This window comes from Acidimicrobiales bacterium, from assembly GCA_035630295.1.
GTDB lineage: Bacteria > Actinomycetota > Acidimicrobiia > Acidimicrobiales > Iamiaceae > Iamia.
The window spans coordinates 1-57,671 of sequence record DASQKY010000028.1; the positions used below are offsets into that span (position 1 = coordinate 1).

Below are 57,671 nucleotides of genomic sequence, written 5' to 3' on the forward strand. Positions count from 1 at the left end.
GGCCAGGGGCGTCAGGAGGCAGCAGCGCGCGTCACGCTGGAGGTCGCGGGCCTTCACCGCGCCCGGCATGCTGCCCACGTAGAGCCGGTCGTCGATGATCGACAGCTCGAGGGGGCTGACTCGGGGCCACCCGTCGGACCGCACCGTCCCGAGGAGGCACAGGCCGGTGGCCGTGGTCCGCTCCTCGAAGAACCGAGCGATCTCCGGGGCGCCGGAGCGGAGGTCGTCGAGACTGGTCATGACAGCGAACCTACGGACCGATCCCTGACAGCCGGTGTCAGCGACGCGTCCTACGATGCCCCCATGCGCGCGAGCCGCCTGGTGCAGCTGCTGCTGCTCCTGCAGACCAACGGCAAGATGACCGCCGCTCGCCTGGCCGACGAGCTCGAGGTCTCGGTGCGCACGATCTACCGCGACATCGAGGCCCTCAGCGGCGCCGGCGTGCCGATCTACGCCGAGCCCGGTCCGGGCGGCGGCGTCCGCCTCGTCGACGGCTACCGCACCCGGCTCACCGGCCTCACCGCCGAGGAGGCGGAGGCGCTCGCGCTCTCCGGCCTGCCCGGCGCCGCGTCGGAGCTGGGGCTGGGCACGGTCCTGGCCGCCGCCCAGCTGAAGGTCGACGCCGCCTTGCCGCCGGAGCTGCGCAGCCGGGCCGTGCGCATGCGCGAGCGCTTCCACCTCGACGCTCCCGGGTGGTTCCGCCGCGACGAGCCGGTCCCGCACCTGGCCGCGCTGTCCCGCGCCGTGTGGGAGGAGCAGCGGGTCGAGATCCGCTACCAGAAGCGCGACGGAGAGGTGAGCCGGGTGCTCGACCCCCTCGGTCTCGTGCTGAAGGCCGGCGTCTGGTACCTCGTCGCGCTCTCGGGCCGCACCCGCTCGTACCGCACCTTCCGGGTCGGCCGGGTCAGGAGCGTGAAGCTCCTCGACCAGGTCTGCGAGCGCCCACCTGAGTTCGACCTGGCCAGGCACTGGGCCGAGGCGCAGGAGGGCTTCCTCGACTCGTGGGAGACCGTCCCGGTGCGGGTGCGGGTGCAGGAGAACCTGGCCTGGCTGGTGCGCCACGTCCAAGACCCCCGCAGCGCGGAGTCGCTCGCCACCGCGACCGAGCCCGATGCCGAGGGCTGGATCACCTTCACCCTCCAGTTCCAGAGCTACGAGGTGGCGGGCTACGACCTCATGCGCTTCGGGGGCGACCTGGAGGTGCTCGAGCCGGCCGAGGTCCGGCAGGCGGTGGCCGACCGGGCGGCGTCGACGGTGGCGCGCTACACCGACGTGCCGGCCTGATCCGTGGCCATCGCCGACACCATCGTCTGCGTCGACTGCGGCGGCGCCTGCCATCGCATGCCGATCGACCCCCCAGAGCTGGGCTGGGAGGTGGGCGACGTCGTGGCGTACCGCTGCCGGGACTGTGCCGACATGTGGTACCTCGAGGTCACCGAGCAGGACCTGGCCGAGATCGACGATGATGCTCCGGGCTGGTTCTGAGGAGGCGAGGGTGACGAGGATCGTGCTGGACCAGGTGAACCTGGTCGTCGACGACATGGGGGCCGCCGCCGCCTTCTACCGCGACCTGGGGCTGGAGATCGACGCCGGCGGCATGCCGGAGTGGGAGCCGCACCACGTCAGCGCCCGCAACGAGGGCACCGACGTCGACATCGACAGCGCGGCGTTCGCCTCGGTGTGGAACACGGGCAGCAAGGGCACCGGCATCGTCCTGGGCTTCCGGGTCGAGTCGCGTGCCGCGGTCGACGAGCTCTACGAGCACCTGATGGAGGCGGGGCACGAGGGCCAGCAGGAGCCCTACGACGCCTTCTGGGGCGCCCGCTACGCGATCGTCACCGACCCGAGCGGCAACGCCGTCGGCCTGATGAGCCCGGTCGACCCCGAGCGCCGCACGCCGGGACCGACGCCGCCGAGCTGAGCTGCTGCTGGCGGCGCCGCGCCGTGGGCTCGAACCGCGGCCGTCAGGCGGGCTGGGCGGCCCGGCGGACCGCGGGGCGGGGCTCTCGTGCGAAGGTGGCGAGCACGCCCGCGGTGCCGAGCACCAGCGCCGACGCTGGACCCCACGCCGCGCCGGCGGCGACGGCGAGGACGACGGCCTGCACGAGGACGATGGCGCGCTGGGCGGTGGGCAGGAGCTCCTCGAGCCGTCGGTGGAGGTCGAGCATCCGCTGGGGCGTGACCAGCGAGCGACCGAGCAGGACGGCCAGCCCCCTCACCACGCCGAAGCCGGTCACGATGACGAAGGCGGCGACCGGAGAGGCGGTCAGCGCCGCCAGCCCGATCATCAGGTAGACGGCCGCCGTCGTCACGTAGGTGGCCAGGCCGACCCCGATCTGCCAGCCGAAGCCGCCCCCGTAGACCCAGCTGCGGTACTGGTCGAGCCACGTCTCGTTCACCTGCCGGGTGTGCGACGGGAGGCGGAAGCCTCCGAGGTTGAGGTCGGATGCCAGGGTGATCGCGGCCAGCACCGCCGCGATCCCCACACGCGTCGTGCCCCCGAGGTCGAGGGCGGCGACGCCCGCCGCCAGCAGCGCGGCGCCGAAGGCCAAGGTGGCGCCACCCAGAACGGCGCCGGCGATGAACCAGGCGGCGGTCGAGCCGTAGCGGTGGTTGCGACCCCGCTCGCCGATCGGCGTGATCGTGGACAGCATCGACAGCCCGCACGGCGACCAGGTGGAGCGGGCCGCCGCGGCGACGGCCACGACCGAAGCGAGCACGACGAGCAGCGCGGTCATGGCCGCGATGCTACGCGCGTCCTTCGCGCAGGTGAGCACTTCGCCGACCTCCCATCCTCGCCTCGGACGGGTAGCAGCCCGACCACCGCGAGCTCACGCACCAGTTTCCCAGCCGGGCTGCGCGTTGGCCTCCCGCGACGACCACAGGTCGAAGCACTCGAGTGCCCGCTCGAACACCCACGCGTGATCCGGGATCAGGCTGCTGGAGCGCTCCAGCTCGCGCACCTCCTCGAGCGTCGCCCACCGGATCGCGGAACCCGCCATGTCGTCACCAGGCTCCACATCACCGCCGAGGTACGTCGCCACGAACGCCGTGCAGACCATGTGCTGCACCTCGTCGTCGTAGCGCCAGGTCCACGCGTGCACCGTGCCGAGAACATCCAAGGCGACGCTGGGCCCTGCCTCCTCGGCCACCTCGCGCCGCACGGCGGCGAGGAGCGTCTCGCCAGCCTCGACGCCGCCGTTGACGATCTCCCAGCCGGGCCGCAGGCGCTTTGCTGGAGAGCTGAGCAGGAGGAACCGCCGGGAGGATGGGTCGATGATGAAGACCAGCACCGCGGCCGCAAACCCGGCGAACCGCCGCCCGTTGGCAGCGACGAGCTCGGGTTGCGATGAGGTCATCGTCGGAACGTACGCCTCAGGGGTCACATCGGGGATCACTCGCGGGTGCATCACTCGGGCAGCTGTGTGCTGGTGTCTGCGACCCTCGGCCTGAACGTGCCCACCGTCCACAGGTTGCCCTCGGGATCGCGCACATCGAGCTGGTAGCTCCCCTCGGGGAACAGCGGCGTTCGAGACAGCTGCGGTTCCCGCACGACCTCGCCGTGTGCCGCGACCACGCGGCCGTGGATCCTCGCCACGTGGGCTTCGTCGTCGGCGACCAGGGAGATGGAGCACGGCCCAACCGCTGCCCACGGGTTGTCAGCTGGCGAACGCCCCGAGACGAAGATGGCACCGTTACCCCAGACGAGCTGCGCGAACGCGAGGTTGCCTGCCGCGTCGTGGAAGACGTCCGACACGCTGAAGCCCAGCACGTCAGTCAGCCAGGCCAGCGCGACCGAAGGCGAGTCGTAGGGGATGCTCGTTGTGATCGAAGGGCCATCCACTCGCCCATCCTGCCAGCAGGCCCCAGAGCGAAGTCCGGTTCGAGCTGACCGACGTGACTCAGGCATCGAAGGCCAGCGCCACCAGCCCGAGCGTGATGAGCACTCCGCCCGTGGCGGCCGCGTAGCCGGCGAACCGGCGCGGCACGACCTGCACCGGCATCCTCCGTGAGAGGCCATCGGCGTCACCCACGACGATCAGCGTTGCCACAGCGAGGAGCAGCACACCGATCACGAGGGCACCGCGAGCCACTCGACGATGATGCCGCGTGGCGCAGGAGGCTGGAGTCGACCATGGGGCCAATGTGGCTCAAGTGGGAAGAAAACCCTGGTCAAGAGCTATTTTTGACGTGTCGGCCACATCGAACTGGTGTACGCTTGACGGATGGCCGCCGCCCTCCGGGAATCGATCCAGACCCTGGTGATCGCCTCGGAGAGCGACGCGCTGGTCGACGTCGCCCAGCAGGCTTCGGTGCTGCGGGCCAAGCTCACCCTGGCCCTGGCCGAGCTCGACCACCGAGGCGACTGGAAGCTCGACGGCTCCGCGTCGATGACCGCCTGGGTCCGCAACCACTTCGGCTGGACCAACCAGGCTGCCTCCCACGCCCTGCGCCTCGGACGACGACTCCGCGCCCTGCCCGCCACCGCGGCGGCCTGGATCACCGGAGAGCTCACCGACGCGCAGGTCGAGGTCATCGCGGCCAACGTCACCGAGGCCCGGACCCGGCTCTGGGCCGACCACGAGACCGAGCTCGTCCCGCTGCTGCGCCCGCTCGACCTGCCCGCGACGGCCATCGCGCTGCAGACCTGGGCGGCGCGGGCCGACGCCGTCCTGGACGAACCCGAACCACCTGCCCCTCCCCCCGCCGAGGCGTCGATCGCGTCCACCCTCGACGGTCGCACGTACCTCAAGGGATCCTTCGACGCCGAAGGCGGCGAGACCCTCGCCACTGCGCTGCGCATCGCCCAGTCCGGCGACCATGAGATCCCGTTGTCACAGCGGCACGGCCACGCGCTCGTCGACATCTGCCGCCACTTCCTCGACCACCAGACCACCAAGGTCCGCGGGCGGCACCGGCCCCACCTCAACATCGTGATCACCAACGACGCACTACGGGCTGGTGAGCCAGGCCGGACCCTCGACGGTCGGCCGCTCCCGGGCCTGGTGGTCCGCCAGATGGCCTGCGACGCCACCGTGCACCGCGTGATCACCGACGGCGCATCGTCGATCCTCGACTACGGGCGCGGCACCCGCACCATCCCACCCGCCCTCTACACCTCGCTGGTGCTACGGGACCTTGGCTGCCGTTTCCCGGGCTGCGATCGCCCGGTGGACTGGTGCGAAGGACACCACATCCGACACTGGGAAGACGGCGGAGCAACCCGACTCGACAACCTCGTGCTGCTCTGCTCCCGCCACCACCACGTCATCCACCAACCCGACTGGCGCCTCGAGCTGCGGCCCGACGGCACGATCATCGTCACCGAACCCACCGGCCGCCGAAGACACCACGACCCACCCGGGTCCGCCGCGGTGGCATGAAGTCCACGCCTTTCGAGACCGGCGCTCCCCTGAGACGGATGTGAGCGGCACCCATACTCTGGAACGGTGCGACACGCGACGTCCGCGGGGCTCGACGAGCTCGAACCGCTCCTGCGTCGACTGCGTGACGTGCCGGCGCTCGTCGAGAAGAAGCGGGGAGTGTTCTACAGAGGTGGCAGAGCCTTCCTCCACTTCCACGAGGATCCGTCCGGGCTCCACGCCGACCTGCGGCTGGGATCCGAGTTCGAGCGACTGCGGGTGCAGACGAGGCAGGAGCAAGAAGCACTCGTCCGACGCATCATGGCCGGGTGACGGCGACCGACCGGCGCCGCAGTGGCTGGCCGCCTTGGTCGGTTCGGCGGGCTCACGCCTCCGTGGCGGCCGACAGGAACCCGAAGTCGTCGTCGTAGAGGTCGGCGACCCGGAAGTCCGCGTCGAGCGCACGAGGTCCGCGCCGGACGAGGATCCAGTTGTCGTTGAAGCTGACCTCGGCGATGGTGTCGTTGGGAAGGGTCACCGCGAGCATCAGCTCCACGGCCAGCCGGGACAACGGCACGCTGACCGGCCCCTTCGACCGCTCACGCTCCAGGTTCCGCCGCATCTCCTCGCGCGCCGCCGCGTCCGGCCCCTCGAGGGCGATCCGGATCGCGGTTGCGACGAAGTGGTCGGTGGACCAGTCCTCGATGAGGTAGATGCCTCCGGGGCGCACCCGAGGGAACAGCACCTCGAACGAGGTCACCGTCGGCCCGTAGAGGTGGGATGCGTCGTCGATGACGAGATCGATGGGCGTGCTCCCGATCTCCGCGTCGAGGATGGACGAGATGCGGGCTCGATCCGCCTGATCCACGCCGTAGTGCGGGATCAGGCGGTCGGTGAGACCCCGCTCCTCGATGAAGGCCGACAGCGCCGCGATCGGTTCGTTCGAGAGCTCGAACGCGAGGAGCTTCGACGGCGCCGCGAGCAGCGTCAGCAGCACCAGGCTGCCGCCCTGCGCGATCCCCAGCTCGATGATGGTCGGGTTCGAGAGGCCCTCGAGCAGCTCGCGGTAGCGGTCCACGTGGTTGGGTGACTTGCAGATCGCGAAGTGATCGGAGTTCGATCTCCCTCCCAGGCTGCTCAGGAACTGGACACCGTCGATCTCGAAGCGGGCGCCTCGGATCGACACTCGTTCGATGGCTTCAGGGTCGCGGAGCACGGCGGGAGCGTAGCGAGGCTCAGGACTTGAAGAGGAAGGCCTCGTCCTCGGGCTCGAGGAAGAGGCGCAGCTCGTCCTGGAGGTCCGGGTGGGCGGACAGGTCGCCGTCGTCGGCCACCAGGCGCTCGGCGGCGGCGCGGGCGTCGAGGACGGCCTCCTTGTCGCGGCGGAGCGAGGCCAGCTTGAGATCGCTGCGGCCCTTCTGGCGCTCGGCGAAGAGCGTGCCCTCCCCCCGGATCTCCAGGTCGACCTCGGCCAGCTCGAAGCCGTCGTCGCTGGCGACGAGAGCCTCGAGCCGGGCGTTGCCCTCGGCCCGCGCCTCGGCGTCGCCCTCGGCGCCCGCGGTGCCGGTGACGAGGTAGCAGTGCGACTGGTCGGCCCCGCGACCGACCCGGCCGCGCAGCTGGTGGAGCTGGGCGATGCCGAAGCGGTCGGCGTCGAGGACGACCATGACGGTGGCGTTGGGCACGTCCACCCCCACCTCGATCACCGTGGTGGCCACCAGCACGTCGAGGGCCCCCTGGCGGAAGCGCTCCATCACCGCCTCCTTCTCGGCGCTCGGCATGCGCCCGTGCAGCATGGCCACCCGCAGCCCCTCCAGGCCGCCGACCCCCGGGGCCGTCAGCTCGTCGAAGGTCTCCTGGGCCGAGCGGGCCTCCAGCTTCTCCGACCCCTCGATCAGGGGGCACACCACGTAGGCCTGGCGCCCGGCCGCCACCTCGACCCGCACCGCCTCCCACACCGCGTCCTCGGGGTCGGGGGCCGGCAGCGCCTCGCCGGTGTCGTCGTCCTCGTCGGCCGAGTCGGTGCGGACCCACACCGTGGTGATCGGGGTCCGGCCCGGGGGCATCTCGTCCAGCACCGAGACGTCGAGGTCGCCGTAGACGGTCATGGCCGCGGTGCGGGGGATGGGGGTGGCCGTCATGACCAGCACGTCGGGGCTGGCCGTGCCCGCCCCCCGCTCCCGGAGAGCGGCCCGCTGCTCCACGCCGAAGCGGTGCTGCTCGTCCACCACCACCACCCCCAGCGAGTGGAAGGTGACCCCCTCCTGGATGAGGGAGTGGGTGCCGATGGCGATGTCGACATCCCCGCGGGCCAACCCGGCCAGGATGCGCTTGCGCTCGGTGGGCGTGGCCCGGGCGGTGAGGAGCTCGACGGCCACCGGGCGTTGGCCCAGCAGCGTGGTGCCGCCGTCGTCCACCGTCAGCCCGGCCAGCAGGGCCCGGACCCCCAGGTGGTGCTGCTCGGCCAGCACCTCGGTGGGGGCCATCAGCGCTCCCTGGTGACCGCCCTGCACCCCGACCAGGAGGGCGGTCAGGGCCACCAGGGTCTTGCCCGCCCCCACGTCGCCCTGGAGCAGCCGGTGCATGGGGTGGGGGCCGGCCAGGTCGGCGGTGATCTCGTCGATGACCCGCCGCTGGGCCCCGGTCAGGGAGAACGGCAGCCGGCCGTGGAAGTCGGCCACCAGCCGCTCCCGGTCCTCCCCCCCACCGTCGGCCCGGCCCACGTGGTGGGCGATGCCCTCGGTGGTCCGCTCCAGGGTCCGCTTGCGCAGGATGAGGGCCAGCTGGATGCGCAGCAGCTCGTCGAACACCAGGCGCTTGCGGGCCACGGTCACATCCGCCCACCCCTCGGGCTGGTGGATGCCGTGGAAGGCCCGCGTCCGCTCGACCAGGTCGTGCTCGTCGCGCACCGCGTCGGGCAGCGGCTCGGCGAAGGTGCCGGCCCGCTCCAGCACCTCGCCCATCCACCGGCCCACGTCCTGGGAGGTGATGCGGACCTTGTCGGACTGGGGGTAGACGGGCACGAAACGGCCGGTCTGGTCCCCGATCAGGTCGACGACGGGGTTGGTCATCTGGAGCTGCCCCTGGAAGGTGTCGACCTTGCCGAACAGGACGCACGTCGTCCCCGGGGGGAGCTGGCGCTCCCGCCACCCCTGGTTGAAGAAGGTGACGGTCAGGTGGCCCGAGCCGTCGGTGACGGTGGCGGTCACCAGGGTGCGGGGCGGGCGGCCCCGGGTGCGGCGGGCCGAGATCCGTCGCACCTCGGCCACCACCAGGGCCTGGTCGCCGGGGCGCAGGTCGGCGACGCGGGCCTCGTTGGTGCGGTCGATCCACCGGCGGGGGTAGTGGGTGAGCAGGTCGAGGACCGTCTCCACCTCGAAGGCCTCGGCCAGGCCCTGGGCCGCCTTGGGACCCAGGCCCTTGAGCTCGGTCACCGGGACGTGGGCGAGCTGCGACAGCCGGCGGGCCATCTCCCGACCCTATGCCGTGCCCGGCCCGGGCCCGACGGGCGCCCCCGGCCGCCTCGGGCGCCGGCGGGCCGGCACTAGCCTCGGCCCGCCATGGCCGACGACCACGCCCCGCCCGCCCCCGACGGGGCCGCCGCCGTGCTCGACGAGCTGGCCGACCGGGCCGACGCCGGGCCCCCGACCGCCGGGCCCCGCTCCCCCGCGGCCCGGGCCGTCGACGACCTGGACACCATCCGCCAGCACCTCCACGCCGCCCACCTGCGGCGGGCGGCCGGCACCGAGGTCCCCGGCGACGCCCGGCTCCGGCAGGTCAAGCGGGCCGTCAACCTGGGCCTGCGCCCCGTCACCTCCCACCAGGTGCCGTTCAACGAGGACGTGGTGGCCGCGCTGGGGCGCCTGGTCGACGTGGTCGAGGAGCTGGTCGGGTCGGTGGCCCGCAGCGACGAGCGGGCCCACCAGGTGGTGGCCCGGGCCGCGGCGGGGATCGCCACCGTGGAGGTGGGCCAGGCCGACGTGGAGGACGAGCTGGCCCGCCTGGCCGACCTGGTCGACGAGCTGGCCGCCCGCACCACGGCGGCCGAGGAGGGCCTGGCCGCCCAGCGCCAGGCCGCCGGCGCGGCCCGGGTCCGGGAGGCCACCGCCCTGCGGGCGGCGCGCGCCGCCCTGTCCGCCACCGCCACCGATCCCGAGGGGGACGCCGGGCCCGGCCTGGGGGCCCTGGCTGCCGCGGCCGAGGACGTCGAGGCCGAGCTGACGGGGCGGCTGGCCCTGGCCGGCCGGGCCACCGCCGAGGAGCTGCGGGCCCAGGCCGAGGCCGTGGCCGACGTGGTCTCCGGCGGCGCCGCCGGGGCGCCGGTGCTGGACCTGGCCTCCGGTCGGGGCGAGTGGCTGGACGCCTGGGCGGCCCGGGGCCTGGCCGCCACCGGCGTCGAGGCCGACCCCGAGGCCGCCGCCGCCCTGTCGGCCCGGGGCCACACCGTGGCCACCGGCGACCCGCTGGCCCACCTGGCCTCGGTGGCCCCCGGCTCCTGCGGGGCGGTCACCGCCGCCCTCCTGGCCGACGTGGTCGACCTGGCCACCCTGGTGGCGCTGGTCGACGGCGCCCTCCTGGCCCTCCGCCCCGGTGGTGTCCTGGTGCTCTCGGCCGCCACCCCCGGCTCGGTGGCCGCCGGGTCCCGCCTGTGGGCCGACCCCCGGCGCCGGCTGGTGCACCCCGACCTCCTGGTGGCCCTGGCCTTCGAGCGGGGCGGGGCCGAGGCCGACGTCGTGGTCCCCGGCCCGGTCGAGGGCCCGGCGCCCGACACCTACGTGCTCGCGGCCCGCACCCCGGGCGCCCCGCCCGCCGGGTGAGCGCCCCGGCCCCAGCTCGGGAGGCCAGGCGGTGACGGGCCTGCGCCTGGCCCTGGTCAAGCCCCACTTCGGGGTGGCCGGCGGCTTCGAGAGCGTGGTCGACCGGGTGGAGGCCACCCTGCGGGCCGACGGCCACCAGGTGACCCGCCTGCCCCTCGACCTGACCCGGCTGGCCCTCCAGCCCTACGGGACGGTGGTGCCGCCCGAGATCCACGCCCTGGCCCCCGAGTACGTGCGCTACCTCTCCGCCGTCGAGGTGTGCGACCGGGTGGCGCTGCGGCGCATCGACGCCGTGGTCTCCACCCAGCCACCGTCCTTCGCCGTGCCCCACCCCCGGCACCTGAGCCTGTTCTTCCACCACCAGCGCGTCTTCTACGACCTGGAGGACGTGTACCTCGAGGCCGGCTTCGCCCCCGACCCCGACCTGCACCGCCACACCGCGGCCCGGGTCCGGGCCCTGGACCGGAGCCGGCTCGACCGGGTGCGATGGTTCGCGGCCGGCTCCGAGACGGTCCGCCGCCGGCTGGGCCACTTCAACGGCATCGACCGGGTGTCGCTGTTCCACGCCGGCATCGCCGTCGACGGGACCGGGGACGTGGCCCCCGGGGCCCGCCGGGACGGGCCGGTGCTGTGCGTGGGCCGCCTGGAGTTCCCCAAGCGGCCGGAGCTGTTCGTGGCCGCCCTGCGCCGCCTGCCCCACGTGCCCGCCACCGTGGTCGGCACCGGGGGCCGGGCGGCCTGGGTGCGGGCCGTCGACCACCGCCTGGCCCGCCTTGGCACCGACCTCGACGCGGTGGACGACCGGCGCCTGTGGTGCTGCCGGCCCCACGACGACGACCCCGCCCCCGAGGGCTGGCGGTCGAACGTGGAGCTGGTGGGCCGGGTCGACGACACCACCCTGGCCCGCCTGTACGCCACCAGCCCCTGCGTGGTGGCCCCGGCCTACGACGAGGACTACGGCCTGACCGCGGTGGAGGCCATGGCCCACGGCGCGCCGGTGGTGGTGTGCGAGGACGGCGGCGGCCTGGCCGACCTGGTGGAGCACGAGGTCGACGGGCTGGTGGTGGCCCCCACCGGGGCGGCCATCGCCGCCGCCGTCGAGCGGGTGCTGACCGACGCCGACCTGGCCGAGGCCCTGGCCGTGGGAGCCCGGGCCCGGGCCGCCCGCACCACGTGGGCCCGGGCCGACGACGAGATCCGGGCCGCCCTGGCCCTGACCATGGAGGAGGCGGAGGCCGGGTGAAGGTCGCCGTCGTCGCCCCCACGCCCGTCCCCTTCACCCGGGGCGGGGCCGAGCGAGCCTGGTCCGGGCTGCACGCCGCCCTGCTGGAGGCCGGCCACGACGCGGACGTGGTCAAGCTCCCGGTCCGGGAGCGGACCCTGGCCGATCTGGCCGCCGGCTACCGGGCCTTCGCGGCCCTGGACCTGAGCCACTTCGATGCCATCGTCACCTCGAAGTACCCGGCCTGGATCTGCCCTCACCCCCACCACGTGCTGTGGATGTTCCACCCCCTCCGGGGCCTGTACGACACCTACGACCGCTTCGGCCTGCCCCTCGTGCCCGGACCGGTCGAACCCGCCCTGGCCGCCCTGCTGGCCGCGGTGGCCGGACCCCCGGCCCGGGCCGCCCTCGATGAGGTGCTGGGCCGCGTCGACGAGGCGGTGGCCGCGGTGGGCCCCGACCACTTCGAGCTGGCCATCCCCAGCCCGGTGGCCCGCCTGGTGGTGCGGTGGCTCGACCGGGTGGCCCTCGACCCCACCGGGATCGCCCGCTACGTGGCCCTGTCGCGCACCATCGCCGGCCGGGCCGACTACCTGCCCCCCGGGGCCGTCGCCCGCGTGGCCCACGCCCCGTCCGACCTGGTGGCGCCCGACGCCGACGGCCCGCCGCCGGCGCCCCCCGGGGGTCGGGAGCCGGGCTCGTACCTGTTCACCGCCAGCCGCCTGGACGGGCCCAAGCGCCTGGACCTGCTGGTGCGGGCCATGGCCCAGGTCCCCCACGACATCCCGCTCCTCATCGGGGGGACCGGGCCCGAGGAGGGGCGGCTGCGGGACCTGGCCGCCGGGGACCCCCGCATCGAGCTGCTGGGGTTCGTGCCCGACGAGGACCTGCCCGGCCTCTACGCCGGAGCCCGGGCCGTGCCCTTCGTCCCCGACGACGAGGACTACGGCCTGATCGCGGTGGAGGCCATGGCCCTGGGCACGCCCGTGGTCACCTGCACCGACAGCGGGGGGCCCACCGAGCTGGTCCACGACGGCGTCGACGGGCTGGTGGCCGCGCCCGAGCCCGAGGCCCTGGCCGCCGCCCTCCGGCGGGTCGCCGGCGACCCCGACGGCGCCGCCGCCATGGGCGAGGCGGCCCGCCGCCGGGCCCGGCGCATCACCTGGCCGGCCGTGGTCCACACCCTCCTGGGTCGGCCCGGCGCCGCCTCGCCGGCCGGGCCGGCGCCGGCCGCCCTCGCCGGTGCCCCGGCGAGCGATCCCCGTCGGGCCCGGGCCCGCACCGCGGGGCGGCCCCGGGTGGTGGTCCTGACCACGTTCCGGGTGGCGGAGCGGGGCCACGGCGGCCAGCTCCGGGCCTTCCACCTCTACGGCGCCCTGGCCCGCCACGCCGAGGTGGAGATCGTCAGCCTGACCGCCGGCGGGCCGGCCGGGTCCCGGGAGATCGCCCCCGGGCTGGTGGAGACGGCGGTGCCCCGCACCCCGGCCCACGACCGGGCCGCGGATGAGCTGACCCTGGCCCTGGGCACGCCCATGACCGACCTGGTGGCGGGCACGGCCATCGAGGCCACCCCCGAGTACCTGCGCCGCCTGCGCGACGCGGCCCGGGGGGCGGACGTGGTGGTGCTGGCCGAGCCGTACCTGCTGCCGGCCCTGGCCGCCGCCGGTGTCGAGCTGCCCTTCGTCTACGACGCCTACAACGTGGAGGGCGAGCTCAAGGCCGACGTGCTGCCGGCCACCCCCGGCGGCGACGAGGCCCTGGCCCGCATCGTGGCCGTCGAGACCGAGGCCGCCACCCGGGCCGCGGCCATCACCGCCTGCAGCGCCGAGGACGCCGAGGCCCTGGCCGCCCTGGGGCAACGACCCCGGGCCGACACCGCGGTGGTGCCCAACGGCACCGATTGCGCCGCCCTCGTCCCCCCCACCCCCGAGGACCGGGCCCGGGACGGCGAGCGCTGGCGGGCCCGGGCCGCGGCCGTCGACCCCGGCTTCGCCGCCACCCGGGCCCTGGCCGTGTTCTTCGGGAGCTGGCACCCGCCCAACCTGGCCGCCGCCGAGCTGCTCCTGGAGGTGGCCGGCCAGGTCCCGGACGTGGCCTTCGTGCTGGGCGGGCGCCACGGCGACGCCTTCGCCGGCCGGGCCCTGCCCCCCAACCTGGCCTTCGCCGGGGTGGTCTCGGACCGGGCCAAGGCCGTGCTGCTGCGCTCGGCCCAGGTGGCCCTCAACCCCATGACCTTCGGGTCGGGCACCAACCTCAAGATCATCGAGTACCTGGCCGCCGGCGTGCCCGTGGTCTCGACCGACGTGGGGGCCCGGGGCCTGGAGGTGGTGGCCGGCCAGCACCTGCTGGTGGTCGGGGCCGACGACGTGGCGGCCGGGGTGCGGGCCGTGGTCGACGACCCGGGGGCCGCCGCCCGCCGGGCCGCCGCCGGCCGGGCCCTGGTCGAGGAGCGCTACGACTGGGCGCAGGTGGGCGATCGCCTGGCCGCGGTGGTGGCCCGGGTGGCCGGCGCCCCGGTCGTCTCGGGGCCGGGAGAGGCGGTCCGGTAGCCTCGACCGCCGGCCCGCCCCCTCCCGACGGGCCCTCCCCGCTCCCCGAGGACCCGCTCCGTTGGTCGACACCGCCCCTCCCCCCCACGCCGACGAGCCCCTGGCCGGGGGGCCGCGCCGCACCGGCGACGCGGCGCCGGCGGTGGAGATCTCCCGCCGACCCAACCCGATCCAACGGTTGCGGAACGTCTGGCGCTACCGGGAGCTGCTGGGCAACCTCACCCGCAAGGAGCTGAAGGTCAAGTACAAGAACAGCGTCCTGGGCTTCGTGTGGACGCTGCTCAACCCGACCATGTACCTGGTCGTGTTCTCGGTGGTGTTCCAGAAGGTGCTGAAGGTCCAGGTCCCGGACTACGCCATCTACTTCCTGTCCGGGCTGCTGGTGTGGAACTTCTTCTCCGCCGCCCTGAACGGCGGCACCACCTCCATCACCGCCAACGCCCAGCTGGTCCAGAAGGTCTGGTTCCCCCGGGAGATCCTGCCCCTGGCCGCCATCGGCGCCGCCGTGGTCCACTTCCTGCTGCAGACCGTCGTGCTGCTCGGAGCGCTGTTGGTGTTCCGCCGGGTCCCGTCGTGGGACCACATGATCGCCGTGCCGGTGGCCTTCCTGGTGCTGCTGGTGCTGGCCTCGGCCCTGGCCGTGGCCCTGGCCGCCGTCAACGTCTACCTGCGCGACACCCAGCACCTGCTGGAGCTGGGCCTGTTGGCCTGGTTCTGGTTGTCGGCCATCGTCTACCCCTACCGGCTGGTGGCCGAGACCCTGGGCCCGTCCCGGGAGTGGCTGGCGTCGCTGAACCCCATCATCCCCATCGTGGTCACCTTCCAGAAGGTGCTCTACAACCCGGCCGAGGCCCCGTTCGGCTGGTACACCAACCCCCGGCCCGACGGCACCGCCACCGCCTTCGACCCCACCGGCGCCATCCCCGACCAGACGCCGCCGGCCCTGGTCCACCACCCCCTCGAGTGGTACCTGACCCGCCTGGGCCTGGTGGGCATCGTGGCCGTGGCCCTGCTGTTCGGGGCGCTGTGGCTCTTCGGGCGGCTCGAGGACAACCTGGCCGAGGAGATCTGAGCGTGACCGACGCCATCACCGTCGACCGGGTGACCAAGCAGTTCAAGATCGCCCGGGACAAGCCCAAGTCGGCCAAGGAGCGGGTGATCCGGGCCGGGCGCATCGAGTACGACGAGTTCCACGCCCTGCGCGACGTCAGCTTCGACGTGGCCCAGGGGGAGACGGTGGCCATCCTAGGCCACAACGGCAGCGGCAAGTCCACCCTGCTCAAGTGCGTGGCCGGCACCCTGCGCCCCACCTCCGGCTCCATCACCACCCGGGGCCGCATGGCGGCCATGCTGGAGCTGGGCGCCGGGTTCCACCCCGACCTGACCGGCCGCGAGAACATCTACCTGAACGGCTCGATCCTGGGCTTCTCCAAGGCCCAGATCGCCGAGATCTTCGACGACATCGTGGCCTTCGCCGAGCTGGAGGGGTTCATCGACCTCCAGGTCAAGCACTACTCGACCGGCATGTACGCCCGGCTGGGCTTCGCAGTGGCCATCAACGTGGAGCCCGACGTCCTGCTCATCGACGAGGTCCTCTCGGTGGGCGACGAGGCCTTCCAGCGCAAGTGCATCGACCGGGTGCGGCGCCTCCAGCGCGAGGGCCGCACCCTGCTGCTGGTCACCCACGTCACCGACCTGGTGCGCCAGATCGCCGATCGGGCGGTGGTGCTCGACCACGGGGTCCAGGTGGCCGACGGCCCGCCCGGCGAGGCCATCCGCACCTTCCGCGACACCCTGGCCGCCCGGGGCGTGGCCATCCCCGAGCTGGCCGCCGAGGACGCCGACCACGTGCCCCCCGTCGCCATCGACCCGGCCACCGGCGAGGTCCCCGTGGTGGTCCCCGAGCCCGAGCTGGTGCCCGTGCCGGGGGCGACGGTGGCCATCACCGGCATCACCTTCGAGTACCCCGAGGGCCAGGACGCGCTCCGCCCCGGCCAGCCCATGACGATGTGCGTCGGCTACTCGGCCACCGGGCTGATCCGGGACGTGGCCTTCGCGGTGGAGATCTTCGACGAGGCCGGCAACCGGCTCATGGGCACCACCACCGACGTGCTGGAGCAGCCCCTCCACGCCGTGGACGTGGAGGGCAGCGTGAACTTCGTCTTCGACCAGGTGCCCCTGCTCGACGGGCGGTTCCTGGTGACGGCGAAGATCCACACCCACGACGGCGGCACCGTCTACGACGAGCGCGAGTTCGAGGACAGCTTCGCGGTGATGAACCCCACCCGGGCTCTGGGCACCGTCCACTTCCCCATCAAGATCGAGCACATCTACAACTTCTAGGGGTGGCGGCCGAGCGGGCCGACACCTGACAGGAGTAGGGTCGGACCGTGGTTGCGCGCGCGGAGACGGCCATCGGCGGCTGGCCCATCGGGGGCTCGATGCGACGAGACGACCCCGGTGGCCCATGAGCGCGGGGCCGGCCGGCCGGCGTCGCAAGCCTCCGCCGCGCTCGGCTGACCTCCGGGCCGCCCGCCTGGTCGACCTGCTGCTGCGGCTGCACCGGGGCGGGACGGCCACCGCCCCCGAGCTGGCCGAGGACATGAAGGTGGCGGTCCGCACCATCTACCGGGACCTGTCCGACCTGCAGGTGGCCGGGTTCCCCATCTGGACCGGGACCGGCCCCGGGGCGGGGGCCCGCCTGGTCGACGGGTGGCTGTCGCGCATGGAGGGCCTCACCCCGGACGAGGCCACCGCGGTGATGCTGCGGGCCACCCCGGTCACAGCCGGGCAGCTGGGGCTGGCCACCGCCGCGGTCAGCGCCCGCTCCCGGGGCAAGGGCGCGCCCCCCGACGTGAAGGAGCGGGCCGAGGCCCTGGCCGAGCGGTGCCTGCTCGACGCCCCGGGGTGGTTCCAGCGCCCCGACGACGTGCCCCACCTGGCCGCCCTGTCGTGCGCGGTGTGGGACGGGTACCGCGTCGAGGTCGGCTACGGGCGGGGCGACAGCGAGGTCACCCATCTCGTCGATCCCCTGGGCCTGGTCCTCCGCTCCGGCCGTTGGTACGCGGTGGCCGCCGTGGACGGCGTGCCCCGCAGCTACCGGGTCAACCGCATCACCCGGGTGGCGCCCGGTGACGTGCCGGTGCGCCGACCCGACGGGTTCGTCCTCTCGGAGTGGTGGACCGACTCGCCGGCCCAGCTCGACGGGGCGGTGTCACCGCCCGGCCTGACCCTGCGCCTCTCGACCCGGGCCCTGGGCCGCCTGCACGAGGTGGTCGAACCGGTCATGGCCCAGCACGCCATCGACGGGGCGTCGCCGCCCGACGACGAGGGCTGGTTCACGGTGACCCTGGCCTCCGACGGCACAGAGGTCGCCCCGGAGCGCCTCTTGGCCCTGGGCGATGGCGTCGAGGTCGTGGCCCCGCCGGCGCTGCGGGCCACGGTGGCCACCCTGGCCCAGGCCCTCCTCGCCCGCCACACCTGACCCGGTGTCCACCGCCCGGTCGCCCCGGGGCGCCCACCGCTAACCTCTCGTCGCTTGCGCTCTGTGCGTGACGGGAAGGAACACATGGGTCGTGGTCATGGGCGTGGGACGAAGGTGCGCAGCGCGCTCGTGCTGGCGCTGGTGGCGACGGGGCTGACCTTCGCCGTGGGTGGGTCGCCGGCGGCGGCGGCGTCGATCACGGTCAACACCGCGGCCGACATCGCGCCCAACGGGTCGGGCGTCTTCCCCAACGACAACCTGTGCTCGCTGCGCGCTGCCATCCAGGCCGCCCAGAGCGGGTCGAACGCACACGACGTCAACTGCTCCACCGGCTCGCCGGTGCCGAACACCCTCGACGTCATCCAGATCGACGCCACCCTGACCGGCCAGACGATGACGCTCACCTACGCCATCAGCGGCGTCGTCCAGCCGCTCCCGATCATCGACGGCCTCACCAACCCGCTGTCGATCGTCGGCCCCACCACCAACGCGGCCCACTTCGTCATCAGCGGCGGCGACGCGGTGCGGCCCTTCCTGGTCGGCTTCCTCAACGTCTCACCGGGCGTGCTCACCCTGGCCAACCTGACCGTGGCCGACGGCAACGCCGCCAACGGCCTGGCCGCGGCGCCGGCCGTCAACGGCGACGGCGGCGCCATGTACGCCGGTCACGGGTCGCAACTGACCTTCGACAACGTCGTCTTCCGCGACAACTCGGCCAGCGCCCGGGGCGGCGCCGTCTACGCCATCTCACCGACGATCACCAACGACGGCGGCGCCTACCGGCAGAACAGCGCCAACCAGGGCGGGGCCATCTTCCTCGAGGAGGGTCCGTCGACGTTCAACGGTTACGCCATGCTCCTCCAGGGCAACTCGGCCACCGACCGGGGTGGCGCCATCGCCTCCAACCCCGGGGCCTCCAACCCCTTCATCCACATCGAGCGCAGCCTGATCCGCGACAACACGTCGCCCAACGGCGGCGTGATGTACATCCAGCCGGTCGGCGCGCCGAGCGAAGTGACCTTCGAGCTGGAGGACAGCACGATCACGGGCAACTCGTCGGTCTTCCTCAGCACCGCCACCACCCAGAAGTACAACTTCGAGCGCTCGACGTTCGTCAACACCGGGGTGATCTTCGACGGGACCGGCGGCGGGACCGTCTCCAACTCGATCATCAAGGACAGCAGCTGCGCCACCAACGTCGACGTCTCGAACTACGTCGGCACCCGGAACCTCATCTCGGCCGGGCCCTGCGCCCTCAGCGGCATGGGCAGCCTGGGCGCCGTGACCAACCTGTCACCCACGCTGGCCCAGAACGGCGGTCCCGAGGTCCAGCAGACCTTCGCCCTGTTGGTCGGCTCGAACGCCATCGACAACGGGAGCTCGACCTACTGCGGCACCATCGACGCCCGTTCGGTCACCCGCGGCCTCGACGGCGACGGCACGCCCAACAGCCCGCAGACCGGCGACTGCGACATCGGCGCCTACGAGTACGCCGAGTTCGTCGTCAACTTCGTGACCGGCACCAGCTCGGTCAACGAGAACGCCGGCACCGTCAACGTCCAGGTGAGGTTGAGGATCCTCAACCCGTCGGTCCCGACGCTGACCAGCGCCCTGATCATCCCGGTCACCAGCCACCCGACCTCCACCGCGACCAGGGGGGCGGGGCACGACTTCACCGCCCCCACCAGCGTCACCTTCCCGGCCGGCTCCGCCGACGGCGCCATCGCCAACTACACGGTGACGGTCCTGCAGGACGACGTGGCCGAGCTGTTCGGCGAGCTGGCCCTGCTCGACCTGGGCCTGGCGCCGGGCGCGGTGGTGGCCGAGCCCAAGCGCCACACCCTGTCCATCCAGGACGACGACCAGGCCGGCGTCATCGTCGACGACGGCGGCAACGGCACCACCATCGCCGAGGCCACGCCGGCCGTCGGCGACACCTTCGTCGTCCGGCTCCAGTCCCGACCCGACCGCGAGCTGCTGAACCCGGCCGCCCCCGGCGACCCGGCGTCCTACGGCCCGCCCGCCAACGTCGAGATGACCATCCGGCCCGACCGGGACTGCACCGTCACCTCGGGCGGCCTCACCGCCACCCCGACCAACCCCATCGTGGTGACCATCGCCAACGCCGACTGGCAGATCGGACGCACCCTCACCGTCAACGCCGTCGACGATCCGTGGGACGAGGATCTGAGGGTCGAGACGGCGCCCCACGTCTGCGAGGTCCGCTTCACCTTCGACAGCGCCGATCCCATCTACGACGTCACCCAGGACGCCTACGAGGTCGACGTGCTCGACAACGACGTGGCCGGCGTCAACGTCGACGTCGTCAGCGGCGGACCGGACCCGCTGGCCGAGGGCAGCACCGACGCCCGCACCTACAGCGTGAGCCTCGACACCCCGCCCGATCCGGGCAAGCCGCTGCCCAACCCGGCCCGGGGCCCGACCACCATCACCTTCGACCCCATCGCCGGGTGCACGGTGGGGGCCGGTGACGGGGTGCCCAAGACCTTGTCGTTCACCGGGGCCACCTTCTCCACCATCCAGCAGGTCTCGCTCCAGCCCGTCCAGAACCTGGTGGTCGAGCTGGCCCGCACCTGCACCGCCACCACCTCGATCGACAGCCCCGACCCCGTGTACGACGACCTCGGGAACGCCCCGGCGTTCGCCGGCACGCCGCCCGGGCTGACCGCCTCCGTGCAGGACTACGACCCGCCGACCATCACCGACGACCCGCCCTTCGTCATCGTCACCACCGACGCCGGGAACGGCGCCGAGGTCGACGAGGGCAGCCCGGCCACCCCCGACACCATCTCGGTGGTGCTGGAGCGGGCGCCGCTGGGCGCCAACGTCACGGTCACCCTCTCGGCCGCCTCCGACCCCGTCATCGCCGGGCCGCAGCTGACCGTGAACCGGTCCAGCACCCCGCCCGGGGCCACGGCGAGCCTCGTCTTCACGCCGTTGAACTGGAACGTGCCCCAGCAGGTCGAGGTCCGTGCCGTCGACGACGACTACGACGAGGCCGACCCCCACGACTGGACCCTCTCCACCGAGATCTCCTCCGCCGCCCCCGGGTTCTCGAGCACGGCGCTGCGCCGCATCGTCCTGGACGGCGTCGAGGTGTCGGGTACCGCGTCGGTCCCCGTCGAGATCGCCGACGGCGACACCTCCGAGGTCGTGGCCCTGGCCACCGGCGGCGGCACCGCGGTGGCCGAGGCCGGCGCCACCGACACCGTCACCGTCCAGCTCGCCACCCACCCGTACGCGGACGTGACCGTCACGGTCACCGCCGACGCCCAGTGCACCGTGGACGGCGGGGCCACCAAGGTGGTCGAGCTCGCCGCCGCCGACTGGGACACGCCCGTCTCGGTGGCGGTGGCCGCCCTCGACGACATGCTGGTGGAGGACAGCCCCCACCCCTGCGGGCTGACCTTCGCAGCGGCCAGCACCGACGGGCTCTACCAGGGCCTCACCGACGACCTCGACGTCGACGTCACCGACGACGAGGTGGCCGAGGTGCGCGTCAGCACCAACGGCGGCGTCACCGTCACCGAGGGCGGGACGACCGACACGGTGGACGTGGTGCTCTCGAGCGAACCCCAGGGGGACGTGACCGTCACCTTCGCCCACGCCGGCCAGACCACCTCACCGGCCTCGATCACCTTCACGTCGTCGAACTGGGACACCCCCCAGGCGGTCACCATCACCGCCGTCGACGACGACCTCGACGAGCCCGACGCCAACACCTCGGTGTCGCTGGGGATCACCACCACGGCCCCCGGCTACGCCACCCGGGGCACGGTGGTCGTCGACGGTGTCCCCGGCTCGACCGTCGCCGCCATGGTCATCGACGACGACGTCCCCGGCGTCACGGTGACGCCGACGGCCCTCGACCTGGAGGAGGGCGGCGCAGCCGACACCTACACCGTCGTCCTCGACAGCGAGCCCACCGCCACCGTCACGGTGGGGGTGTCCGCCACCGGCCTGTGCTCGGCCGGTCCGGCCAGCCTCACCTTCACCGCCGCCGACTGGGACACCCCGCAGACGGTGACGGTCACGCCCGGCGAGGACGACGTGGACCAGGAGCTCACGTGCGTGGTCGGCCACAGCGTGACCTCCATCGACCCCGGCTACACCGGGCTGGTCCCGGCCAGCGCCAGTGGGGCGGTCGACGACGACGACACCGCCGGCATCCAGGCGTCGCCCGCCGCCCTCGAGCTGGTCGAGTCGGGCGACCCGGACACCTACACCATCGTCCTGGGGTCCGAGCCCACCGCCTCGGTCGGCGTCGCCCTCGCCGCCACCGGCCTGTGCTCGGTCGCCCCTGCCAGCCTCACCTTCACCGCCGCCGACTGGGACACGCCCCAGACGGTGACGGTCACGCCCGGCGACGACGACATCGTCCACGCCCAGCAGTGCACCGTCGGCCACACCGTCACCAGCGCCGATGCCAGCTACGCGGCCCTCACCCTGGCCGACGCCTCCGGCGCCGTGGCCGATGACGACGACGCCGGTGTGAGCATCGTGACCGGCGGGCCCCTCACCCTCCACGAGGCGACCCCCGGCACCACCGCCAGCTACACCGTCGTGCTCGACACCGAGCCGGTGGCCGACGTGGTCGTCGCCCTGGCCACCGCCGACGGGCAGGCCACGGCGACCCCGACGCCGCTGACCTTCACCGCCGCCGACTGGGACACGCCGCAGACCGTGACCGTGACCGTCGTGGACGACACGCTGGTCGAGGGCAGCGGCCACGAGGGCGTCATCACCCACACGGTGACCAGCACCGACCCGGCCTACGACGCCCTGGTGCCGTCGGTCGACGAGGTCGTCGTCACCATCGGCGACGACGAGACCACCACCACGGTCACCGCCTCCTCGCCGGCCAACGACCAGACCCCGGTCGTGGCCACCGCCACGGTGGCGGGCGGCGACGACCCCCGCACCGGCACGGTCCAGTTCGCCGTCGACGGTACGCCGGTCGGCGCCCCGGTGGCCGTGACCGACGACGGGGCCCAGCTCGACCTCGGCGTCCTCGCCCCGGGCGCCCGGACCATCACCGCCACCTACGGCGGCGACGCCCTCCACGACTCCTCGACCGGCCAGGTCGAGGTCACCGTCGCCGTCGTGCCCGAGTCCGTCGACGACGCCGTCACCCTCGACGAGGACGGCGGCGAGAGCGTCATCGACGTCCTGGCCAACGACGTGGGCGTGACCGGGGTCGAGCCCGACTCGTGGACCCAGGGCCAGCACGGCGCCGTGACGTGCGACCTGGGCGAGTGCTCCTACACGCCGGAGCCCGACTTCAACGGCACCGACACCTTCACCTACCAGGCGACCAACGGCGCCGAGGTGGCCGACCCGGCCGCCACCGTGACCGTCACGGTCACCACCGTGAACGACAGCCCCGAGCCCGGGACGATCGCCCTCACCGTGACCGAGGGCGAGCCGGTCACGTTCGACCTCCTGGCCGGGGCCAGCGACCCCGACGGCGATCCCCTCACCGTGGCCAGCTACCAGCAGCCTGCCCACGGCACCGTCACGTGCACCGAAGCGGGATCGTGCACCTACACGCCGACGCCCGGCTACGTCGGGGCCGACTCGTTCACCTACGTCCTCTCCGACGGCGCCGAGGCCACGTCCGGCTCCGACGTGCGAGCCAGCCGGCGCGAGGCCGCCGGCGCCGAGGCGACGCCCGGCTCCGACGTGCGGGCCAGCCGCGAGGCCGCCCAGACCGAGGCCACCGCCACCATCCAGGTCACCGCCGGGACGGACCCCGACGACCCCGACGGACCCGGCCCCGGCGGCCCTCGCTCCGACTCGGTCAGGCCCGGCTCGGACTACCGCTCCACCGGGCCTGGCTCGGGCTACGGCTCGCTCTCCAACACCGGCGCCCCCCTCATGGTGCTCCTCGCCGGTGCCCTCGCCCTCCTCCTCGCCGGCGCCCTCGCCCTCCTCACCAGCCGCCCCCGCCGCCGCCCCACCCGATAGCCCTTCCGGCCCAGCTTCCAAAGGGCCCGGACCGGTGCTGGCGCATCGGCCGAAGAGGTGACCCACGTAGGGTGCGGGGATGGGGCGGGCGGGGATGTGGAGGCGGGTGCTGGTGGTGGCGGTGCTGGTCGGGGCGTGCTCGGGTGGGGAGGCGGGGACCGCAGAACGACCAGGGCGAACCGCGGGGCCAGGTGAGCGGGCCGGTGACGAGGGACCCTTCGATGCCTACGGCGGGTCGACGGCGGTGGACCTGGAGGCCACCGGCTGGTTCCGCACCGAGGAGGTCGGCGGGCGCTGGTGGCTGGTCACCCCGGACGGGCACCCGTTCTGGTCGGCCGGGGTGAACGGCGTGCGCCCCACCGGCACCACCGACCGGGACGGGGGAACCCCGTACGCCGAGGCGGTGGCCGCGGCCTACGGCAGCGACGAGGCCTGGGCCGACGCCCAGGTGGCCCGGTTCCAGGACTGGGGCGTCACCACCCTGGGCGGGTGGGGCGAGGAGGCCCTGCCCCTGTTCGCCGAACGGGTCCCCTCCACCTACGTCCTCGACCTGGCCCGCGACGTCGACGACGAGGGCCGCTTCGCCTGGGCCGACCTGTGGGACGAGGGCTGGGCCGACGGCGCCCGGGCCGAGATCGCCCGGGTCACCGCGGCGCACCGGGACGACCCGTGGCTGGTGGGCTGGTTCACCGACAACGAGATGCCGTGGGGCATGGGCATCTCCGGAGAGGGGCTGGTCACCATGTTCGACCTGGACCTGGCCCGGCCGCCGGGGTCACCGGGCAAGGAGGCCCTGCTGGCCTTCCTGCGCCACCGCTACGGCGACGACCTGAGCCGCCTGGCCGCCGACTTCCCGGCCCTGAACGCCACCACCTGGGACGAGCTGGCCACCCCCCGGGACCCGGTGCTGCTGGCCACCACCCAGGGCGGCAAGGACACCCAGGTGGCCTACGCCACGGCGGTGGCCGAGCGGTACTTCTCGGTGGTGGGCCCGGCCCTGGCCGAGGCCGACCCCCACCACCTGGACCTGGGCGTGCGGTTCGTGGCCGTGGCCACCCCCCGCCCGGTGCTGGAGGTGGCGGCCCGGTCGGTGGACGTGGTGTCGGTGAACTTCTACGAGATGACCCCGTCCTTCGACCAGGCGGTCATCGACCTGTCGGACGGCATCCCCCTGGCCGGCACCCGGGACACGCTGGCCGGCTTCGGGGCCGCCGGGAAGCCGGTGCTGGTCAGCGAGTTCGGCTACCGGGCCGCCGATGCCGGCCTGCCCAACACCAGCCCGGCCATCTTCACCACCCTGCCCACCCAGGCGGAGCGGGCCCGGGCCCTCCGCAACTACGGCCGGTGCCTGCTCGACACGAGCTACGTGGTGGGCGCCCACTGGTTCCTCCACGCCGACCAGCCGGCCATCGGCCGGGCCGACGGCGAGGACCAGAACCTGGGCCTGGTCGACATCGAGGACCGCCCCTACGAGGAGGTCACCACCGTGCTGGCCGGCCTCCACGACGAGGCCTACGCCCGCCTCTCCCCCACCGCCGACCCGCTGCCCTGCACCCCGGTGGGCACCCAGGCCACCCCGGGCTGAGCGGCCGTCAGTTGAAGCCCTGGTTGTCCTGCTTGAGGGCGGTGTCGACGCTGAGCGCCGAGGCGACGACCAGTGACCGGAGGGGCTCCTCCAGGGGACGGTGGATGCTCACCACGTAGTTGTCGGCGGTGGTGAACATGGCCTTGGCGAAGCCCTCCCACGTCTTGGTGATGCGGGCCACCTCCTGGCCGGCGGCGTCCCGGATGGAGAAGTTCCAGGCCCGCCAGTTCTCGGCGTTGATGGACCCCACGGGATGGCCTCCGACGGTGAGCCCGAAGCGGATCTTGCCGAACACGTTCTCCTGCACGATCTCGCCGATGGGCTGGCCGTCGCCCCGCTCCACCTGGAAGCGGGACTTGAAGACCTTGCCGGGCCGGGTCAGGCGCAGGACGGGCTGCCCGGCGGCGTCGACTATCTCCAGCCGGTGGGTCAGGAACTGGTCGAAGGAGGTCATGACCCGCAGCACCTTGCGGGCCGCCGTCTGGCCGACCTGGCGCACCGCCCCGAGCTGGCGACCGTGCTGGTCGTAGACGGCGTACTCGTTGGTGACCTCGATCAGCTTGGCCTTCTGGTTCACCACCAGGACCGGCTCGGTGAACAGCGTGCCGCCTCCCGCCGGGGCACCGGCCACCGCACCCGGCTGGGGACCCCGGGACCCGGGGGCCCCGGCGTAGGGATCGTGGACGGCTCGGGCCACCTGCTGCTGCACCTGCTGGGGCGTGGCCACCCCGGTGGCGTAGGCCCAGTCGTCGCTCGACTCGGTGAAGGTCGCGCCGCCGGTGGAGACGTGAGGGGTCCACTGCCCGCCGTCGTACCACCGGTGCTGTTGGCGTCCGTACGGGTCGGGGTACCAGCCCGGTGGGGCGCCACCCGAGGTGCTCACACCACCGCCACGCACGTCAGGCGGCCACCGTCGAGGACGACGCGGCCGTCGTCGCCGGTGGTCTGGAAGCAGGCCTCGCCGGGTCCGGTGTCCCACATGCGGACGGTGAGCCGCTCGCCGGGCAGGACGGGGGACGAGAAGCGGCCCTCCATGGCCCGCATCCGGGCGGGGTCGCCCTCGCACAGGCGGTGCAGCAGGGCCCGGCCGGTGAAGCCGTAGGTGCACAAGCCGTGGAGGATGGGCCGGTCGAAGCCGCCCAGGGCCGCGAACGACGGGTCCGAGTGCAACGGGTTGCGGTCGCCCGACAGCCGGTACAGCAGGGCCTGGTCGGAGCGGGTGACGTAGGCGTGCTCGTGGTCGGGGGCCCGGTCCGGCGGCGGGTTCTTGGGCCCCGACGGGCCCCGGTCGCCCCCGAAGCCGCCCTCGCCCCGGATGAAGGCCGACATGGTGTTCACGAACAGCACCTGGCCGGTGGCCGTGTCGGTGGAGGTGGAGCGCACCTCGACCAGGGCGCCCTTGCCCTTGTCGTAGATGGCGGTGATCTCCCCCACCGTCTCCACCTCGCCCTCCACCGGGATGGGCCCGTGGAGCTCGATGGCCTGCTCGCCGTGGACCAGCATGGCCGGGTTGAACGAGCCGATGGAGGCGAAGGCCCCCCCGCCCCCGACGCCCAGGACCACGGCCATGGTGGGCAGCACCTGCTGGGTCACGCCGTTGGTGTTCTCGGTGGTGAAGGCCAGCTCGTCCTGGGGGTCGACGGCGCCGGCCCCCACACCCAGGGCGTAGAGGATGGCGTCGGAGCTGGTCCAGGCGTGGCGGACCGGCTGGCTGCGGGAACCGACGGCGGTGGGGTCGATGGGCACGGGCGCTCCCTACTTCTCGTCGTAGCCGAACATGTTGGCGTTGGGCCGGGCGTCGGCCACCAGCTGCAGGGCGATCTCGCCCACCAGCTCCGGGTCCTCGACCGGCTCGGCGGTGGGGCCCCGATGCCAGCCCTCCGACACCGACAGGGCCTGGCCGGAGACGTCGAAGACCCGGCCCGTCACCGGACGGCTGGCCGGTGAGGCCAACCAGGTGACGATGGGGGCGATCCACTTGGGGGCCATCTTCTCCTTGGTGGCCTCGTCGGCCTGGCCCATGCCCAGGTTCTCGGTCATGCGGGTCAACGCCGCCGGGGCGATGGCGTTGACGGTCACGCCGTAGCGGGCCAGCTCCTTGGCCGCGATGACGGTGAAGGCGGCGATGCCGGCCTTGGCCGCCCCGTAGTTGGTCTGGCCCACGTTGCCGTAGATGCCCGACGGCGAGGACGTGTTGATGATGCGGGCGTCGACCTCGTCGCCGGCCTTGGACCGCTCCCGCCAGTGGGCGGCGGCGTGGCGGGCCGGGGCGAAGGTGCCCTTCAGGTGGACCCCGATGACGGCGTCCCACTCGGCCTCGGTCATGTTGGCCAGCATCCGGTCCCGGAGGATGCCGGCGTTGTTGACCAGCACGTGCAGGTCGCCGAAGACCTCGACGGCCTGGCCGACCATGGCCTCGGCCCCGGCCCAGCTGGACACGTCGTCGCCGTTAACCACCGCCTCGCCCCCGGCGGCCACGATCTCGTCCACCACGTCCTGGGCCGGCCCGGTGGAGCGGCCCGAGCCGTCGACCTCGCCGCCGATGTCGTTGACCACCACCTTGGCCCCCTGGGCGGCCAGCATCAGGGCGTGCTCCCGGCCGATGCCCCGGCCGGCGCCGGTGACGATGCACACCCGTCCCTCGCAGATCCCGGTCATGTGGCGCTCCTCGCTCGGTGGCGGCTGGGCCGGCGGATCCGGGCCGCCGGGCGCGGACATGATGGCAGCCCTCCCCGGTCCCCGCGATGACAACGGCGGCGGGTGGCGCACGTGCCATCGTGGGGGGGTGCGCCGCCCCCGCCTCGGCATCCTCCTCGGCACCGGCATCCCGGTGGCCGTCGTCCTCGTCCTCCTGGCCGCCTGGGCCTTCGACACCAGCGCGGCCGCCGACGGCACCTACCGGAACGTGGAGCTGGCCGGACGGGACGTGGGGCGCCTGTCGGAGGACGAGCTGGACGAGGCCGTGGCCGAGGTGGCCGTCGACTTCGCCTCCACCCCGGTCCGCATCGCCACCGGGGGCGATCCCCTCTCGGCCACCGCTTCCGAGCTGGGCCTGGAGGTCGACCGACCGGCCACCGTGGACGCGGTGCTGGCCGAGGGCCGCGAGGGGTCGGTGGCCCTGCGCCCGCTGGCCTGGAGCCGGTCCTTCGTGGCCCCCTACGAGGTGGCGGTCCGCTACCAGGTCCGCACCGACCGCCTGGCCCTGGCCCTGGCCGAGCGGGAGGGCGACGGGTCGCGCCAGCCGATGGAGCCCACCATCCTGGCCTCGCCCGAGGCCGTCCGCATCCAGGCCGGCGCCGCCGGCCAGGCCCTCGACCCCACCGAGGTGGGCGAGGCCCTCCTGGAGGCGGCCGACGCCGGCGAGTCGCCCATCACCGTCACCGTGGAGCCGGTGCAGCAGGCCCCGCAGGTCAGCGACGACGAGGCCCAGGCCCTGGCCGACGAGGCGGCCGAGCTCACCGGCCAACCCTTCACCACCACGGTGGCGGGCAGGACGGCCACCTTCGACGTGGCCGAGCAGCGGGCCTGGCTGGGCTCCCGCGCCACGCCCGAGGGCCTGGAGCTGACCCTCGACCAGGAGGCCATCGACGCCGCCCTCCGCGACCGGATCGGCTCGCTGGGCGACGCCGCCCCCCAGAACGCCCGCTTCACGGTCGAGAACGGCGCCGTGCGCCTGATCCCGGCCGTGGTCGGCATCTCGTGCTGCTCCGAGGACGCCCCCGGCCAGATCGCCGAGGCCATCCTGGGCGGCGAGGACACCGTCGAGGTCGAGCCGGTGACCGACGAGCCCGACCTGACCACGGCCGGGGCCGAGGCCCTGGGCATCCGGGAGCCGGTGGGCACGGTCACCGAGTGGAAGGGCCAGCCCCAGGTCAAGTCGTTCACCACGTACCACGCCTGCTGCGAGCCCCGGGTCACCAACATCCACAAGATGGCCGACCTGGTCCGGGGGGCGCTGGTCGGGCCGGGCGACACGTTCTCGGTCAACGGCCACGTGGGCCAGCGCACCGTGGAGAAGGGCTTCGTCGAGGCCGGGGCCATCGCCAACGGCGTGCACGTCGAGGAGGTCGGGGGGGGCGTGTCCCAGTTCGCCACCACGCTGTTCAACGCCGCCTTCTTCGCCGGCCTGCCCTTCGGCGAGTACCAGTCGCACTCCGAGCACTTCTCCCGCTACCCCTACGGGCGGGAGGCGACGATGGGCTACGAGCACCCGGACCTGCAGTTCACCAACGACACCCCCTACGGCATCCTGATCTGGACCTCCTACACCGACACCAGCCTCACCATCACCCTGTACTCCACCCAGTACGCCTCGGGGCAGCAGACGGGCCAGACCACGGGCCGGGACGGGCGCTGCACCACGGTCAGCACCCAGCGCACCATCACCTACGCGGACGGCCGCACCGCCGCCGACACGGTCCGGGCCCGCTACCGCGACGCCGGCGCCACGTCCTGCTGAGCGCCATCCCGTGACCCGCGCCGTCGACGTCCTGGTGGTGGGGGCCGGCCCCGCCGGCGCCGCCGCGGCCACCACCCTGGCCCGGGCCGGCCAGTCGGTGGCGGTCGTCGACAAGGCCACCTTCCCCCGGGACAAGATCTGCGGCGACGGGCTGACCGCCGGGGCCCTCCGCCAGCTGGAGGCGCTGGGCCTCGACCCGGCCGCGGTGCCGTCATGGCAGCGGGTGGACGACGTGGTGGTGTCTCCGCCGTGGGGCGCCACCGCCGCCTTCCCCCTGCCCCGGGGCCAGGGCTCCTACGCCGTGGTGGCCCGCCGGGCCGAGCTGGACGCGGCCCTGGTGGAGGGGGCCCGCAAGGCCGGGGCCGACGTCCACGAGGGGTGCGCCCTGGTGCGGGCCGTCGACCACGGCGACGCGGTGACGGCCACCGTCGAGGGACTGGGTGAGGTGCGGGCCCGCTACGCCGTCGGCGCCGACGGCATGTGGTCCCCGTTGCGCAAGTGCCTGGGCGTGGCCGTGCCCGGCTACCGGGGCGAGTGGCACGCCTTCCGCCAGTACCTCCGGGGGGCGGCCGCCCCGGCCCGCCGCGACCTGTGGGTGTGGTTCGAGCCCGACCTGCTGCCCGGCTACGCCTGGTCGTTCCCGCTGGCCGACGGGGCGGTGAACGTGGGCTTCGGCATCCAGCGGGGCGGCAAGGTGGCGGTGCGGGAGATGGCCGAGATCTGGCGCACCCTCCTGCGCCGGCCCGTGATCGCCGAGGTGCTGGGCACCGACTGGGAGCCCGAGGGGCCCCACCGGGCCTGGCCCATCCCGGCCCGGGTCGACCGCATCCCGCTCACCTCCGGCCGGGGCCTGTTCGTGGGCGACGCCGCGGCGGCCACCGATCCCATGACCGGCGAGGGCATCGGCCAGGCCCTGGAGACCGGCATGGCCGCGGCCCGGGCCATCCTGGCCGCCGGCCCGGGCGCCCCGGAGGTGGCCCGCGCCCGCTACGAGGCCGAGGTGACCCGGGGCCTGGCCCGGGACAACCGCCTGGCCGGCGCCCTGGTGCGGGCCCTCCAGCACCGGCGGGGGGCGGTGGCCGCCGTGCGCCTGGCCGGGGCCACCCCCTGGACCCGCCGCCACTTCGGCCGGTGGCTGTTCGAGGACTACCCCCGGGCCGTCCTGGCCACCCCGCACCGCTGGCACCGCGACCTGTTCTCCTCCCCCGGCGCCTACCGGGACTGACGGCCGCAACCTGACCGAGCGGTCAAGGGCTCGGTAGGGTGAGCGGATGCGCACCCGGCTGACCGAGATCCTCGACGTGGAGCACCCGGTGATGCTGGCCGGCATGGGCGGGGTGTCCTACTCCGAGCTGGTGGCGGCGGTGTCCGAGGCCGGCGGCTTCGGGTGCATCGGCGCCTCGACCATGCCCCACCCCATGCTGGTGGAGGAGATGGCGGCGGTGCGGGAGCGCACGGCCAAGCCCTTCGGCGTCGACCTGCTCACCGCCGCCCCCCAGGACTTCGAGGCCAAGATCCGCGACATCGCCAAGGGCGGCGCCTCGGTCTACGTGGCCGGCCTCGGCGTCCCCCGCGACGTCGTGGACCTGTGCCACGAGCTGAACCTGCTGGTGGTCAACATGTGCGGCAAGGTCCGCCACGCGCTGGCCGCGGTGGAGGCCGGCTGCGACCTGGTGGTGGCCCAGGGCACCGAGGCCGGGGGCCACACCGGCACCGTGGCCACCCTGGCCCTCGTGCCCCAGGTGGTCGACGCGGTGGGCGACCGGATCCCGGTGGTGGCGGCCGGCGGCATCACCGACGGCCGGGGCCTGGCCGCCGCCCTCACCCTCGGGGCCGACGGCATCTGGGTCGGCACCCGCTTCATCGCCACCCCCGAGGCCCACACCGTCAACGGCTACAAGGACGCCCTCCTCGGGCTCCAGGAGGACGGCACCGTCGTCACCCGGGCCTACACCGGCAAGACCTGCCGGGTGGTGCGCAACACCTACACCGAGGAGTTCGATGCCGCCGGGGGCCAGCCCGAGCCCTTCCCCCACCAGGTCATCAAGTCGATCCAGGACGGGGCCAACCACCTGGGCGGCAACGAGCTGTCCCAGGACGTCGACCCGGCCCGCGAGTTCTTCCCCGCCGGCCAGGGCGCGGGCATGATCGGCGAGCTGGTGCCGGCCGCCACCCTGGTGGAGCGGTTCGTGGCCGAGGCCGAGGCCGCCCTGTCCCGGGCCGGCTCGCCCGTCTGACCCCTTCTCGGCACGAAGGTGCCGGGATGTCGGGCTCATCCGTGCCCGGTTCGCTCGCCCGATCCAACCGGGCACGAAAGTGCCGGGATATCGGGCTCTTCCGTGCCGAGTTCGTGGGGGGAGGGTGGTCTGCCAGGCTTGGGGCCGATGACCGACCTGCCCACCCTCCACCCCTCGGTCGACGTCGACGAGCGGACCAAGGTCGACGAGCGCCCGGTCACCGACGACGGCGACCACGAGCGCTTCGCCCACGTGGTGGTGCCGGCCTCGGCCGTGACCGAGGCCTACATCACCGGGGCCACCGTCACCGCCCTGTGCGGCAAGCGCTGGGTCCCCACCCGCGACCCGGGCCGCTACCCCGTCTGCCCCACCTGCAAGGAGATCCTGGACGCGGCCCGAGCCGCCCGCGACGGCCAGGGCTGACGACCGGTGCACCACCCCGAGGCCGAGCACCGCTGAGGGTTACCGGGGGGACATCGCCGACACGTCGTCGGTCCACGGGGAGACCCGGGATCGCCCGGGTCCGGCAGGCCGAGATGTGTCCGCGAGCGGCCGGTAGTGTCGGGGCGTGGAGCAGCGGGTCAGCCTCATCACCCTGGGCGTGGCCGACCTCGGGCGGTCGCGGGGGTTCTACGAGCGGCTCGGGTGGAGCGGCCACGAGGTCCAGGAGACGGTCTTCTTCCAGGCCGGTGGCCTGGCCGTGGTGCTCTGGGGCCGGGACGAGGTGGCCGCCGATGCCGGCATCACCGACGACGGCGCCACCTTCGGGGGCGTCGTCCTGGCCCACAACGTGCGCTCGCGCCAGGAGGTCGATGCGGTGATGGCCGCCGCCGGGGAGGCGGGGGCGACGATCACGAGGGCACCGGCCGAGACGTTCTACGGCGGCTACGCCGGCGTCTTCCGCGACCCCGACGGCCACGGCTGGGAGATCGCCCACAACCCGGGCTTCGCCCTGGCCGCGGATGGGTCCCTGGTCCTGCCCGACTTCGGGGCCGCCGAGGGGTGACGGCCCGGGCCGGATCGCCGTTCGGCTCGGCGCCGTGGAGCGACGGTGAGATCGTGTTCCGGGACCCGGGGTGCGACCGACACGGATCCTCGTGATGGGGGTGGGCGAGGCATGATGGGGCGGCCCGGCGGCGACCCCCCGGGCCCGGCGACGAGATGTCGTCCGCATCCGGGGTCGCGGCGGTGTCGGCCACCCGCCTCACCAAAACCGAGGAGCCCCCGTGTCCACCTCCACGGACCCTGATCGCCCCGACCTCGCCGCCGCGGCCCCGCCCGCCGCCGCCCCGTCGGGGGTGACGCTCGACGATCCCGGCCCCGGGGACGGGGACGGGCCCAGCAGGACGGTGGCGCCGGTGGTGGCCCGGGCCGCGATCGTCGCCGTCGGGGCCTATGCCGGGGCCCAGGTCATCGCCCAGGTGACCAGCCTCAAGATCGGCGTGGTGGGCGGCCAGGCCGTGGACATGGGCACCTTCGTGTACCCGATCACCTTCACCCTGCGGGACGTGGTCCACAAGGTGGCGGGGCGGCGGGCGGCCCGCACCCTGATCCTGACCAGCGCGGTGGTGAACCTGTTCCTGGCCGCCTACCTGGCCTGGACGGCCAGCGTGGACAGCGACCCGTCGTGGGGCCTGGGGGCCGAGTACGAGGCGGTGCTGGGGCCCATCTGGCGCATCGTCCTGGCCTCGCTGGCCGCCATGGTGGTCTCGGAGCTGATCGACACCGAGGTGTACCACTGGTTCGTCACCCGGGTGACCCGCCGCTTCCAGTGGCTGCGGGTGCTGGTGTCCAACGCCGTCAGCGTCCCGGTCGACAACCTGGTGTTCGCCCTGGGGGCCTTCGCCCCCGTGGCCCTGCTGGGCACCGACGGCCTCCCCTGGGCCACCGTCTGGAGCATCTTCTGGGTCAACCTGTGGGTGAAGGGCCTGGTGTCGCTGGCCTCGCTGCCCCTCATCTACACCACGAAGGACCGCCAGGTCCCCCACTGAGCGGGCGGTCAGCCCGCGAAGCGGGCCACCGAGCGGACCGGCGTCGCCGGCCGGGCCGCCGGCTCCTCCGCACCGGCGCCCGAGCCCCCACCCTCCGACGCCTCGCCCGCCGGGCACGGGATGACCACCCGGGGCACCTCGCCGGCGAAGGCGACGGTGTCGTCGACGGCCAGGCCGGCCAAGCGGTCGAGCACCCAGCGGCTGCGGTCGTGGGAGGAGACCACGACCGAGGCGACGTGATCCTCGTCGTCGTAGATCCACATGCGGACGTCGCTGCCGTGGGCCACGAGGGTGTTGCAGGCGTGGTAGGCGAGGGGGGCGGGGACGTCCTCGTCGCTCTCGCTCTGGATCAGCAGCACCGGGGCGGGCACGATGCGCTGCCCCGGGTACACCGACTCGATGGACGCTCGCCACGCCGGGAGGTCCATGGGGTCGACCATCATGTCGCGGTCGAAGTCGAACTCGGGCCAGACGCACGGGCCGTCGGGCCGGTCCAGAGGGATCAGCGCGTCGTACTCGGCCTCGCCCGACGGGGTCAGGATCTCGGTCCGGTCCAGCTCGGGGAGGGCGGTGACCAGGCCGGCCAGGCCCAGGCTGGCGTAGGGGCTGCCGGCGGCGATGGCCGCCCCCATCAGGCTCGGGGTCCCGATGGAGACGACGCCCCTCAGATCGATGTCCGGGGCGTACCCGGGCTGCTCCTCGCCGGCGAAGATGGCGGCCTGGCCCCCCTGGGAGAAGCCGACGACCACCGCGGTGGAGGTCCCACCGAAGGCCCGGGCGGCCCGGATCGAGTCGAGCACGGCTCGACCCTCCCCGAAGCCGTCCATGTAGGGGTGGAGGCCCGGGGTGCCCAGCCCCGGGTAGTCGCTGGCGGTGACGATGTGGCCGGCGGCCAGGAGGGAGACCACCTGCTGGTAGCTGTCCGGCGAGTTGAGCCCGCCTCCGGACTGGGCGTCGAGCGACGGGGCGCACCCGTCGACGATCCCCGACGTGCCGTGGGCCCAGGCCACCACGTGGCGCCCTCCGGGCGGGGCGGGCACACCGGTGGGCACCAGCACGTAGCCCGAGACCGGGATGCTGCCGCCGTGGCGGTCGGTCGACCGGTAGAGGACCTGGTGCGGCTCGACGGTGAAGGGGAAGGGGCCGCTGGCGAACGGGACCGACGCCAGCACCTCACCGGGCGGCCCAGGGGGCAACGGGGCGGGCACGGGCAGCAGGCCCGGCCCGGGTGGCCCGGGTGGCACCTGGCCGGCGACCGGGGCGCTGGACCCCGGCGCGCCCGACAGCCCGACCAGCACGGCGCCGGCCACCACCCACGCGATGACCCCCCGCTGACCCATGGCTTCCCTCCCCGAGCTGCACCGTCACAGCTTCCTCGGGCGACGCTACCGTGCCGCCGCCACCCGGATCGTCCCCGGGGCGGCGCCGGTCAGACCGCCTCGCACCACTCCTTGACCTGGCCGACCAGGCTGGCCTGGGTCTGGTCGCCGGTGGGGATGGGGATGACGTTCAGGTGGGTGACACCGGCCTCGGCGAAGGCGGCGATGCGCTCCTTCACGTAGCCCTCGGGCCCGCACAGGGACGTGGCCTCCAGGAGGGCGTCGGGCACCGCGGCGGCCGCCTCCTCCTTCTTGCCGTCCAGGTACAGGTCCTGGATCAGCTCGGCCTCGGCCTCGAAGCCGTAGCGGCGCACCAGGTCGTTGTAGAAGTTGCGACCCCGGGCCCCCATGCCCCCCACGTACAGGGCGACCATGGGGCGGGCCATCTCCCGGAAGCCGGCCACGTCGTCGCCCACCGCCACCATGCCCCCCGCCGCGATCATCAGCGGGCCCAGGTCGTCGCTGCGCTTGGCCGCTCCCCGGGCCAGGTCGTCGCCCCACACGTCCTGGGCCTTCTCGGGGTGGAAGAAGATGGGCAGCCAACCGTCGGCCATCTCGGCCGTCATCTCCACGTTCTTGGGGCCCAGTGACGCCACCCAGATCGGGATGCGGGGCCGGACCGGGCGGGCGATGAGCTTGAGGGGCTTGCCCAGCCCGGTGCCCTCGCCCTCGGGGAGGGGCAGGGGGTAGTTGGGGCCCTCCGCCGTGACCCGGCCGTCGCGGGCCCACACCTTGCGGCAGATGTCGATGATCTCCCGGGTGCGGCCCAGGGGCTTGTCGTAGCGGAGGCCGTGCCAGCCCTCGATGACCTGGGGACCGGACGCCCCGAGACCCAGGTGGCACCGCCCGTCGGACAGGGCGTCGACCCCGGCCGCGGTCATGGCCAGCAGGGTCGGCGTGCGGGTGTAGATGGGCAGGATGCCCGCCGCGATCTGGACCCGCTCGGTGGTGGCGGCCAGGTAGCCCATGAGGCTGACCCCGTCGAAGCCGTAGGCCTCGGCCACCCAGGCCAGGTCGAGCCCGGCCTTCTCCAGCTCGGAGACCTGCAGGGCCGACTCCTTGAAGCCGCCCGAGTAGCTGAGCTGCATGCTGACCTGCACGCCGCCCTCCTTTCGTCAGTGGATCGGGGTGGCGGCGCCGGCCTAGGCGGCGCTCAGGCGCTCGCGGGCCGCCTTGGCCCGGTCGATGAGGAGCTGGGGGACGAGCACGCCGTTGTGGCTGTAGCCCCCGTCGCCGCCGTCGCCAGCGTCGCCGGCGCCCTCGTCACCTGAGGTGTCGTCGTCGGCCACGGCCTCGTCGTCGCCGTCGAGGTGGCGCTGCCATTGGGCCGGGGTGGCGAGGTGCTTGCGGTTGATCGAGCCGACGGCCACGCCGTTCTCGAAGCTGACCCAGTAGCGGATCCAGCTCAGGCCCACCACCAGCACCACCTTGCCGGGGGTGCCCTCGGGCACCTCGCGCAGCTCGGCGGCGCAGATCACCCGGTCGCCCTTGCGCAGGATCTCCGGCGCGTCGTCTCGCTTGGCCACGCCCGGACGGTAGCCCGGGCATGCCCACGACCGGGAAACGCAGGGGAGGCCGGGCACCGCCTCGGTACTGTGCCAGGACGACCCTCCACGACCCGCACTCCTGATGACGACGCCATGACCGAACGACTGGGCAACGCCGCCCGCGACACCTTCCGCTCCCTCCACATCCGCAACTTCCGCCTGTTCTTCACCGGCCAGCTCGTCTCCCAGACCGGCACCTGGCTCACGATGGTGGCCCAGACCCTCCTGGTGCTGAAGCTGACCGGCTCGGGGGTGGCCATCGGCCTCCTGACCGCCTGTCAGTTCCTGCCCGTGCTGGTGCTGGGGGCGTGGGCCGGCAGCGTGGCCGACCGCAGCGACAAGCGCCGGCTGCTGGTCTGGACCCAGGCCGGGGCCATGGCCCAGTCCCTGGTCCTGGCGGCCGTGGTCTTCAGCGGCCACGCCACGGTGGGGGCCATCTACGCCCTGGCCCTGGTCCAGGGGGTCCTGACCGCCTTCGACAACCCGGCCCGCCGGGCCTTCGTGGTGGAGATGGTGCCGACCGACATGGTGGCCAACGCCGTCAGCCTCAACAGCGCGGTCATGACCGGGTCCCGGGTGGTGGGCCCGGCCCTGGCCGGCGTGCTGGTCATCACCGTCGGCTTCGGCTGGGCCTTCCTGCTCGACGGGCTCAGCTACATCGCGGTGCTGGCCGGGCTGCTGCTCATGCGCCCGGCCGACCTCCACTCCGTGCCCCCCGGGGCTCGGGGCCGGGGCCAGGTGCGGGCCGGGCTCCGCTACGTCCGCTCCCAACCCGACCTGCTGGTCCCGCTGATCATGATGGCCGCCGTCGGCACCTTCGCCTTCAACTTCCAGGTGACCATCCCCCTGCTGGTGACCGGGCCGCTGGGCGGGGGTGACGGCACCTTCACCATCCTGTTCTCGGTGCTCAGCCTGGGGTCCATGCTGGGCGCCCTGTGGACGGCCCGGCGCACCGAGGTCACCAACCACCAGATCGTGGTGGCGGCGGCCGGCTTCGGGGTCTCGATGCTGGGCCTGGCCGTGGTGCCCGGGCTGTGGGCCGCCTTCCCGGTGGCGGTGGCCCTGGGGGTGGCCAGCATCGCCTTCATGACCACCTCGACGGCCATCGTCCAGATGCGGGCCGCCCCCGAGTACCGGGGCCGGGTGCTGGCCCTCCAGGCCATGGTGTTCCTGGGCAGCACCCCCATCGGCGGGCCCGTCGTGGGCTGGGTGTCGGACACCGCCGGGCCCCGGGCCGGCATCGCCCTGGGCGGGGTGGCCTGCCTGGCCGCCGCGGCCTGGGCGTCGCGCGCCCTGGGTCGGGCCGGTGGGGTCGACGCCACGGACCCGGCGGCCCAGGTGGCCGAGGACCAGGCCGTCACCCTGGCCGACTGACCCCCGTTCTGGGGCGCCACCGCACATGCCGACGTGCGCTGGCGCCTCAGAAGCGGAGGGGGGTGGAGGCCAGGCCCGAGGTCCAGGCCGCGTAGAGGGCGGCGTAGCGGCCGCCCTCGATGGCCAGCAGCTCCTCGTGGGGGCCCAGCTCGGCCAGGACGCCGCCGTCGACCACCCCCACCCGGTCGGCGCGGGCCGCGGTGGACAGCCGGTGGGCGATCACGATGGTGGTCCGGCCCTCCATCAGCCGCTCGACGGCCTCCTCGACCACCGCCTCGGTGCCCGGGTCGAGGCTGGAGGTGGCCTCGTCGAGCACCAGCACGGCCGGGTCGGCCAGGGCGGCCCGGGCCATCGACACCAGCTGCTTCTCGCCGGCGGAGAGCCGGCTGCCCCGTTCCCGCACCTCGGTGTCCAGGCCGTCGGGCAGGGCGGCGAAGCGGTCGAGCACGCCGATGGCGGCCAGGGCCTCGTCCACCTCGTCGTCGGAGGCGTCGGCCCGGGCCACCCGGACGTTGTCGCGGATGGTCCCGTTGAACAGGAACCCCTCCTGGGGCACGACGGCGATGCGCTGGCGCAGCGATGACAGGGTGGCCCGGCGCAGGTCCACGCCCCCGAGCGACACCGCGCCGTCGCTCGGGTCGTAGAAGCGGGCGACGAGCTTGGCCAGGGTGGACTTGCCGGCCCCGGTCGGGCCCACCAGGGCCAGGCGCTCACCGGGGGCGATGGTGAGGTCCACGTCGCGCAGCACCGGGTCGAGATCGGGCCGGTAGGCGAAGCCCAGGCCCGACACCACCACGTCCCCCGAGGGGGGCAGGTCGACGGCGTCGGGGGCCTCGGGCACGTCGACCTCGGTGTCGAGGAGCTCGTAGAGCTTCTTGAGGGCGGCCCCCGCCGACTGCACCTGGTTGAACAGCTGCGAGAGCTGCTGCACCGGGTCGAACAGGTTGGACAGCGACAGCACGAACAGGGCCACCGTGCCCACCGACAGCTCCCCGTCGAGCACCAGCTGGCCCCCGATCCACACCACCAGGGCCGTGGCCCCGGTGCCGGCGATCTCGATGACCGGCAGGTACCAGGACTGCACCCACACCGAGCGCATGTGGGCCCGGTAGAGGGTGAGGTTGCGGTGGGCGAAGCGGTCGCTCTCCACGCCCTCCCGCCCGTAGGCCTGGATGACCCGCACCCCGGTGAGGCCCTCCTGGAGCTGCGAGAGCATCAGGCCGATCCGGTCCCGGACCGTGAGGTAGGCGGCGTTGGAGTCCCGCTGGAACTTCACGCTGGCCAGGACCACCAGCGGCAGGGGGATGGCCACCACCAGGAGGAGCTGCCACGAGGTGAGGGCCAGCAGCACCAGGGTCAAGACGATGAGCAGCACGCTGGAGGTGAACTGCAGGAGCCCGAGCTGGACCAGCTCCTGGAGCGAGTCCACGTCCGAGGTCATGCGGCTGACGATCACGCCCGCCTTCTCGCGGTCGTAGTAGGGCATGGACAGCCGGAGCAGGTGGCGGAACACCCGATTGCGCATGTCCCGCAGGAAGCCCTCCCCCACCCGGGAGATGAGGACGATCTGCACCCGGTTGACCACGTAGCCCAGGAGGGCCACGGCCACGTACAGCCCGACGGCCAGGTTCAGGGCCCCGGTGTCGCCGGGCTTGATCCCCTCGTCGATGCCGTGGCGGACCAGGAAGGGCCCGGCGATGGTGGTCAGCGTGTACGCCACCACCAGGCCCAGGGCCACCAGCAGGCCCCGCCGGTAGGGACCGAGGGTGGCGACGGTGCGGCGCAGGACCCGGCCGGCGGCGCGCCGGTCCAGGCGGTCCTCCTCGCTGACCGACGACGTGACGATCATCAGGCCCCCGCCACCGGCAGCGTGCCGTCGCCGGCCACCTCGACCTCGCCCTCCTCGACCCCGGCCGGCGCCCCCTCGGCCGCCGCGGTGGAGGCCAGCACCTGGCGGTAGCGGGCGCTGGTGTGGAGGAGCTGCTCGTGGGGGCCATCGGCCGCCACCCGCCCGCCGTCGATGAGCACCACCCGGTCGGCCAGGGCGATGGTGGCCGGCCGGTGGGCGATGACGATGGTGGTCCGGCCCTCCATCACCTCCGAGAGGGCGTCGCGGATCTCGTGCTCCTTGGTGGGGTCGACGGCGCTGGTGGCGTCGTCGAGGACGAGCACCCGCGGGTCGGCCAGGATGGCCCGGGCGATGGCCACCCGCTGCCGCTGGCCGCCGGAGAGCGAGTACCCCCGCTCCCCGACCAGGGTGTCGTAGCCGTGGGGCAGGGCCTCGATGAACCGGTGGGCCCCGGCCAGGGTGGCGGCCCGCACGATGTCGTCGAGGGCGGCGTCGGGCTCGGCGAAGGCGATGTTGGCGGCCAGGGTGTCGCTGAAGAGGAACGTGTCCTCGAAGACCAGCCCCACGGCCCGGCGCAGGTCGTGGAGGGAGACGTCCCGCACGTCGATCCCGTCCAGGAGCACCGCCCCGCCGTCCACGTCGTAGAACCGGCACAGCAGGCGGGCCAGGGTGCTCTTCCCGCTGGCCGTGGCCCCGACCACGGCCACCGACTGCCCGGCTGGGACCTCCAGCCGGAACCCGTCGAGCACCGGGGGCCCGGCGGCGTAGCCGAACGACACCCCGTCGAAGGTCACCCGCCCCACCGGCGCCGTGTCGTCACCGGGGCCGGGCCGGGCCGGCAGCGCCACCGGTGCCGCCGGCTCGGCCACCTCCACGTCGGTGCGGAGCACCTCGGCCACCCGCTGCGAGGCGGCGATGGCGCGCTGGGCCATGGCCACGATCCAGCCCAGCATGCGCAGCGGCCACACCAGGAGGGCCACATAGGCGTTGAAGGCCACCAGCTCGCCGATGGTGAGCCGGCCGTCGATGACCAGGTGGCCGCCGTAGGCCAGCACCAGGATCAGGCCCAGGCTGGGGAGCAGCTCCAGGCCGGGCCAGTAGCGGGCCCGGATGAGGGCCCCGTCCATGGCCGCCCGGTAGACGTCGTCGGCCTCGCCGGCCAGGCGCCGGGCCTGCACCTCCTCGGCCCCGAAGCCCTTGACCACCCGGACCCCGGCCACCGTCTCCTCGACCACCTCGGCCAGCTCGGCCGACTCCTCCTGCACCGCCATCATGGTCGGGAACAGGCGGGTGCTCATCCGCCGGGCCAACACCCCCACCGTGGGCAGGGCCCCGAGGGCCAGCACGGTGAGCAGGAGGTCGATCCGCACCAGGATCACGGCCGAGGCCACCACCGTCACCACGTTGGCCACCGTCAGCGGCACCAGGACCACGAAGTTCTGCACCTGCTGGAGGTCGGTGTTGGCCCGGCTCATGAGCTGCCCGGTGGGGCTCTGGTCGTGGTACGGGAAGGACAGGCGGACTACGTGGGCGAAGAGCTGGTCGCGCAGGCTGGCCTCGGCCAGGCGGGCCTCCCGGAAGGCCATGTAGCGGCGGACGCCGGTGCACAGCGCGGTGGCCACGGCCACGATGCCGATGAGTGCGGCCCAGTGCACCACCGCAGCGCGGTCGCCCGCCTCCACGCCCTCGTCGATGGCCCGCTGCACCAGCGACGGGATGCTGACCCGGCCCGCGGTCCAGGCCAGGCCCACGGCCACGCCGGCGGCCAGGCCCCACCGCTGCCGGGACATCTGGCGGCCCAGCAGCCCCCAGCCCTGGCGGGACAGGCCGGCGGCCGACGGGGCGTCGGGGGCCGTCACCCGGCCACCGTCCCGTCACCGTCGTCGCCTCGCACCACCACGGCGGCGAGGGTACCGGCCCCCTCCCGGGCTCCCCCAGCGAGTACCGTCGACCGCTGTCGTGAACCCGCCGCCGACCGCCTCACCGGACCCGACCCCGCCACCGGCGGACCCCCGACCGACGAGGCCCGGTCCGTCGTCCTCGGCCCCCCACTGGCCGGCCCTGGACGGGCTGCGGGGCCTGGCCGTGGCCGCGGTGATCGCCTACCACCTGGGCCACGTCCCCGGCGGCTTCCTGGGCGTCGACCTGTTCTTCGTGCTCTCCGGCTTCCTCATCACCTCGCTCCTGCTGCGGGAGCACACGAGGTCGGGACGGATCGACCTCCGCCGCTTCTGGGAGCGCCGGGCCCGCCGCCTGCTCCCGGCCCTGGCCGCCACCCTGGTGGCGGTGGTGGTCGCGGCCCGGGTGGGCCTGGACCACACGAGGCTGCCGGCCCTGCGGTGGGACGCCCTCACCACCGCCGGCTACGTGGCCAACTGGCGCTACGCCTGGGCCCCGGCCAGCGGCTACTTCGCCGCCGACCCGTCGCCCCTGCGCCACACCTGGTCCCTGGCCATCGAGGAGCAGTACTACGTGGTGTGGCCCCTGGTGGTGGTCGGGGTGCTGGCCCTGGCCGGGCGCCGGGGCGGGGCCCGGGCCCGGGTGGTGGGGGCCGTGGCCCTGGCCGGGGCGGGGGCCAGCACGGCCTGGATGGCCCTCCACGCCGGCGACTGGAGCACCGACCGCCTGTACCTGGGCACCGACACCCGGCTGGCCGCTCCCCTGGCCGGCGCCCTCCTGGCCTGCCTGCTGCACCACCGCTCGGGAGCCGACGGCACCCCGGTCCCACCCCGCCGGGGCGCCCTGCCCCGGTGGGCGCCCTCGGCCCTCACCGGCGTCGCGGTGGCCGGCCTGGCCCTGGCCGTGGCCGTGGTCCACGCCGAGGACGGCTGGATGTACCGGGGCGGCTTCCTGGGGGTCGCGGCCCTGGCCGCCGCGGCCGTGGCTGGCGGGGTGGCCGACGGGAACGGGTCGGCGGCCCGGCTCCTGGCCGCTCGGCCCCTGCGGTGGGTGGGCGAGCGCTCCTACGGGCTGTACCTCTACTCGTGGCCCACCCAGGTGGTGGCCGAGGCCCAGGGCGTGGACGGCGCCGCCCTGACCGCCCTCACCCTGGCCGTGGCCGTCCCGGTGGCCGCGGCCAGCTACCGGTGGCTGGAGATGCCGGTCCGGCGGGGCCGCTCGCTCCGACCGGGCGTGACCCGAACCGGCGTCGCCTCCGGCCAGGCCGCCGCCCTCCCCACGGCCACGGCCCGGCGGCGGGGCCGGTGGTTGGCCCCCACCGGGGCGGTGGCCCTGGTGGTGGTGGCCGCGGTGGTGGCCGGCACGGTGACCGACGCCCGCCCCGACCCCCTGACGGCCAAGACCGAAGATGAGTTCGAGAAGGAGGCCACCCGGCCGGCGGTGACCGTGCCCCCCGGCGCCAACCGCGACGGGGCCCCGCTGCGGGTGCTCCTGGTGGGCGACAGCGTGGGCTACACCCTGGGCGACGCCGTCCCCGACGACCTGCCCGGCGTGGCCTCGGTCGATGGACGGGCCCTGCCCGGCTGCGGCCTCCTGGTCGCCGGCCGGCGGCCCGAGGACCTCATCCGGGCCGGTGTCGCCCCCGACTACGAGGGCTGCGCGGTGCCGGTGGCCGAGGCCGACCGCCTGGGCCTGGAGGGCCGGCCCGACGTCGCCCTCCTGGTCACCGGGGCGTGGGAGACGGCCGACCACGAGCGGGGCGGGCGCACCGTCGGGCCCGGCGACGACGGGTGGCGCGACCAGATCCGGGGCCTCCTGGACACCCGCATCGACCACCTGGGCAGCACCGGGGCGGTGGTGGCCCTGTGGGCCGACCCCTGCGCCCGCACCGAGGACAAGCGGCGGCGCCAGCGTTGGTACCGCGAGGAGGTGCTGGCTCCCGCGGCCGAGGCCGACCCCCGGGCCGTCCTGGTCGACCCGGGGGCGGTGGCCTGCCGGGACGGCCGGGCCGTCACCGACGTGGCCGGGGTGGGCGACCCCCGGCCCGGGGACGGCCAGCACTGGTCCGAGGAGGGGGCGAGGTGGCTGTGGCGGGGGTGGCTGGCCCCGGCCCTCCGCACCGCCCACGACGAGGCGGCCGACGGCAGCGAGCCGCCGGCCGAGCCCCCTTCCACCGAGCCCCCCTCCACCGAGCCCCCCTCCACCGAGGCCCCCGCCCCCGAGACCACCGAGCCGGCCGGACCCCTGCGCACGCTGGTGGTCGGGGACTCCATCGGCTTCACCCTCGACTTCCGGGGCACGGCCGGGGCCACCGAGGCCGGCCTCTTCCTGCTGCCCGGCGCCGCCACCATCGGGTGCGGCCTGATCCGGGAGGGCCGGTCCTTCGACGGGGCCCGGGACGTGACCGCCGAGTGCGACTGGCTGAGCGCCCTGGAGGACGAGCGGGTGGCCCAGGGCCCCGAGGTGGTGTTGGCCGTGTGGGGGGCGTGGGAGATGGCGGGCGCGTCGGGCATCCCGGGCTTCGGCTCGGGGGAGCCGGGTGAACCCGCCTACGACGCCTACGTGCTGGGCCTGCTGCGGGAGCGGCTGGAGGCCATGGGCGCAGGCGGGGCCCGCGTCGTGGTCCTGGGGGTGGACTGCTGGCCCCCCGACGGCGAGACCCGGTCCGTGGAGCGCCTGGGGTGGTGGCGCGCCCTGTCCCGGTCGGTGGCCGACGAGGTGGGCGCCGCCTACCTCGACCCCGGCGAGGCCTTGTGCGCCGATGGTCGCCCCCGCACCGACCTGGAGGGGGTGGGCGACCCCCGCCCCGGGGACGGGGCCCACTGGTCCGAGGCCGGTGCCCAGTGGTTCTGGCGGGCGTGGCTGGGCCCCCGCCTCCACGAGCTGGCCCGGTGACGCTCCCTGCCGGGGCGGGTCGGTGCGGGTTTGGGGGCCAGGATCGAGGGCATGCTCCTTCATCCCCACTCTGGGTGATGTCGTCGCCACTGTATGGTGTCGGCGGAAGGAGCTCTCATGAGAACCCCCCGACCCCGCACCCGTGCCCTGGCCGGCGTGGCGATCGTCCTGACCCTGGCGCTGGCCGCCTGCATGAGCGCCGAGCAGACCCGGGCCGTCGACGCCCTCAACCGGGACCGCCGGGCCCACGGCCTGCGCTCCCTGCCGACCCACGACGCCCTCAACCAGAAGGCCCAGGCCTGGGCGGACAAGATCGCCCGTGACAACCGCCTGTCCCACTCCAACCTGGCCCAGGGCCTGCCCGGCTGCTACCGCTCGGCCGGCGAGAACGTCGGCTACGACTCCTCCGTCGAGGCCGTGGAGGCCGGCTACATGGCCTCGCCCGGGCACCGGGCCAACATCCTCGACCGCAAGTGGACCCACGTCGGGGTGGGCGCGGCCCGCAACGGGAGCCGCTGGTTCACGGTCCAGGTGTTCCTCCAGGCCTGCTGACCCGGTGGCGGGGTGACCGGCGGCCGAACCGGCTCGCGGGGCGGCATCGCCCGCCGCTCGGCCGCCGTCACCGCCACGCTGGCCCGGCACCTGGCCCGGGTGGGCGACCCGCTCCCCCGCCGGCTGGCCACCGCCTTCACCGAGCTGGGCCCCACCTTCGTGAAGGTGGGGCAGGTCATCGCCTCCAGCCCGGGGCTGTTCCCCCGGGACTGGATCGCCGAGTTCGGCATGCTCCGGGACCAGGTGCCGGCCTTCCCCGCGGCGCAGGCCCGGCGCACCGTCGAGGAGGACCTGGGCCGGCCCCTCCACAGCGTCTTCGCCCACTTCGACGACGTGCCCCTGGCTGCGGCGTCCATCGCCCAGGTCCACGGGGCCACGCTGCTCGACGGGCGGGACGTGGTGGTCAAGGTGCAACGGCCCCGCCTCGACGAGCAGGTCCGCGACGAGCTCCGGGCCCTGCTGCTGGTGTGCGAGGTGCTGGAGCGCATCCCCCAGGCCTCGGTCGGCTCCCCCCGGGCCCTGGCCGAGGACTTCGCCCGCACCCTCCACGAGGAGATGGACTTCCGGCTCGAGGCCGAGAACATGGAGCGCATGCGGCGGCTCCTGCACGACAGCGGCATCGCCGACTGCCGGGTGCCCGAGGTCCACCACCACCTGGTGGGGAAGCGGGTGCTGACCATGGAGCGCATCGACGGCCTGCGCTTCGGGGACGTGGAGGCCATGCGGGCCCACGGCATCGACACCGAGCGCCTGCTGCGCCTCGGGGTGCAGACCGTGGTCGAGGGGGTGCTGGTCCACGGCTTCTTCCACGGCGATCTCCACGCCGGCAACATCTGCGTCCTGACCGACGGCACCTTCGTGCTCTTCGACTTCGGGATCGTGGGCCGCCTCACCGAGTCCACCCGCACCCGGCTGGCCACTTACCTCATGGCCGTCACCACCAACGACTACGCGGCCATGGTCCGGGCCCTGCGCTCCTTCGGCTCGGTGCCGCCGGACGTCGACGTGGACGACATGGCCCGCACCATCCAGGAGCTGTACGAACCGTTCCTGCAGGGCGGGGTGGTGACGGCCCAGCTCGGCCAGCTGATGGACACCATGATCCGCTCCATGGTCCGCTACCGGGTGCGCATCCCCCGGGAGCTGGTGCTGCTGACCAAGCAGATGCTGTACCTGGAGGGGGCGGCGGCCACCCTGGCCCCCGACGCCGACCTGCTCCAGGAGCAGACCCTCATCTACCAGGCCCTCATGGCCAAGCACCCGGACCTGGCCGGGCAGATCGCCGCCGCCGTGCAGCGGGGCCGCGACATGGACGAGGCCATCGCCGCCGGCCGGGCCCTGCCCTGAGCGGTAGCGTGGCCGCCGTGGCCGTCACCACCGAGCCGACCCCGCCCCCCCCGGGCCCCCCCGGAGGGCACCCGCACGGCCCGCCCGGACCCGACCGCCCCCTGGGGCCCGCCTTCCTCCTCCGCCACCGGTGGGTCGCCCCGGTCGGCATGGGGCTGCTGGCCGCGGCCGGCATCGCCTACACCGCCTGGCAGGACCCCAACGCCGACGGCGTGTTCCCCCAGTGCCCCACCCAGGCCCTCCTCGGCGTCGACTGCCCGGGGTGCGGCGGCCTGCGGGCCGTCCACGCCTTCACCCGGGGCGACCTGGCCGGAGCGGCCGACCACAACGTGGTCCTGGCCGTCGCCCTGCCCCTGGTGGTCCTGGTGTGGCTCCGGTGGCTGCTCCACAGCCTCGGGGTGCGGGTGCCCCGGCTCCCCCGCGTCCCCCGCCGGGCCTGGGTCGGCCTGGCCGTGGCCGTCCTGGCCTTCAGCGTCGTCCGCAACCTCGACGGCCTCCCGCTCTTCGAGTACCTGGGCAGCACCGCCTGACCGGCGGCCCCGAGCGGGCCCACCCCTCACAACCGACCACGGGCCTGCCGATCACGGGACGGAGGTCAACGTGCTGGTCGACGAGCTGCTCATCCCCGATCGCCGGGGCACGATCCCGGTCCCCCTGGACCAGAGGGTCACCGTCTTCGCCGGCCTGGCCCCCGCCGGCCGGGCCCGCCTGGCCGGGCTCCTGGTCGAGGCGGTGGCCGGCACCGGACCGACCCGGGCCCGCGTCCGCGACGCCGAGGGCGAGGCCGGGGTGACCGGAGGCCACGCTCCGGCCGACGGCGCGCCCACCGCCGAGGCCCTCCGGCGGGCCATGGTCGTGACCGCGGCCGACCTGGGCCTGGAGGCCACCGCCCCGCACCCGGCCGTGGTGGCCGAGCGCACCTCCACCGTCCTGGCCCTCCGTCAGCTGGAGGCCGAGCAGGGCGCCATCGAGGCCGCCGCGGCCGAGGCCGAGCGCCTCCAGGCCGAGCTCGACGCCCCCACCCGCCTGCTGGTGCCGGCCAGCGCCGCCACCGCCGGCGCCCCCGAGGCCCAGCCGGTGCCCGAGGGCCGGGCCCTGGTGGCCTCGGCCCCCCTCATCGACCGGCTGCTCCAGCGGCGCCAAACGGCCGAGGACGTCCTGGCCGGGCCGTCCGAGCCGCTCGACCGGCTGGACTGGGAGGCCCACCGCCAGGCCGAGGCCGAGATCCGGGCCTGTGACGAGGAGCTGGCCGCCATGGCCGCCGAGGCCGGCGTGGCCGTCGGCCCCGACGGGCCGGGGCCGGCCCTGGCCCGAGCCGTCGCCACCCAGGTCCGGGCCCGCACCCGGACCGGCGCCGGCGCCCCCGGCGAGGACGACGCCCACCGCCTGGTGGCCCGGCGCCGGGCCGTGCTCCGGTCCCGCATCGACGACCTGCCCACCCCCGAGGACGTGTGGGCCGCCCGCCGGCGGGTCCGCATCGCCGCCGAGCACCTGGAGCGGCTGGGCGGGCCGGGGCCGCCGGTGGGCGCCGTCCGCAACGCCCTCCTGGCCCGGGCCGCGGCCCTCCGGCCCCGGGGCGTGGCCCCCATCGCCCCCCTCGTCCTCGACGAGCCGCTGGCCGGCCTCGACCCGGAGGCCCGCTGCGACCTGCTCGATGTGGTGGCCCGGGTGGCCGAGCGCACCCAGGTGGTGGTCCTGACCGGCGACCCCCTGGTCCGGACGTGGGCCCAGCAGCGGGCCGAGCGGGGCGAGCTGCGCCTGGTCGACCTGGGACCCGGCCTCGGGGCCTGACCGGTCAGCCCAGGCGGCGGAGCTGGTCGCGGTAGCGGGGCACGCGGTCCCGGTAGGCCTGGGCGCCGAGCTGGATCATCACCTCGGGATCGACCCGGCCCTCCTTGATCACCGCCGGCACCCCCAGGGCCATGGCCCGGCTGGGCACCTCGGTGTCGTTGGTGACCAGGGCGTTCGCCCCCACCAGGGCCTCCGAGCGGACCACGGCCCGATGGAGCACGACCGCCCCCGAACCGACCAGGGCCCCGTCCTCGATGGTGCAGCCCTCCAGGTGGGCGTTGTGGCCGATGACGCAGTCGTCGCCGACCACGGTGGGCCACATCGACGTGGTGTGGACCACGGTGCCGTCCTGGATGGAGGTCCGGGCCCCGACGGTGATGGTCCCGTCGTCGCCCCGCAGCACCGCGCAGGGCCAGATCGACGACTCGGGCCCCACGGTGACGGCCCCGATGAGCACGGCGTCGGGGTGCACGTAGGCCTCGGGGTGGATGGAGGGCTCCTTGTCACCGAGGGCGTAGAGCGGCATGGGCCCGACCCTACCGACAGGGGCCTACCCTCCTGCCCATGCCCGCCGACCGTCCCCGCTTCGCCCCCGCCGAGGCCCCGATGGCCGACCGGCGCCCGGCCCGGCGGGCCCGCCACGGCCACGACGAGCCCGACGACCTGGGCTGGCTGCGCGACCACGACGACCCCGCCCTCCTGCCCCTGCTGGAGGCCGAGGACGCCCACGCCGACGCGGTGCTGGCCCCCCTCGACCCCCTGGTCGACGCGGTGGAGGGCGAGATCCGGGCCCGGACCCAGGAGGACGACCTGAGCGTCCCCCACCGCAAGGACGGCTGGTGGTACCGGACCCGCACCGCCGAGGGCGCGTCCTACCCCATCCACGAGCGGGCCCCGGTCGGCCGCGACGACGCCCCACCGGCGGCCGACGCCGGGGGCTGGGCCGTGATCCTGGACGAGAACGTCCTGGCCGAGGGCCGCCCGTACCTGTCGGTGGGGGTGGCCGAGGTCAGCCCCGACGGCTCGCTGCTGGCCTACGCCGTCGACCACGACGGCTCGGAGGAGCACGTGCTGCGGGTCCGGGACCTGCGCACCGGCGAGGACCTGGCCGAGGCCATCCCCGGCGTCTCCTACGGGTTCGCCTGGGCCGCCGACGGGGCCACGTTCCTCTACACCACCCTGGACCGGGCCCGGCGCCCCTGGCGGGTCCACACCCACCACCTGGGCTCCGAGCCCACCGGCGCCGAGGACACCCTCGTCCTGGAGGAGCCCGACGACCGGTTCTGGGTCGGCCTGGGGGCCAGCCGCAGCGGCGACCTGATCGTGATCGACGTGGCCTCGGCCGTCACCTCCGAGCTGCACCTGGTCGACGCCCACACCCCCGAGTCCGGGGCCCGGCTGGCCATCCCCCGCCGCCAGGGCATCGAGGTCCAGGCCGCCCACCACGGCGACTGGCTCTACCTGGTCAGCAACGACGAGGCCCTGGACTTCGCCCTGTGGCGGGCCCCGCTGGCCGCCCCCAACCGGGCCCGCTGGCAGCCGGTGATCCCGCACGCGCCCGGCACCCGCCTCCTGGGGGTCGAGGCCTTCGCCGGCCACCTGGTGGTGCACCTGCGCACCGACGGCCGCCCGGCCCTGCGGGTCGTCGACCTGGCCGCCCTGGGCGACGGCGACGACCCGCCGGCCCCGGAGGTGGTGGCCGCCGCCTGCCGCGACCTGGCCTTCCCCGACGGCGGCCACACCCTGGGGGGCGCGGCCAACGAGGAGTGGGGCACCACCCGCTACCGCTTCACGTACCAGTCGCTCACCACCCCGGCCACCGTGCTCGAGGAGGACGTGGCCACCGGCGAGCGGGTCGAGCTGAAGCGCATGCCGGTGCTGGGCGACTTCGACCCCGACCACTACCGGGCCACCCGGGTGTGGGCCACGGCACCCGACGGCACCCGGGTCCCGGTGTCGCTGGCCCGCCACCGGGACGTGCCCCAGGACGGCACCGCCCCCCTCGTCCTGTACGGCTACGGCGCCTACGAGATCAGCATGGACCCGTGGTTCTCCATCGCCCGGCTGTCGCTCCTGGACCGGGGGGTGGTCTTCGCCGTGGCCCACGTCCGGGGAGGCGGGGAGATGGGCCGGGGCTGGTACGAGGACGGCAAGCTCCTGGCCAAGCCCCACTCGTTCTCGGACCTGGTGGCCGCGGCCGACCACCTGGCCGCCGAGAGCTGGTGCGCCCCCGACCGCATCGCCACCCGGGGCGGCTCGGCCGGCGGCCTGCTGGTGGGGGCGGCCCTGAACCGGGCCCCCGAGCGGTTCCGGGCCGTGGTGGCCGAGGTGCCCTTCGTCGACGCCCTCAACACCATCCTCGACCCCGACGCCCCCCTGACGGCCACCGAGTGGGAGGAGTGGGGCAACCCCATCACCGACCCGGACGTGTTCGCCTGCATGCGCTCCTACAGCCCCACCGAGAACGTGGGGGCGGGTCCCCACCCGGCGGTGCTGGCCACCGGCGGCCTCCACGACCCCCGGGTCGGCGTGCACGAGCCGGCCATCTGGGTGCAACGCCTGCGGGAGCGGACCGAGCCCTCCCCCGATCGCCCGGTGGTGTTCCGGGTCGAGCTGGGGGCCGGCCACGGCGGGCCGTCGGGCCGCTACGACGCCTGGCGCCGCGAGGCCGAGATCCTGGCCTTCCTGCTCACCGCCCTGGACGTGGGCGCCGGCGACGGGCCTCAGCGCTCCAGCGAGGCGTAGCCCCCCCGGTAGAACACCAGGGGGTGGCCCTCGTCGGCCACGGCCAGGTCGTGGACCCGCCCCAGCACGATGTCGTGGTCGCCGCCGGGCAGCACCTCGGCCAGCTCGCAATCGATCCACGCCACCGCGTCGTGGAGGCGGGGAGCGCCCGACCACGGGGCGGCGTCGTAGCCGATGCCGGCGAACTTGTCCTCGCCCTTGCCGGCGAACACCCGGCACACGTCCTCCTGGTGGGCGCCCAGCACGTTGACGCAGAACCGGCCGGCGGCCCGGATCCGGGGCCAGCTCGACGACTGCGACCCGACGCAGAAGCCGACCAGGGGCGGGTCGAGCGACACCGAGAAGAACGACCCCACGGCCAGGCCCACCCGCTGGCCGTCGTGCTCGCTGGCGATGACGGTGATGCCGGTCGGGAAGTGGCCCAGCACCTGGCGGAAGCGGGCCGGGTCGACGGTGGGGTCGGGCATGGGGGCAGGGTAGGCGGGGCGGCGGGCGGTCAGTAGCTGCGGGGCAGGCCCAGCACGCTCTGGGCCAGGTAGTTGAGGGTCATCTCCTGGCTCACCGGCGCCACCTGCATGATCCGGGCCTCCCGCCAGTAGCGGCCCACGTGGTACTCCTCGGCGAAGCCCAGCCCGCCGTGGACCTGGACGGCCCGGTCGCAGGCCGCGAAGCCGGCATCGGCGGCCAGGTACTTGGCCGTGTTGGCCTCCTCGCCGCAGGGCTGGCCCCGGTCGTAGCGCCAGGCCGCCAGCTGGGTCATCACCCAGGCGGCCCGCAGCCGGGCGTGGGCGTCGGCCAACGGGTGGCTGAGGGCCTGGTTGGCCCCGATGGGCCGCCCGAACACCTCGCGCTCCGTCGCGTAGGCCACGGCCCGGCGCAGGGCGGCCAGGCCGGTGCCGATGGCCTCGGCCGCGATCAGGACCCGCTCGGGGTTGAGCCCGGCCAGGAGGTGGCGGAAGCCCTGGCCCTCCTCCCCCACCAGGCGCCAGCCCTCGACCGGCAGGTCGTCGTAGAACACCTCGCAGCTGCCCACCGCGTTGCGGGCCGTCTTGGGGATGGGCCGGATCTCCACGTGCGCCGGGTCGAGGTCGACCAGGAACAGGCTGAGCCCGTCCAGCCGCCCGGCCTCGGCCTCGCCGGTGCGGGCCAGCAGGAGGCACACCTCGGACTCCTCGGCCTTGGAGGTCCAGATCTTCTTGCCCGAGATGCGCCAGCCGTCGCCGTCCCGGGTGGCCCGGGTGGCGATGCGGGACGTGTCGGTGCCGGCGTCGGGCTCGGTCACCCCGAAGGCCACGTGCAGCTCGCCGGCCGCGGCCCGGGGCAGGAAGGCGTCCTTGAGCCGGTCGCTCCCGAAGCGCACCACCGGCTCCAGGCCGAACACGGTGAGGTGCAGGGCGGTGCAGCCGTTCATGGCCGCCCCCGACGCCGCCACCTCCCGCATGAGCACCGCGGCCTCGGCGATGCCGCACCCACCCCCGCCGTACTGCTCGGGGATGGCCACCCCCACCCAGCCCCCCCCGGCCATGGCCCGGTAGAACTCCCACGGGAACCGGTGCTCACGATCGCAGGCCGACCAGTACCCGTCATCGAAGGCGCCGGTCACGGCCCGCACCCCGGCGGCCAGGGCCTCGTGGTCGGGGTCGTCGCTGAAGTCCACGGCCGCCGACGCTACGCCCCCACCCCGGAGCGGCCGCGCTCACCTTGGGACCAGTGACGACGCATGTGGCGGCCCTCGGTCCAAAGTTCGGGTGGGCGGGGCCGACTCCCCGGTGGACGGCCCGAGGGGTCAGCGGCTGAGGGCGGCCCGGGCCGGACCGGCCGGCGGGGCGGCGGACCCGGCCGTCAGGGCGATGGTGGTCCCCTCGGCCCCGGCGATGACCTCGTCCAGGCCCCGGGCCGCGCCGAGCTGGCGGGCGTGGTCGACCAGGGCATCGACGGCGGTGTCGTGGCGCTCGGGGTCGTGGTGGAACAGGGCCAGGCGGCGGGCCCCGGCGGTGGCGGCCACGTGCACTGCGTAGTCCACCGTGCAGTGGCCCCAGTCGGACTTGGCCGCCAGGTCGGGGGCGGTGAACTGGGCGTCGTGGATGACCAGGTCGGCACCGTCGCACAGGGCCAGCGCCCCTTCGGCCACCGTGTCGGTGCCGTCGACGGGCTGCTGGTGGTCGCTGATGTAGGCGATGGACACCCCGTCGACCTCGACCCGGTAGCCGTTGGTGGCCCCCACGTGGGGCACGCTGCGGGCGGTGACCACGGCCCCGTCGACCTCGACGGTCTCGCCGTCGGTGAAGTCCACGAAGTCGATGTGGCCATGGAGGTCCTCGGCCCGGACCGGGAAGTAGGGCGGGCGCATGAACTCGCCGAAGGCCTCGGCCAGGCTCAGGGCCGGCTCGGGCCGGGGGGCGTAGACGGCCAGGTGGGCCCCGGGGGCCAGGACGGGCACGAAGAACGGGAGGCCCTGGACGTGGTCCCAGTGGATGTGGGTGACGAAGGCGGTGCCGGTGAAGGTGCCGTCGGTGGGCTGGGTCTGGCCGAAGAAGCGCAGCCCGGTGCCGAGGTCGAGGATGATCGGCGCGTGGCCCGGCCGCTCGATGCTCACGCAGGCCGTGTTGCCCCCGTAGCGGCGGTTGGCGTCGCACGGGCACGGCGTGGATCCCCGCACGCCCCAGAAGGTGATGTCGACCACGGATCGTCCCCTTGTCACCGCCCCCCAGGTGGCGACGCAACCTAGTTCCGCCCGGGGGTCCGGTCACCGGGCTGTGACAGGATTCTCAGATACCCCGGCAAGCAGGACCTGCGTGGGCGCGAGCGCGCCGGGCCTGCGGCGGGGCCGGCGCCCCGTCGGTAGCTTCGGCCCGATGGATCCCACCCCCGTTCCCGACGGCCTGGCCCTCGAGCGCACCCAGCTCGACGACCTCGACGTCGCCTGGCTCACCGTGCCCGGTGTCGACCCCGGGGCCCCGCTGGCCCTCTGCCTGCACGGGTTCCCGGACGCCGCCCCCACCTGGCGCTTCCTCCTACCGGCGCTGGCCCGGGCCGGGTTCCGGCCGGTGGCGCCGTGGCTGCGGGGCTACGCCCCCACCTCCGTCCCCGCCGACGGGCTCTACCAGGTGGGCGCCCTGGCCCGCGACGCCGTGCGCCTGCACGAGGCCCTGGGTGGCGGGCCCGACGCGGTGATCGTGGGCCACGACTGGGGGGCCATGGCCACCTATGCCGCGGTGGGCTGGCAGCCCGACCGGTGGCGCCGGGCCGTGGCCATGGCCGTGCCCCCGGCCGGGGCCATGTTCGGGGGGCTGACCTCCTACGACCAGCTCCGGCGCAGCTGGTACATGTTCTTCTTCCAGAGCCCGCTGGCCGAGGGGGTGGTGGCTGCCGACGACCTGGCCTTCGTCGACCGGCTGTGGGCCGACTGGTCGCCGGGCTACGACCCCTCCCCCGACCTGCCGGCGGTGAAGGCCGCCCTGGGCGGCCCCGAGAACCTGGCCGCAGCCCTGGGCTACTACCGGGCCACCCTGGGGACCGGGACGACCGACCCGTCCCTGGACGCGGCCCAGGCCGGGTGGATGGTCCCCACCCCGGTGCCCACCCTCTACCTCCACGGCCGCGACGACGGCTGCCTGGGCGCCGATCTGGTGGCCGACGCCGGGGCCCACCTCCCGGCCCCCGGCTCCCGGGCCGAGATCCTGGACGGGGTGGGCCACTTCCTCCACGTCGAGGCCCCTGACCTGGTCAACCCGCTGGTCACCGCGTTCCTGGCCGAGGGGGCGTGATGGCCGGCCCCGCCGAGGTGACCCCCGAGGACCTGGTCACCCTCCACCACATCGAGCGGCTCAAGCACGCCTACTTCCGGTGCCTCGACCAGAAGCTCTGGGACGAGATGGCCACCCTCCTGGCCCCGGACGTGGAGGCCGCCTACTCGGGCGGCACCAACTCGTTCTCGGGGCGCGACACGGTGCTCGACTTCCTCCGCCGGTCCATGGGGGCCGACACCTTCCACTCTTCCCACCACGCCCACCACCCGGAGATCGACCTGCTGGGCCCGAACGAGGCCGTCGGGGTGTGGGCCATGGAGGACACGGTGATCATGCTCGACCTCGACATCACCATCCGGGGAGCCGGCTTCTACCAGGACCGCTACGTCCGCCGTGACGGCCGCTGGCTCATCGCCGCCACCGGCTACAAGCGCCTGTGGGAGGAGCTGTCGCCCCGCTCCTCGGTCGAGGGCTTGCAGCTCACCGCCTCGTGGTGGACCACCGACGGCCGCAGCTCCCTCGCCGGGTGACCCCGGTCCGACGACCCGGCGCGACATCCGTCGAGAGGAGCGACACACCGATGTGCCCACGAGCCGGATCGGCGCCGGGTGCCACCGACGCCGACCGGCCCAGGGGCGCAACAGCTAGTCGCGGCTGCTGACGCAGGTGGGTGGGTTGGCGGCCTCGTTGACCCGTACGCAGCGCAGGCCGCGCTGTTCGATCAGGGCCCAGTCGTCGTGGTCGCTGAGGAGCAGGGTGCCGTCGTGGAGGGCGAGGTTGATCTGGCCGTCGCCGTTGATGTCGTATTGGACCGACGGTTCGATGGTGCCGTCTTCGTCCCAGTCGATGTCCACCCCCGCGCAGATGCCATCCCGCTCGTCCAGGTCGGATTCGTCCAGGGGAGCGTTGAGGCCCTGGGAGTAGCCGATCGCTGCGTCACCCTCGCCGTCGCAATCGGTGTCGATCCCCGCATCGGTGTAGCGGTAGTTCATGACGGAGGCGTAGTTCGGGAAGCGGTTGGCGAAGAGCAAGTTCCCGCCGTGCTGGAGCCCGAGGTTGTGGCCCAGCTCGTGCATCAGGAACCGGGCGTAGCGACCCGGGTCGGGATCGTTGCACCGGACCCCGAGGGTGAAGTCGTTGCCGAACACCTCGCCCAGACCACCTGCCGGCAACATGATGACGTAGTGGAAGACGCCCAGACGGGCGGGCTGGAAGTGCGCGGACTTCGCCGCTTCGAACTCGGGCCCGTTCGGGTTGTCGTCCATGACACCGTCGGGTTCGGTGATGGCGTTGCCGCCGGTGAAGCCCCCGCCCTGGCCGTAGTCAGCGATCAGGTTGATGCCCCCCGTGCCGTCCGGGTTGAGAACCGGTGCCGCCGCGAACGCCCCCGCCATGGCGGTCACCGCGGTGGCCGTCGGACGCAGCCCGGTCGGGCAGGCGGGAACGTCGAGCCAGTCGGTTTCCAGGAACAGGTCCTTGTGGGTGGCCCGAGCGCCCATGGCCCGTAGGTTCAGGCCACCGAGACCCAGCACCTCTTCCCCGTCGGGGATGCCGTCGTCGTCGGTGTCGGGGTTGGCGGAGTCGGTGCCGGCATCCGACGCGCTGGTGTAGGTGCCGTCGTCGGTTTCCAACGCGTTGGGCAGGCCGTCGCCGTCGGTGTCGGTGGTCGGGTGGCACCACAGGGTGCCCGAGCCGCCATGGCTGGTGGTGGTGATGGTGGTGGTGATGGTGGTGGTCCGGTTGCCCTTGGTGCCGGTCAGGGGGCCGCTCCAGTGCTGCTGGGCATCCCGGGCGGTGACCACGATGGTGTAGGCGGTGCTGGCGGCCAGGCCGGTGATGTCACAGGACCGCACGCTGGCCGGCACCAGCGCCACCACCGTGCCCTGGTAGGTGCTGAGGTTGATCTGATACGACGCGGCAGGGTCGCCGCCGGTGGTGGCATCCCACGCGATGCGCACCAACGGCCCACGGGTGGTCGCATCCACAGTGGTGCCCGGGTGCCAGTACGGAGCGTTCTCCGGCGGGGGTGGACCCGGGTCGCAGGCCGCGGCGGTCACCACCAACCCCAGCGCCAGCACCACCCCGGAGAGCGACCGACGGTGGCGACGACGGGGGGAACGGGACAGGTCTTCTCGCATGAGGTCTCGCTTCGAGCTCGGTGAACAGGGGCCCGCCGGCACCGACGCTCGGGGGAGCGCCAGGGATGAGTGGCGGCTGCCCGCACCGGGGGGAGTGGTGCGGGCAGCCGTCCACGGAGCCGCAGCGGGCCGACGCCGGCAGGAGCATCGAACCCGGGCTCGACCGGCACGCCCCGGCGAGATGAGCAGGAGCGGACCGGAACCAACCCGGTCCGGGTCATCCAGATCGGACGGCCCGGACCGGGATCGGATCAGTCCTCGGGGTTGGGCAGGCCTTGGGCCCGATCGTCGAACTCGGGGCGACCCATCAGTTCCGCGTAGAGCCCCGATCGATCACCCGTTGCTCGCAGGAACCTGACACCGTCACTGCGCTCAGCCGAGCTGGGCGCCCGGCCCAAGATCTCGTCGTAGGCCGCGGCGACCAGCACCCGCAGCGGTTCATCCAGCGTGGCCAGGGTCCGCACCAGCGCCCGAGGCGACGTGCCCGCCGCCAGCCGCGCCGTCCAGAACTCCAGGCCGGCCGCGTCCGGGGCCCGGTTCAGCAGCCGTTCGTACACCCGGGTCACGAACCCGGCATCGGTCCCCCCGGCCAAGGACGCGAACTCCGGGGAGGCGGCCAGGTCAGCCAACAACCGCTCGTAGCGACCGTCGGCCAGCAACCGGGCCGTCCAGAAGGCGCGGCCCCCAGCATCGGCGGGGCGGCCCAGCATC

Annotated in this window: 49 protein-coding genes (1 of these 49 running past the window's edge); 28 read left to right on the top strand and 21 right to left on the bottom strand. The window is 74.3% G+C overall.

All coding sequences use genetic code 11. The annotated features are described in order from the left end of the window. Window positions 1-240, bottom strand: a 240-nt coding sequence (locus tag VEW93_07350) for a pyridoxamine 5'-phosphate oxidase family protein (GenBank protein ID HYI61605.1), incomplete at its 3' end; no start/stop codon positions are given. A gap of 63 nt (window positions 241-303) precedes the next feature. Between VEW93_07350 and VEW93_07355 the strand changes: the two genes are divergently transcribed. The 3 genes from VEW93_07355 to VEW93_07365 are packed head-to-tail and all read left to right on the top strand — an operon-like array spanning window position 304 to window position 1,921. Continuing rightward, window positions 304-1,284: a YafY family protein gene (locus VEW93_07355; protein ID HYI61606.1), complete on the top strand. Its 981-nt coding sequence runs from the start codon at window positions 304-306 to the stop codon at window positions 1,282-1,284. A 3-nt stretch (window positions 1,285-1,287) separates the two neighbouring features. Beyond that, window positions 1,288-1,485 carry a hypothetical protein gene (locus VEW93_07360; GenBank protein HYI61607.1) on the top strand — a complete coding sequence of 66 codons (198 nt, stop codon included), beginning with the start codon at window positions 1,288-1,290 and terminating at the stop codon, window positions 1,483-1,485. Between the two features lie 10 nt (window positions 1,486-1,495). Further along, window positions 1,496-1,921, top strand: coding sequence for a VOC family protein (locus tag VEW93_07365; GenBank protein ID HYI61608.1), 426 nt, complete (start codon window positions 1,496-1,498; stop codon window positions 1,919-1,921). Window positions 1,922-1,964: 43 nt separating this feature from the next. Here the strand turns inward: VEW93_07365 and VEW93_07370 are convergent, their stop codons facing one another. From VEW93_07370 to VEW93_07385, 4 genes are all read right to left on the bottom strand, one after another. Then, complete coding sequence (locus VEW93_07370; GenBank protein ID HYI61609.1) at window positions 1,965-2,738, bottom strand: hypothetical protein; 774 nt, start codon at window positions 2,736-2,738, stop codon at window positions 1,965-1,967. A 93-nt stretch (window positions 2,739-2,831) separates the two neighbouring features. Next, window positions 2,832-3,359: an NUDIX hydrolase gene (locus VEW93_07375; GenBank protein HYI61610.1), complete on the bottom strand. Its 528-nt coding sequence runs from the start codon at window positions 3,357-3,359 to the stop codon at window positions 2,832-2,834. Between the two features lie 50 nt (window positions 3,360-3,409). Beyond that, a complete protein-coding gene (locus VEW93_07380; protein ID HYI61611.1) occupies window positions 3,410-3,844 on the bottom strand; it encodes a VOC family protein in 435 nt (144 codons plus the stop codon). Window positions 3,845-3,902: 58 nt separating this feature from the next. Beyond that, the gene (locus VEW93_07385; GenBank protein ID HYI61612.1) at window positions 3,903-4,094 is read right to left on the bottom strand and encodes a hypothetical protein; all 192 of its coding nucleotides are present in this window, start codon (window positions 4,092-4,094) and stop codon (window positions 3,903-3,905) included. A 132-nt stretch (window positions 4,095-4,226) separates the two neighbouring features. On the opposite strand from VEW93_07385, the gene VEW93_07390 reads away from it, so the two are divergent. Together VEW93_07390 and VEW93_07395 are read left to right on the top strand one after the other, a co-directional pair. Further along, window positions 4,227-5,384: a DUF222 domain-containing protein gene (locus tag VEW93_07390; protein HYI61613.1), complete on the top strand. Its 1,158-nt coding sequence runs from the start codon at window positions 4,227-4,229 to the stop codon at window positions 5,382-5,384. Between the two features lie 66 nt (window positions 5,385-5,450). Further along, window positions 5,451-5,696 carry a hypothetical protein gene (locus tag VEW93_07395; GenBank protein ID HYI61614.1) on the top strand — a complete coding sequence of 82 codons (246 nt, stop codon included), beginning with the start codon at window positions 5,451-5,453 and terminating at the stop codon, window positions 5,694-5,696. Between the two features lie 52 nt (window positions 5,697-5,748). Here the strand turns inward: VEW93_07395 and VEW93_07400 are convergent, their stop codons facing one another. Together VEW93_07400 and recG are read right to left on the bottom strand one after the other, a co-directional pair. After that, window positions 5,749-6,579, bottom strand: coding sequence for a class I SAM-dependent methyltransferase (locus VEW93_07400; protein HYI61615.1), 831 nt, complete (start codon window positions 6,577-6,579; stop codon window positions 5,749-5,751). A gap of 19 nt (window positions 6,580-6,598) precedes the next feature. Beyond that, window positions 6,599-8,833, bottom strand: coding sequence for an ATP-dependent DNA helicase RecG (recG, locus tag VEW93_07405; protein HYI61616.1), 2,235 nt, complete (start codon window positions 8,831-8,833; stop codon window positions 6,599-6,601). Window positions 8,834-8,923: 90 nt separating this feature from the next. Between recG and VEW93_07410 the strand changes: the two genes are divergently transcribed. From VEW93_07410 to VEW93_07445, 8 genes are all read left to right on the top strand, one after another. Then, window positions 8,924-10,180, top strand: coding sequence for a hypothetical protein (locus VEW93_07410; GenBank protein HYI61617.1), 1,257 nt, complete (start codon window positions 8,924-8,926; stop codon window positions 10,178-10,180). A gap of 31 nt (window positions 10,181-10,211) precedes the next feature. Then, window positions 10,212-11,423 carry a glycosyltransferase family 4 protein gene (locus VEW93_07415; protein HYI61618.1) on the top strand — a complete coding sequence of 404 codons (1,212 nt, stop codon included), beginning with the start codon at window positions 10,212-10,214 and terminating at the stop codon, window positions 11,421-11,423. Beyond that, window positions 11,420-13,951: a glycosyltransferase family 4 protein gene (locus tag VEW93_07420; protein ID HYI61619.1), complete on the top strand. Its 2,532-nt coding sequence runs from the start codon at window positions 11,420-11,422 to the stop codon at window positions 13,949-13,951. Before VEW93_07415 ends, VEW93_07420 begins: the two co-directional genes overlap by 4 nt. A gap of 61 nt (window positions 13,952-14,012) precedes the next feature. Further along, the gene (locus VEW93_07425; GenBank protein ID HYI61620.1) at window positions 14,013-15,023 is read left to right on the top strand and encodes an ABC transporter permease; all 1,011 of its coding nucleotides are present in this window, start codon (window positions 14,013-14,015) and stop codon (window positions 15,021-15,023) included. A gap of 2 nt (window positions 15,024-15,025) precedes the next feature. After that, the gene (locus VEW93_07430; protein ID HYI61621.1) at window positions 15,026-16,294 is read left to right on the top strand and encodes an ABC transporter ATP-binding protein; all 1,269 of its coding nucleotides are present in this window, start codon (window positions 15,026-15,028) and stop codon (window positions 16,292-16,294) included. A 124-nt stretch (window positions 16,295-16,418) separates the two neighbouring features. Next, complete coding sequence (locus VEW93_07435; protein ID HYI61622.1) at window positions 16,419-17,435, top strand: WYL domain-containing protein; 1,017 nt, start codon at window positions 16,419-16,421, stop codon at window positions 17,433-17,435. A 114-nt stretch (window positions 17,436-17,549) separates the two neighbouring features. Further along, window positions 17,550-23,423 (top strand): Ig-like domain-containing protein, encoded by a 5,874-nt coding sequence (locus VEW93_07440; GenBank protein ID HYI61623.1) that lies wholly within the window; start codon window positions 17,550-17,552, stop codon window positions 23,421-23,423. A gap of 79 nt (window positions 23,424-23,502) precedes the next feature. Then, window positions 23,503-25,008 (top strand): hypothetical protein, encoded by a 1,506-nt coding sequence (locus VEW93_07445; GenBank protein ID HYI61624.1) that lies wholly within the window; start codon window positions 23,503-23,505, stop codon window positions 25,006-25,008. Window positions 25,009-25,015: 7 nt separating this feature from the next. On the opposite strand, the gene VEW93_07450 is transcribed toward VEW93_07445, so the two are convergent. From VEW93_07450 to VEW93_07460, 3 genes are read right to left on the bottom strand one after another with little or no spacing between them, the layout of a single operon-like run. Continuing rightward, window positions 25,016-25,891 (bottom strand): phospholipid scramblase-related protein, encoded by an 876-nt coding sequence (locus tag VEW93_07450; protein ID HYI61625.1) that lies wholly within the window; start codon window positions 25,889-25,891, stop codon window positions 25,016-25,018. Next, window positions 25,888-26,754 carry a MaoC/PaaZ C-terminal domain-containing protein gene (locus VEW93_07455; GenBank protein HYI61626.1) on the bottom strand — a complete coding sequence of 289 codons (867 nt, stop codon included), beginning with the start codon at window positions 26,752-26,754 and terminating at the stop codon, window positions 25,888-25,890. Before VEW93_07455 ends, VEW93_07450 begins: the two co-directional genes overlap by 4 nt. A 9-nt stretch (window positions 26,755-26,763) precedes the next feature. Continuing rightward, window positions 26,764-27,666 carry an SDR family oxidoreductase gene (locus VEW93_07460; protein HYI61627.1) on the bottom strand — a complete coding sequence of 301 codons (903 nt, stop codon included), beginning with the start codon at window positions 27,664-27,666 and terminating at the stop codon, window positions 26,764-26,766. A gap of 127 nt (window positions 27,667-27,793) precedes the next feature. On the opposite strand from VEW93_07460, the gene VEW93_07465 reads away from it, so the two are divergent. From VEW93_07465 to VEW93_07490, 6 genes are all read left to right on the top strand, one after another. Next, window positions 27,794-29,467, top strand: coding sequence for a VanW family protein (locus VEW93_07465; GenBank protein ID HYI61628.1), 1,674 nt, complete (start codon window positions 27,794-27,796; stop codon window positions 29,465-29,467). Window positions 29,468-29,477: 10 nt separating this feature from the next. After that, window positions 29,478-30,692, top strand: a complete 1,215-nt coding sequence (locus tag VEW93_07470) for a geranylgeranyl reductase family protein (protein ID HYI61629.1) — start codon at window positions 29,478-29,480, stop codon at window positions 30,690-30,692. 46 nt (window positions 30,693-30,738) lie between these two features. Continuing rightward, the gene (locus tag VEW93_07475) at window positions 30,739-31,704 is read left to right on the top strand and encodes a nitronate monooxygenase (GenBank protein HYI61630.1); all 966 of its coding nucleotides are present in this window, start codon (window positions 30,739-30,741) and stop codon (window positions 31,702-31,704) included. A gap of 147 nt (window positions 31,705-31,851) precedes the next feature. Continuing rightward, window positions 31,852-32,127, top strand: a complete 276-nt coding sequence (locus VEW93_07480; protein HYI61631.1) for a DUF3039 domain-containing protein — start codon at window positions 31,852-31,854, stop codon at window positions 32,125-32,127. Window positions 32,128-32,272: 145 nt separating this feature from the next. Further along, complete coding sequence (locus VEW93_07485; GenBank protein ID HYI61632.1) at window positions 32,273-32,710, top strand: VOC family protein; 438 nt, start codon at window positions 32,273-32,275, stop codon at window positions 32,708-32,710. Window positions 32,711-32,930: 220 nt separating this feature from the next. Continuing rightward, window positions 32,931-33,695: a queuosine precursor transporter gene (locus VEW93_07490; protein HYI61633.1), complete on the top strand. Its 765-nt coding sequence runs from the start codon at window positions 32,931-32,933 to the stop codon at window positions 33,693-33,695. 8 nt (window positions 33,696-33,703) lie between these two features. On the opposite strand, the gene VEW93_07495 is transcribed toward VEW93_07490, so the two are convergent. The 3 genes from VEW93_07495 to VEW93_07505 all read right to left on the bottom strand — a co-directional run bounded on the left by VEW93_07495 (window position 33,704) and on the right by VEW93_07505 (window position 36,600). Beyond that, window positions 33,704-35,035 carry a lipase family protein gene (locus tag VEW93_07495; protein HYI61634.1) on the bottom strand — a complete coding sequence of 444 codons (1,332 nt, stop codon included), beginning with the start codon at window positions 35,033-35,035 and terminating at the stop codon, window positions 33,704-33,706. Window positions 35,036-35,124: 89 nt separating this feature from the next. Continuing rightward, window positions 35,125-36,174 carry an LLM class F420-dependent oxidoreductase gene (locus tag VEW93_07500; protein HYI61635.1) on the bottom strand — a complete coding sequence of 350 codons (1,050 nt, stop codon included), beginning with the start codon at window positions 36,172-36,174 and terminating at the stop codon, window positions 35,125-35,127. Window positions 36,175-36,216: 42 nt separating this feature from the next. Further along, window positions 36,217-36,600, bottom strand: coding sequence for a hypothetical protein (locus VEW93_07505; GenBank protein HYI61636.1), 384 nt, complete (start codon window positions 36,598-36,600; stop codon window positions 36,217-36,219). Window positions 36,601-36,714: 114 nt separating this feature from the next. Here VEW93_07505 and VEW93_07510 point away from each other — a divergent pair, with 114 nt between their 5' ends. Further along, window positions 36,715-37,995, top strand: a complete 1,281-nt coding sequence (locus tag VEW93_07510; GenBank protein HYI61637.1) for an MFS transporter — start codon at window positions 36,715-36,717, stop codon at window positions 37,993-37,995. 46 nt (window positions 37,996-38,041) lie between these two features. On the opposite strand, the gene VEW93_07515 is transcribed toward VEW93_07510, so the two are convergent. Both VEW93_07515 and VEW93_07520 read right to left on the bottom strand, forming a co-directional pair. Then, the gene (locus VEW93_07515; GenBank protein ID HYI61638.1) at window positions 38,042-39,844 is read right to left on the bottom strand and encodes an ABC transporter ATP-binding protein; all 1,803 of its coding nucleotides are present in this window, start codon (window positions 39,842-39,844) and stop codon (window positions 38,042-38,044) included. Further along, a complete protein-coding gene (locus tag VEW93_07520) occupies window positions 39,844-41,703 on the bottom strand; it encodes an ABC transporter ATP-binding protein (GenBank protein ID HYI61639.1) in 1,860 nt (619 codons plus the stop codon). Before VEW93_07520 ends, VEW93_07515 begins: the two co-directional genes overlap by 1 nt. Before the next feature lie 100 nt (window positions 41,704-41,803). Between VEW93_07520 and VEW93_07525 the strand changes: the two genes are divergently transcribed. From VEW93_07525 to VEW93_07545, 5 genes are all read left to right on the top strand, one after another. After that, window positions 41,804-44,638, top strand: coding sequence for an acyltransferase family protein (locus VEW93_07525; protein ID HYI61640.1), 2,835 nt, complete (start codon window positions 41,804-41,806; stop codon window positions 44,636-44,638). A 117-nt stretch (window positions 44,639-44,755) separates the two neighbouring features. Beyond that, on the top strand, window positions 44,756-45,190 hold the full coding sequence (locus VEW93_07530) for a CAP domain-containing protein (GenBank protein HYI61641.1): 435 nt from the start codon (window positions 44,756-44,758) through the stop codon (window positions 45,188-45,190). 12 nt (window positions 45,191-45,202) lie between these two features. Beyond that, entirely contained in the window at window positions 45,203-46,537 is a 1,335-nt protein-coding gene (locus VEW93_07535; GenBank protein HYI61642.1) for an AarF/UbiB family protein, read from the top strand. Between the two features lie 17 nt (window positions 46,538-46,554). Then, entirely contained in the window at window positions 46,555-47,067 is a 513-nt protein-coding gene (locus VEW93_07540) for a DUF2752 domain-containing protein (protein ID HYI61643.1), read from the top strand. 70 nt (window positions 47,068-47,137) lie between these two features. Further along, window positions 47,138-48,328, top strand: coding sequence for a hypothetical protein (locus tag VEW93_07545; protein HYI61644.1), 1,191 nt, complete (start codon window positions 47,138-47,140; stop codon window positions 48,326-48,328). Window positions 48,329-48,332: 4 nt separating this feature from the next. On the opposite strand, the gene VEW93_07550 is transcribed toward VEW93_07545, so the two are convergent. Continuing rightward, complete coding sequence (locus tag VEW93_07550) at window positions 48,333-48,854, bottom strand: gamma carbonic anhydrase family protein (GenBank protein ID HYI61645.1); 522 nt, start codon at window positions 48,852-48,854, stop codon at window positions 48,333-48,335. 38 nt (window positions 48,855-48,892) lie between these two features. Between VEW93_07550 and VEW93_07555 the strand changes: the two genes are divergently transcribed. Beyond that, window positions 48,893-51,073: a S9 family peptidase gene (locus VEW93_07555; protein HYI61646.1), complete on the top strand. Its 2,181-nt coding sequence runs from the start codon at window positions 48,893-48,895 to the stop codon at window positions 51,071-51,073. Here the strand turns inward: VEW93_07555 and VEW93_07560 are convergent. The 3 genes from VEW93_07560 to VEW93_07570 form a co-directional block, all read right to left on the bottom strand. Then, the gene (locus tag VEW93_07560; GenBank protein HYI61647.1) at window positions 51,052-51,540 is read right to left on the bottom strand and encodes a flavin reductase family protein; all 489 of its coding nucleotides are present in this window, start codon (window positions 51,538-51,540) and stop codon (window positions 51,052-51,054) included. The genes VEW93_07555 and VEW93_07560 overlap by 22 nt on opposite strands. A 29-nt stretch (window positions 51,541-51,569) precedes the next feature. Next, window positions 51,570-52,730 carry an acyl-CoA dehydrogenase family protein gene (locus VEW93_07565; protein ID HYI61648.1) on the bottom strand — a complete coding sequence of 387 codons (1,161 nt, stop codon included), beginning with the start codon at window positions 52,728-52,730 and terminating at the stop codon, window positions 51,570-51,572. 129 nt (window positions 52,731-52,859) lie between these two features. Continuing rightward, window positions 52,860-53,756, bottom strand: coding sequence for an MBL fold metallo-hydrolase (locus VEW93_07570; protein ID HYI61649.1), 897 nt, complete (start codon window positions 53,754-53,756; stop codon window positions 52,860-52,862). Window positions 53,757-53,928: 172 nt separating this feature from the next. Here VEW93_07570 and VEW93_07575 point away from each other — a divergent pair, with 172 nt between their 5' ends. Both VEW93_07575 and VEW93_07580 read left to right on the top strand, forming a co-directional pair. Next, window positions 53,929-54,840 carry an alpha/beta hydrolase gene (locus VEW93_07575; protein ID HYI61650.1) on the top strand — a complete coding sequence of 304 codons (912 nt, stop codon included), beginning with the start codon at window positions 53,929-53,931 and terminating at the stop codon, window positions 54,838-54,840. Continuing rightward, window positions 54,840-55,352: a nuclear transport factor 2 family protein gene (locus tag VEW93_07580; protein ID HYI61651.1), complete on the top strand. Its 513-nt coding sequence runs from the start codon at window positions 54,840-54,842 to the stop codon at window positions 55,350-55,352. Before VEW93_07575 ends, VEW93_07580 begins: the two co-directional genes overlap by 1 nt. Window positions 55,353-55,466: 114 nt before the next feature. Here VEW93_07580 and VEW93_07585 read toward each other — a convergent pair whose 3' ends face one another. Continuing rightward, window positions 55,467-56,780, bottom strand: coding sequence for a hypothetical protein (locus tag VEW93_07585; protein ID HYI61652.1), 1,314 nt, complete (start codon window positions 56,778-56,780; stop codon window positions 55,467-55,469). A 431-nt stretch (window positions 56,781-57,211) separates the two neighbouring features. Next, on the bottom strand, window positions 57,212-57,671 hold the final stretch of the coding sequence (locus tag VEW93_07590; GenBank protein HYI61653.1) for an Ig-like domain repeat protein. It continues 2,699 nt past the right edge of the window; the window shows 460 of its 3,159 coding nt (coding positions 2,700-3,159); its start codon lies off the right edge, out of view — the gene reads right to left on this strand; its stop codon occupies window positions 57,212-57,214.

Excerpts from the sequence above, each read along its gene's own strand:
- VEW93_07445 (HYI61624.1), top strand. The coding sequence starts at position 23,503 with ATGGGGCGGGCGGGGATGTGGAGGCGGGTGCTGGTGGTGGCGGTGCTG.
- VEW93_07480 (HYI61631.1), top strand. The coding sequence starts at position 31,852 with ATGACCGACCTGCCCACCCTCCACCCCTCGGTCGACGTCGACGAGCGG.
- VEW93_07370 (HYI61609.1), bottom strand. The coding sequence starts at position 2,738 with ATGACCGCGCTGCTCGTCGTGCTCGCTTCGGTCGTGGCCGTCGCCGCG.
- VEW93_07475 (HYI61630.1), top strand. The coding sequence starts at position 30,739 with ATGCGCACCCGGCTGACCGAGATCCTCGACGTGGAGCACCCGGTGATG.
- VEW93_07550 (HYI61645.1), bottom strand. The coding sequence starts at position 48,854 with ATGCCGCTCTACGCCCTCGGTGACAAGGAGCCCTCCATCCACCCCGAG.
- recG (HYI61616.1), bottom strand. The coding sequence starts at position 8,833 with ATGGCCCGCCGGCTGTCGCAGCTCGCCCACGTCCCGGTGACCGAGCTC.
- VEW93_07530 (HYI61641.1), top strand. The coding sequence starts at position 44,756 with ATGAGAACCCCCCGACCCCGCACCCGTGCCCTGGCCGGCGTGGCGATC.
- VEW93_07555 (HYI61646.1), top strand. The coding sequence starts at position 48,893 with ATGCCCGCCGACCGTCCCCGCTTCGCCCCCGCCGAGGCCCCGATGGCC.
- VEW93_07560 (HYI61647.1), bottom strand. The coding sequence starts at position 51,540 with ATGCCCGACCCCACCGTCGACCCGGCCCGCTTCCGCCAGGTGCTGGGC.
- VEW93_07580 (HYI61651.1), top strand. The coding sequence starts at position 54,840 with ATGGCCGGCCCCGCCGAGGTGACCCCCGAGGACCTGGTCACCCTCCAC.
- VEW93_07510 (HYI61637.1), top strand. The coding sequence starts at position 36,715 with ATGACCGAACGACTGGGCAACGCCGCCCGCGACACCTTCCGCTCCCTC.
- VEW93_07410 (HYI61617.1), top strand. The coding sequence starts at position 8,924 with ATGGCCGACGACCACGCCCCGCCCGCCCCCGACGGGGCCGCCGCCGTG.
- VEW93_07435 (HYI61622.1), top strand. The coding sequence starts at position 16,419 with ATGAGCGCGGGGCCGGCCGGCCGGCGTCGCAAGCCTCCGCCGCGCTCG.
- VEW93_07355 (HYI61606.1), top strand. The coding sequence starts at position 304 with ATGCGCGCGAGCCGCCTGGTGCAGCTGCTGCTGCTCCTGCAGACCAAC.
- VEW93_07375 (HYI61610.1), bottom strand. The coding sequence starts at position 3,359 with ATGACCTCATCGCAACCCGAGCTCGTCGCTGCCAACGGGCGGCGGTTC.
- VEW93_07515 (HYI61638.1), bottom strand. The coding sequence starts at position 39,844 with ATGATCGTCACGTCGTCGGTCAGCGAGGAGGACCGCCTGGACCGGCGC.
- VEW93_07390 (HYI61613.1), top strand. The coding sequence starts at position 4,227 with ATGGCCGCCGCCCTCCGGGAATCGATCCAGACCCTGGTGATCGCCTCG.
- VEW93_07575 (HYI61650.1), top strand. The coding sequence starts at position 53,929 with ATGGATCCCACCCCCGTTCCCGACGGCCTGGCCCTCGAGCGCACCCAG.
- VEW93_07495 (HYI61634.1), bottom strand. The coding sequence starts at position 35,035 with ATGGGTCAGCGGGGGGTCATCGCGTGGGTGGTGGCCGGCGCCGTGCTG.
- VEW93_07460 (HYI61627.1), bottom strand. The coding sequence starts at position 27,666 with ATGACCGGGATCTGCGAGGGACGGGTGTGCATCGTCACCGGCGCCGGC.